The 52,568-nt window shown below is 64.6% G+C and carries 69 protein-coding genes and 3 tRNA genes (2 of these 72 running past the window's edge); 23 read left to right on the top strand and 49 right to left on the bottom strand.

Translation table 11 applies throughout. From position 1 onward, the window contains the following. The 25 genes from secY to pncB form a co-directional block, all read right to left on the bottom strand. Positions 1-979, bottom strand: the 5' portion of a protein-coding gene (gene secY, locus C4S73_RS10275) for a preprotein translocase subunit SecY (protein WP_103872351.1). 359 nt of this gene lie to the left of the window's left edge; only the first 979 of its 1,338 coding nucleotides appear in the window; the start codon lies at positions 977-979; the stop codon falls past the left edge of the window. 155 nt (positions 980-1,134) lie between these two features. Beyond that, the gene (gene rplO / locus C4S73_RS10270) at positions 1,135-1,611 is read right to left on the bottom strand and encodes a 50S ribosomal protein L15 (RefSeq protein WP_103872350.1); all 477 of its coding nucleotides are present in this window, start codon (positions 1,609-1,611) and stop codon (positions 1,135-1,137) included. A gap of 12 nt (positions 1,612-1,623) precedes the next feature. Further along, the gene (gene rpmD / locus C4S73_RS10265) at positions 1,624-1,818 is read right to left on the bottom strand and encodes a 50S ribosomal protein L30 (protein ID WP_103872349.1); all 195 of its coding nucleotides are present in this window, start codon (positions 1,816-1,818) and stop codon (positions 1,624-1,626) included. A gap of 10 nt (positions 1,819-1,828) precedes the next feature. Next, the gene (gene rpsE / locus C4S73_RS10260; RefSeq protein WP_103872348.1) at positions 1,829-2,392 is read right to left on the bottom strand and encodes a 30S ribosomal protein S5; all 564 of its coding nucleotides are present in this window, start codon (positions 2,390-2,392) and stop codon (positions 1,829-1,831) included. A 148-nt stretch (positions 2,393-2,540) separates the two neighbouring features. Next, positions 2,541-2,906, bottom strand: coding sequence for a 50S ribosomal protein L18 (gene rplR / locus C4S73_RS10255; RefSeq protein ID WP_103872347.1), 366 nt, complete (start codon positions 2,904-2,906; stop codon positions 2,541-2,543). Between the two features lie 5 nt (positions 2,907-2,911). Then, positions 2,912-3,445 carry a 50S ribosomal protein L6 gene (gene rplF, locus C4S73_RS10250; RefSeq protein ID WP_103872346.1) on the bottom strand — a complete coding sequence of 178 codons (534 nt, stop codon included), beginning with the start codon at positions 3,443-3,445 and terminating at the stop codon, positions 2,912-2,914. 33 nt (positions 3,446-3,478) lie between these two features. Beyond that, positions 3,479-3,874 (bottom strand): 30S ribosomal protein S8, encoded by a 396-nt coding sequence (rpsH, locus tag C4S73_RS10245; RefSeq protein WP_103872345.1) that lies wholly within the window; start codon positions 3,872-3,874, stop codon positions 3,479-3,481. A 12-nt stretch (positions 3,875-3,886) separates the two neighbouring features. Continuing rightward, positions 3,887-4,192 (bottom strand): 30S ribosomal protein S14, encoded by a 306-nt coding sequence (rpsN, locus tag C4S73_RS10240; protein ID WP_103872344.1) that lies wholly within the window; start codon positions 4,190-4,192, stop codon positions 3,887-3,889. A 36-nt stretch (positions 4,193-4,228) separates the two neighbouring features. Then, complete coding sequence (rplE, locus tag C4S73_RS10235; protein WP_069692143.1) at positions 4,229-4,795, bottom strand: 50S ribosomal protein L5; 567 nt, start codon at positions 4,793-4,795, stop codon at positions 4,229-4,231. After that, a complete protein-coding gene (rplX, locus tag C4S73_RS10230) occupies positions 4,788-5,105 on the bottom strand; it encodes a 50S ribosomal protein L24 (RefSeq protein WP_103872343.1) in 318 nt (105 codons plus the stop codon). Before rplX ends, rplE begins: the two co-directional genes overlap by 8 nt. Further along, positions 5,105-5,473: a 50S ribosomal protein L14 gene (gene rplN / locus C4S73_RS10225; RefSeq protein WP_054144259.1), complete on the bottom strand. Its 369-nt coding sequence runs from the start codon at positions 5,471-5,473 to the stop codon at positions 5,105-5,107. Before rplN ends, rplX begins: the two co-directional genes overlap by 1 nt. Before the next feature lie 212 nt (positions 5,474-5,685). After that, positions 5,686-5,928: a 30S ribosomal protein S17 gene (gene rpsQ / locus C4S73_RS10220; RefSeq protein ID WP_103872342.1), complete on the bottom strand. Its 243-nt coding sequence runs from the start codon at positions 5,926-5,928 to the stop codon at positions 5,686-5,688. A gap of 11 nt (positions 5,929-5,939) precedes the next feature. Then, positions 5,940-6,152, bottom strand: a complete 213-nt coding sequence (gene rpmC / locus C4S73_RS10215; RefSeq protein ID WP_103872341.1) for a 50S ribosomal protein L29 — start codon at positions 6,150-6,152, stop codon at positions 5,940-5,942. 11 nt (positions 6,153-6,163) lie between these two features. Then, a complete protein-coding gene (gene rplP / locus C4S73_RS10210) occupies positions 6,164-6,577 on the bottom strand; it encodes a 50S ribosomal protein L16 (RefSeq protein WP_103872340.1) in 414 nt (137 codons plus the stop codon). A 19-nt stretch (positions 6,578-6,596) separates the two neighbouring features. Next, the gene (gene rpsC / locus C4S73_RS10205) at positions 6,597-7,307 is read right to left on the bottom strand and encodes a 30S ribosomal protein S3 (protein ID WP_103872339.1); all 711 of its coding nucleotides are present in this window, start codon (positions 7,305-7,307) and stop codon (positions 6,597-6,599) included. Positions 7,308-7,317: 10 nt separating this feature from the next. Further along, the gene (gene rplV, locus C4S73_RS10200) at positions 7,318-7,701 is read right to left on the bottom strand and encodes a 50S ribosomal protein L22 (protein WP_103872338.1); all 384 of its coding nucleotides are present in this window, start codon (positions 7,699-7,701) and stop codon (positions 7,318-7,320) included. 3 nt (positions 7,702-7,704) lie between these two features. After that, the gene (rpsS, locus tag C4S73_RS10195) at positions 7,705-7,983 is read right to left on the bottom strand and encodes a 30S ribosomal protein S19 (protein ID WP_069692151.1); all 279 of its coding nucleotides are present in this window, start codon (positions 7,981-7,983) and stop codon (positions 7,705-7,707) included. A gap of 8 nt (positions 7,984-7,991) precedes the next feature. Continuing rightward, positions 7,992-8,834, bottom strand: coding sequence for a 50S ribosomal protein L2 (rplB, locus tag C4S73_RS10190; RefSeq protein WP_103872337.1), 843 nt, complete (start codon positions 8,832-8,834; stop codon positions 7,992-7,994). Between the two features lie 16 nt (positions 8,835-8,850). Beyond that, positions 8,851-9,162 carry a 50S ribosomal protein L23 gene (locus C4S73_RS10185; RefSeq protein WP_066612334.1) on the bottom strand — a complete coding sequence of 104 codons (312 nt, stop codon included), beginning with the start codon at positions 9,160-9,162 and terminating at the stop codon, positions 8,851-8,853. Beyond that, positions 9,159-9,779, bottom strand: coding sequence for a 50S ribosomal protein L4 (rplD, locus tag C4S73_RS10180; protein WP_103872336.1), 621 nt, complete (start codon positions 9,777-9,779; stop codon positions 9,159-9,161). The genes C4S73_RS10185 and rplD overlap by 4 nt, the downstream gene beginning before the upstream one ends. Further along, positions 9,779-10,504, bottom strand: a complete 726-nt coding sequence (gene rplC, locus C4S73_RS10175; RefSeq protein ID WP_103872335.1) for a 50S ribosomal protein L3 — start codon at positions 10,502-10,504, stop codon at positions 9,779-9,781. Before rplC ends, rplD begins: the two co-directional genes overlap by 1 nt. Before the next feature lie 129 nt (positions 10,505-10,633). Further along, the gene (gene rpsJ / locus C4S73_RS10170) at positions 10,634-10,942 is read right to left on the bottom strand and encodes a 30S ribosomal protein S10 (RefSeq protein WP_043237115.1); all 309 of its coding nucleotides are present in this window, start codon (positions 10,940-10,942) and stop codon (positions 10,634-10,636) included. A 67-nt stretch (positions 10,943-11,009) separates the two neighbouring features. After that, a complete protein-coding gene (tuf, locus tag C4S73_RS10165) occupies positions 11,010-12,200 on the bottom strand; it encodes an elongation factor Tu (protein ID WP_103872334.1) in 1,191 nt (396 codons plus the stop codon). Between the two features lie 143 nt (positions 12,201-12,343). Further along, a complete protein-coding gene (locus C4S73_RS10160) occupies positions 12,344-13,246 on the bottom strand; it encodes a DUF1444 domain-containing protein (protein WP_103872333.1) in 903 nt (300 codons plus the stop codon). Between the two features lie 105 nt (positions 13,247-13,351). Then, the gene (pncB, locus tag C4S73_RS10155) at positions 13,352-14,629 is read right to left on the bottom strand and encodes a nicotinate phosphoribosyltransferase (RefSeq protein WP_103872332.1); all 1,278 of its coding nucleotides are present in this window, start codon (positions 14,627-14,629) and stop codon (positions 13,352-13,354) included. Positions 14,630-14,967: 338 nt separating this feature from the next. On the opposite strand from pncB, the gene glpD reads away from it, so the two are divergent. Further along, entirely contained in the window at positions 14,968-16,533 is a 1,566-nt protein-coding gene (gene glpD, locus C4S73_RS10150; protein WP_103872331.1) for a glycerol-3-phosphate dehydrogenase, read from the top strand. A 113-nt stretch (positions 16,534-16,646) separates the two neighbouring features. Here the strand turns inward: glpD and C4S73_RS10145 are convergent, their stop codons facing one another. The 6 genes from C4S73_RS10145 to C4S73_RS10120 all read right to left on the bottom strand — a co-directional run bounded on the left by C4S73_RS10145 (position 16,647) and on the right by C4S73_RS10120 (position 20,253). After that, entirely contained in the window at positions 16,647-17,468 is an 822-nt protein-coding gene (locus tag C4S73_RS10145) for a MipA/OmpV family protein (RefSeq protein ID WP_103872330.1), read from the bottom strand. A gap of 171 nt (positions 17,469-17,639) precedes the next feature. Then, on the bottom strand, positions 17,640-17,933 hold the full coding sequence (locus C4S73_RS28190; RefSeq protein ID WP_103872329.1) for a hypothetical protein: 294 nt from the start codon (positions 17,931-17,933) through the stop codon (positions 17,640-17,642). Continuing rightward, positions 17,930-18,589, bottom strand: coding sequence for an SGNH/GDSL hydrolase family protein (locus C4S73_RS10135; protein WP_146071316.1), 660 nt, complete (start codon positions 18,587-18,589; stop codon positions 17,930-17,932). Before C4S73_RS10135 ends, C4S73_RS28190 begins: the two co-directional genes overlap by 4 nt. A gap of 642 nt (positions 18,590-19,231) precedes the next feature. Further along, a tRNA-Gly gene (locus C4S73_RS10130) sits at positions 19,232-19,305 on the bottom strand. 131 nt (positions 19,306-19,436) lie between these two features. After that, positions 19,437-19,521, bottom strand: a tRNA-Tyr gene (locus C4S73_RS10125). A gap of 180 nt (positions 19,522-19,701) precedes the next feature. Next, positions 19,702-20,253 carry an AAA family ATPase gene (locus C4S73_RS10120; protein WP_103872327.1) on the bottom strand — a complete coding sequence of 184 codons (552 nt, stop codon included), beginning with the start codon at positions 20,251-20,253 and terminating at the stop codon, positions 19,702-19,704. A 107-nt stretch (positions 20,254-20,360) separates the two neighbouring features. Here C4S73_RS10120 and rlmB point away from each other — a divergent pair, with 107 nt between their 5' ends. Next, positions 20,361-21,158 carry a 23S rRNA (guanosine(2251)-2'-O)-methyltransferase RlmB gene (gene rlmB, locus C4S73_RS10115; protein ID WP_103872462.1) on the top strand — a complete coding sequence of 266 codons (798 nt, stop codon included), beginning with the start codon at positions 20,361-20,363 and terminating at the stop codon, positions 21,156-21,158. A 39-nt stretch (positions 21,159-21,197) separates the two neighbouring features. Here rlmB and C4S73_RS10110 read toward each other — a convergent pair whose 3' ends face one another. Next, positions 21,198-21,710, bottom strand: coding sequence for a hypothetical protein (locus tag C4S73_RS10110; protein ID WP_103872326.1), 513 nt, complete (start codon positions 21,708-21,710; stop codon positions 21,198-21,200). 367 nt (positions 21,711-22,077) lie between these two features. Between C4S73_RS10110 and C4S73_RS10105 the strand changes: the two genes are divergently transcribed. From C4S73_RS10105 to C4S73_RS10085, 5 genes are all read left to right on the top strand, one after another. Beyond that, complete coding sequence (locus C4S73_RS10105) at positions 22,078-23,739, top strand: MFS transporter (protein ID WP_200827974.1); 1,662 nt, start codon at positions 22,078-22,080, stop codon at positions 23,737-23,739. A 309-nt stretch (positions 23,740-24,048) separates the two neighbouring features. Then, positions 24,049-24,123: transfer RNA gene (locus C4S73_RS10100), tRNA-Thr, on the top strand. A gap of 87 nt (positions 24,124-24,210) precedes the next feature. After that, complete coding sequence (locus C4S73_RS10095) at positions 24,211-24,639, top strand: hypothetical protein (RefSeq protein ID WP_146071315.1); 429 nt, start codon at positions 24,211-24,213, stop codon at positions 24,637-24,639. A 160-nt stretch (positions 24,640-24,799) separates the two neighbouring features. Then, positions 24,800-25,783 (top strand): MBL fold metallo-hydrolase, encoded by a 984-nt coding sequence (locus C4S73_RS10090; RefSeq protein WP_103872324.1) that lies wholly within the window; start codon positions 24,800-24,802, stop codon positions 25,781-25,783. Between the two features lie 142 nt (positions 25,784-25,925). Next, complete coding sequence (locus C4S73_RS10085; protein ID WP_103872323.1) at positions 25,926-26,699, top strand: NAD kinase; 774 nt, start codon at positions 25,926-25,928, stop codon at positions 26,697-26,699. A gap of 9 nt (positions 26,700-26,708) precedes the next feature. Here the strand turns inward: C4S73_RS10085 and C4S73_RS10080 are convergent, their stop codons facing one another. Both C4S73_RS10080 and C4S73_RS10075 read right to left on the bottom strand, forming a co-directional pair. Then, the gene (locus C4S73_RS10080) at positions 26,709-27,920 is read right to left on the bottom strand and encodes a DUF2336 domain-containing protein (protein WP_103872322.1); all 1,212 of its coding nucleotides are present in this window, start codon (positions 27,918-27,920) and stop codon (positions 26,709-26,711) included. Further along, the gene (locus C4S73_RS10075; RefSeq protein WP_103872321.1) at positions 27,917-29,011 is read right to left on the bottom strand and encodes a lytic transglycosylase; all 1,095 of its coding nucleotides are present in this window, start codon (positions 29,009-29,011) and stop codon (positions 27,917-27,919) included. Before C4S73_RS10075 ends, C4S73_RS10080 begins: the two co-directional genes overlap by 4 nt. A gap of 238 nt (positions 29,012-29,249) precedes the next feature. Between C4S73_RS10075 and C4S73_RS10070 the strand changes: the two genes are divergently transcribed. The 4 genes from C4S73_RS10070 to C4S73_RS10055 all read left to right on the top strand — a co-directional run bounded on the left by C4S73_RS10070 (position 29,250) and on the right by C4S73_RS10055 (position 31,354). After that, positions 29,250-29,747 (top strand): MaoC family dehydratase, encoded by a 498-nt coding sequence (locus C4S73_RS10070; RefSeq protein ID WP_103872460.1) that lies wholly within the window; start codon positions 29,250-29,252, stop codon positions 29,745-29,747. Positions 29,748-29,752: 5 nt separating this feature from the next. Then, complete coding sequence (locus C4S73_RS10065) at positions 29,753-30,631, top strand: HpcH/HpaI aldolase/citrate lyase family protein (protein ID WP_103872320.1); 879 nt, start codon at positions 29,753-29,755, stop codon at positions 30,629-30,631. Between the two features lie 76 nt (positions 30,632-30,707). Then, complete coding sequence (locus C4S73_RS10060; protein ID WP_103872319.1) at positions 30,708-30,959, top strand: AbrB/MazE/SpoVT family DNA-binding domain-containing protein; 252 nt, start codon at positions 30,708-30,710, stop codon at positions 30,957-30,959. After that, positions 30,956-31,354 (top strand): type II toxin-antitoxin system VapC family toxin, encoded by a 399-nt coding sequence (locus tag C4S73_RS10055; protein WP_103872318.1) that lies wholly within the window; start codon positions 30,956-30,958, stop codon positions 31,352-31,354. The genes C4S73_RS10060 and C4S73_RS10055 overlap by 4 nt, the downstream gene beginning before the upstream one ends. Before the next feature lie 137 nt (positions 31,355-31,491). On the opposite strand, the gene C4S73_RS10050 is transcribed toward C4S73_RS10055, so the two are convergent. Genes C4S73_RS10050 through C4S73_RS10040 form a run of 3 tightly spaced genes read right to left on the bottom strand, consistent with a single transcriptional unit; the run spans position 31,492 to position 32,866 of the window. Then, positions 31,492-31,674: a hypothetical protein gene (locus C4S73_RS10050; RefSeq protein ID WP_244595527.1), complete on the bottom strand. Its 183-nt coding sequence runs from the start codon at positions 31,672-31,674 to the stop codon at positions 31,492-31,494. 8 nt (positions 31,675-31,682) lie between these two features. Continuing rightward, positions 31,683-32,291 carry a flavin reductase family protein gene (locus C4S73_RS10045; protein ID WP_103872317.1) on the bottom strand — a complete coding sequence of 203 codons (609 nt, stop codon included), beginning with the start codon at positions 32,289-32,291 and terminating at the stop codon, positions 31,683-31,685. A 5-nt stretch (positions 32,292-32,296) separates the two neighbouring features. Beyond that, positions 32,297-32,866: a nitroreductase family protein gene (locus tag C4S73_RS10040; protein ID WP_103872316.1), complete on the bottom strand. Its 570-nt coding sequence runs from the start codon at positions 32,864-32,866 to the stop codon at positions 32,297-32,299. 104 nt (positions 32,867-32,970) lie between these two features. Here C4S73_RS10040 and C4S73_RS10035 point away from each other — a divergent pair, with 104 nt between their 5' ends. Then, positions 32,971-33,882, top strand: coding sequence for a hypothetical protein (locus C4S73_RS10035; protein ID WP_103872458.1), 912 nt, complete (start codon positions 32,971-32,973; stop codon positions 33,880-33,882). Between the two features lie 52 nt (positions 33,883-33,934). On the opposite strand, the gene C4S73_RS10030 is transcribed toward C4S73_RS10035, so the two are convergent. From C4S73_RS10030 to yidD, 6 genes are all read right to left on the bottom strand, one after another. After that, complete coding sequence (locus C4S73_RS10030; RefSeq protein WP_160115718.1) at positions 33,935-34,648, bottom strand: SGNH/GDSL hydrolase family protein; 714 nt, start codon at positions 34,646-34,648, stop codon at positions 33,935-33,937. Between the two features lie 59 nt (positions 34,649-34,707). Further along, entirely contained in the window at positions 34,708-35,910 is a 1,203-nt protein-coding gene (locus tag C4S73_RS10025; protein ID WP_160115717.1) for an OpgC family protein, read from the bottom strand. A 253-nt stretch (positions 35,911-36,163) separates the two neighbouring features. Beyond that, positions 36,164-36,781: a GDYXXLXY domain-containing protein gene (locus C4S73_RS28185; protein WP_160115716.1), complete on the bottom strand. Its 618-nt coding sequence runs from the start codon at positions 36,779-36,781 to the stop codon at positions 36,164-36,166. Continuing rightward, entirely contained in the window at positions 36,778-38,067 is a 1,290-nt protein-coding gene (locus C4S73_RS10015; RefSeq protein ID WP_103872313.1) for a DUF2157 domain-containing protein, read from the bottom strand. Before C4S73_RS10015 ends, C4S73_RS28185 begins: the two co-directional genes overlap by 4 nt. A gap of 141 nt (positions 38,068-38,208) precedes the next feature. Then, positions 38,209-40,209 (bottom strand): threonine--tRNA ligase, encoded by a 2,001-nt coding sequence (gene thrS, locus C4S73_RS10010; RefSeq protein WP_103872312.1) that lies wholly within the window; start codon positions 40,207-40,209, stop codon positions 38,209-38,211. A gap of 51 nt (positions 40,210-40,260) precedes the next feature. Continuing rightward, positions 40,261-40,620, bottom strand: a complete 360-nt coding sequence (gene yidD, locus C4S73_RS28635; RefSeq protein ID WP_280177587.1) for a membrane protein insertion efficiency factor YidD — start codon at positions 40,618-40,620, stop codon at positions 40,261-40,263. Between the two features lie 114 nt (positions 40,621-40,734). Here yidD and C4S73_RS10000 point away from each other — a divergent pair, with 114 nt between their 5' ends. Beyond that, on the top strand, positions 40,735-41,463 hold the full coding sequence (locus C4S73_RS10000; protein ID WP_244595526.1) for a phosphatase PAP2 family protein: 729 nt from the start codon (positions 40,735-40,737) through the stop codon (positions 41,461-41,463). A gap of 1 nt (position 41,464) precedes the next feature. Here the strand turns inward: C4S73_RS10000 and C4S73_RS09995 are convergent, their stop codons facing one another. Next, a complete protein-coding gene (locus C4S73_RS09995; protein ID WP_103872310.1) occupies positions 41,465-41,911 on the bottom strand; it encodes an iron-sulfur cluster assembly scaffold protein in 447 nt (148 codons plus the stop codon). Between the two features lie 168 nt (positions 41,912-42,079). On the opposite strand from C4S73_RS09995, the gene folE reads away from it, so the two are divergent. The 3 genes from folE (at position 42,080) to C4S73_RS09980 (ending at position 44,506) form a co-directional block, all read left to right on the top strand. Then, complete coding sequence (gene folE / locus C4S73_RS09990; protein ID WP_103872309.1) at positions 42,080-42,721, top strand: GTP cyclohydrolase I FolE; 642 nt, start codon at positions 42,080-42,082, stop codon at positions 42,719-42,721. Positions 42,722-42,932: 211 nt separating this feature from the next. Beyond that, entirely contained in the window at positions 42,933-43,337 is a 405-nt protein-coding gene (gene hisI, locus C4S73_RS09985) for a phosphoribosyl-AMP cyclohydrolase (RefSeq protein WP_103872308.1), read from the top strand. 197 nt (positions 43,338-43,534) lie between these two features. Then, a complete protein-coding gene (locus tag C4S73_RS09980) occupies positions 43,535-44,506 on the top strand; it encodes a patatin-like phospholipase family protein (protein ID WP_244595525.1) in 972 nt (323 codons plus the stop codon). A 22-nt stretch (positions 44,507-44,528) separates the two neighbouring features. Here the strand turns inward: C4S73_RS09980 and C4S73_RS09975 are convergent, their stop codons facing one another. After that, positions 44,529-44,960: a CBS domain-containing protein gene (locus tag C4S73_RS09975; RefSeq protein ID WP_103872306.1), complete on the bottom strand. Its 432-nt coding sequence runs from the start codon at positions 44,958-44,960 to the stop codon at positions 44,529-44,531. 353 nt (positions 44,961-45,313) lie between these two features. On the opposite strand from C4S73_RS09975, the gene C4S73_RS09970 reads away from it, so the two are divergent. Further along, the gene (locus C4S73_RS09970) at positions 45,314-45,607 is read left to right on the top strand and encodes a GYD domain-containing protein (protein ID WP_103872305.1); all 294 of its coding nucleotides are present in this window, start codon (positions 45,314-45,316) and stop codon (positions 45,605-45,607) included. A gap of 65 nt (positions 45,608-45,672) precedes the next feature. Here the strand turns inward: C4S73_RS09970 and C4S73_RS09965 are convergent, their stop codons facing one another. Next, on the bottom strand, positions 45,673-46,509 hold the full coding sequence (locus C4S73_RS09965; protein ID WP_103872304.1) for a rhomboid family intramembrane serine protease: 837 nt from the start codon (positions 46,507-46,509) through the stop codon (positions 45,673-45,675). Between the two features lie 411 nt (positions 46,510-46,920). On the opposite strand from C4S73_RS09965, the gene C4S73_RS09960 reads away from it, so the two are divergent. From C4S73_RS09960 to C4S73_RS09945, 4 genes are all read left to right on the top strand, one after another. After that, the gene (locus tag C4S73_RS09960; RefSeq protein WP_103872303.1) at positions 46,921-47,490 is read left to right on the top strand and encodes a PAS domain-containing protein; all 570 of its coding nucleotides are present in this window, start codon (positions 46,921-46,923) and stop codon (positions 47,488-47,490) included. Between the two features lie 61 nt (positions 47,491-47,551). Continuing rightward, positions 47,552-48,166, top strand: coding sequence for a PilZ domain-containing protein (locus C4S73_RS09955; RefSeq protein WP_103872302.1), 615 nt, complete (start codon positions 47,552-47,554; stop codon positions 48,164-48,166). A gap of 136 nt (positions 48,167-48,302) precedes the next feature. Further along, entirely contained in the window at positions 48,303-48,953 is a 651-nt protein-coding gene (locus tag C4S73_RS09950) for an HAD hydrolase-like protein (RefSeq protein WP_103872301.1), read from the top strand. A 287-nt stretch (positions 48,954-49,240) separates the two neighbouring features. Beyond that, a complete protein-coding gene (locus C4S73_RS09945) occupies positions 49,241-49,870 on the top strand; it encodes a transglutaminase-like cysteine peptidase (protein ID WP_103872300.1) in 630 nt (209 codons plus the stop codon). A 208-nt stretch (positions 49,871-50,078) separates the two neighbouring features. On the opposite strand, the gene C4S73_RS09940 is transcribed toward C4S73_RS09945, so the two are convergent. Together C4S73_RS09940 and C4S73_RS09935 are read right to left on the bottom strand one after the other, a co-directional pair. Further along, positions 50,079-50,609, bottom strand: coding sequence for a gamma carbonic anhydrase family protein (locus tag C4S73_RS09940; protein ID WP_103872299.1), 531 nt, complete (start codon positions 50,607-50,609; stop codon positions 50,079-50,081). 56 nt (positions 50,610-50,665) lie between these two features. Further along, on the bottom strand, positions 50,666-50,995 hold the full coding sequence (locus tag C4S73_RS09935) for a DUF6949 family protein (protein ID WP_103872298.1): 330 nt from the start codon (positions 50,993-50,995) through the stop codon (positions 50,666-50,668). Between the two features lie 190 nt (positions 50,996-51,185). On the opposite strand from C4S73_RS09935, the gene C4S73_RS09930 reads away from it, so the two are divergent. Continuing rightward, complete coding sequence (locus C4S73_RS09930; protein ID WP_146071313.1) at positions 51,186-51,902, top strand: hypothetical protein; 717 nt, start codon at positions 51,186-51,188, stop codon at positions 51,900-51,902. 146 nt (positions 51,903-52,048) lie between these two features. On the opposite strand, the gene C4S73_RS09925 is transcribed toward C4S73_RS09930, so the two are convergent. Further along, entirely contained in the window at positions 52,049-52,261 is a 213-nt protein-coding gene (locus C4S73_RS09925; protein ID WP_069692221.1) for a DUF3126 family protein, read from the bottom strand. Positions 52,262-52,464: 203 nt separating this feature from the next. Here C4S73_RS09925 and C4S73_RS09920 point away from each other — a divergent pair, with 203 nt between their 5' ends. Then, positions 52,465-52,568, top strand: the start of a protein-coding gene (locus C4S73_RS09920; protein ID WP_103872455.1) for a serine hydrolase domain-containing protein. Its footprint extends 1,267 nt past the window's final position; only the first 104 of its 1,371 coding nucleotides appear in the window; the start codon lies at positions 52,465-52,467; the stop codon falls past the right edge of the window.

Below are 52,568 nucleotides of genomic sequence, written 5' to 3'. Positions count from 1 at the left end.
TGATCAGCGCCGCATAGAGAACCATGAATAGCGGCCGGCCATGGGCCAGATAGGTCGCGATCACCGACAGGACACCGGTGCCACCCGAAGCCTGCGAGAAGCTCGCAATGGTCGTCGGCAGCAGCAGCAGCGACGAGGCGAAGATCGGCGGGATGACGCCGGCGGTGTTGAGCTTCAGCGGCAGGAACGAGGTCTGCCCCTCATACATGCGGTTGCCGACCTGGCGCTTGGGATAGTTGATCAGGAGGCGGCGCTGGGCCCGCTCCATGAACACGCAGAAGGCGATGACGCAGATCGCCATCACCAGGATCAGCAGCAGCAGGCCGGTCGAGATCGCGCCCTGGCGGCCGAGTTCGAGCGTCTGCGCCAGCTGCGAGGGGAATTCCGCGATAATGCCGGAGAAGATGATCATCGACGTGCCGTTGCCGATGCCGCGGCTGGTGATCTGCTCACCGAGCCAGAGCAGGAACATCGTGCCGCCGACGAGCGTGATCGTGGTCGAGAGGAGGAAGAACGGCCCCGGCTCCAGCACGAGATTGCCCGAGCCCTGCAGGCCCACGCCGATGCCATAGGCCTGGAAGACCGCCAGGACGAGCGTCAGGTAGCGCGTGTACTGGTTCAGGATCTTGCGGCCCTGCTCGCCTTCCTTCTTCAGCGCCTCGAAGGTCGGGATCACGCTGGAGAGCAGCTGCACGATGATCGAGGCCGAGATGTACGGCATGATCGCGAGCGCGAAGATCGCAAGCCGGCCGACGGCGCCGCCGGAAAACATGTTGAACAGGCCAAGCACGCCGGTCTGCGACTGCTTGAACAGATCCGCGACCGCGTCGGGATTCATGCCCGGCAGCGGGATGTAGGTGCCAAGCCGATAGATGATCAACGCGCCAAGCGTGAACCAGATGCGCTTCTTCAGCTCGTCCGCCTTGGCGAACGCACCGAAGTTCAGGTTTGAAGCAAGCTGTTCAGCCGCCGATGCCATGCGTCCGGTCCTTGGGTCGAAAGTCGATCATTGAAGCCTGATGTCGCCCGAAAAACGCGTCGCGCTCTCCGGCATCAGGCTCAGTCAAACAGTCGAACGGCGGCCTGGGCTTCTGGCCCGGCCGCCGTTCGCAAGCGCTCATGTAAGCGCTAGATTCACGCCTGTGAAGCGGCAGCCAGAATCTTGACCGAGCCGCCGGCCTTTTCGATGGCCTCGACGGCCGATTTCGACGCGCCGTACACCTCGAAGGCGAGCTTCGCCTTGAGTTCGCCGACGCCGAGAATCTTGACGCCGTCCTTGGCCTGGCGAGTGATCACGCCGGCGGCGACGAGCGCCTCGATCGTAACCGCGCCCTTGGCGTCGAGCTTGCCGGCTTCAACCGCCTGCTGGATGCGACCGAGGTTGACCTCGTTCAGATCCTTGGCAAACAGGTTGTGGAAGCCGCGCTTGGGCAGGCGACGATACAGCGGCATCTGACCGCCTTCGAAGCCCTTGACCGCCACGCCGGCACGAGCCTTCTGGCCCTTGACGCCGCGTCCACCGGTCTTGCCCTTGCCGGAGCCAATGCCACGGCCGACACGGATGCGCGACTTGTGTGCGCCTTCGTTGTCACGGATATCGTTGAGTTTCATGGTCGCCCCTCCTCACTTCGCGTCAATGACGCGCACGAGGTGCCTGACCTTGTCGATCATGCCACGCACAGCAGGCGTATCGACCAGGGTCGATTGCCGACGGATCTTGTTCAGGCCGAGACCGATCAGGGTCTGGCGCTGCGAAGCCTCGCGGCGGATCGGGCTACCGATCTGCTCGACGACGACAGTGGTTCTAGCTTTTGCCATGATACCACCCTCACGCTTCGGCCACGGCATCGGTGCCTGCATCGCGGCGACGCGTCTGCAGAGCCGAAACCTTCAGGGACCGACGCGCGGCGACGCCACGCGGGCTGTCCTCGTTCTTCAGCGCGTCGAAAGTGGCGCGGACGAGGTTGTAGGGGTTCGAGGAGCCGAGCGACTTCGACACCACGTCCTGCATGCCGACCGCCTCGAAGACGGCGCGCATCGGGCCGCCGGCGATGATGCCGGTACCAGCCGGAGCCGCGCGCAGCACGACCTTGCCAGCGCCATGACGGCCCTGAACGTCGTGATGAAGCGTACGGCCTTCGCGCAGCGGGATGCGGACGAGACCGCGCTTGGCGGCTTCAGTCGCCTTGCGGATCGCTTCCGGAACTTCACGGGCCTTGCCGTGGCCGAAGCCGACGCGGCCCTTCTGGTCGCCGACGACGACGAGCGCTGCGAAGCCGAAGCGACGCCCACCCTTCACCACCTTGGCGACGCGGTTGATGTGGACCAGGCGGTCCACGAATTCGGAATCGCGCTCTTCGCGATCCTGACGACCATGCGGCTCTCTAGCCATGTCATTCCTCTTACTTGCGCGGACGAAGCATCAAGCCCCGCCGCTCGCTCGAGCGTCACCTGTTCAGCGGCAATGCCGAACAAGCACTCAAAATGCACCGCTCGATCCCCAAAGCGGAGAACCGCTTTGGGGAGCGATGCACAGATCCTCAGAAGTTCAGACCGCCTTCGCGGGCTGCTTCGGCCAGCGCCTTGACGCGGCCGTGATACATATAGGAGCCGCGGTCGAAGACCACGTCCTTGACGCCAGCCTTGACGGCGCGCTCGGCAATCAGCTTGCCGATCGCGGTCGCGGCCTCGACATTCGCGCCCGACTTGATGTCGCCGCGGATGTCCTTGTCCAGGCTCGAGGCCGACGCGACGGTGACACCCTTCGCGTCGTCGATGATCTGGGCATAGATCTGCTTGCCGGTGCGATGCACCGACAGGCGGGCGCGGCCATTGGCAACTGCCTTGATGGCGCGGCGGACGCGAGCCTTGCGGCGCGCAGTGTTCTCTGTCTGCTTGCTGCTCATGGCGTTTACTTCTTCTTCCCTTCCTTGCGGAAGATGAATTCGCCGGCGTATTTGACGCCCTTGCCCTTGTAGGGCTCGGGTCCGCGATAGTCGCGGATTTCGGCGGCGGTCTGGCCAACAACCTGCTTATCGATGCCGGTGATGACGATTTCGGTCGGCTTCGGCGTGACGATGGCGACACCTTCCGGGATCGCATAGTCGATGTCGTGGCTGTAGCCGAGCGACAGCTTGAGCACCTTGCCGTTGACGGCGGCCTTGTAGCCGACGCCGTTGATCTCGAGCTTCTTCTCGAAACCATTGGTGACGCCAATCACGAGATTGGCGACGCGGGCACGGGACGTGCCCCAGAGCGAGCGGGCGCGCTTGGTCTGCGAACGCGGCTGAACGGCAATCGAGCCGTCCTCGAACGCAACCGAGACGTCATCGGGCACTTCGAAGGAGAGTTCCCCCTTCGCGCCCTTGATCTTGACGAGCTGGCCGGCAACGTTGGCGGTAACGCCAGCGGGAACCGGGACCGGCTTCTTTCCGATACGAGACATTGGATTTCTCCTGAAAACGAGCGGCGTGAAAGGTCAGAAGACCTTGCAAAGCACTTCGCCGCCCACGTTCTGCTCGCGGGCAAGATGATCGGGCATCACACCCCTCGGCGTCGAAATGATGGTCACGCCAAGGCCATCGGCCACGCGCGGCATCGTTTCCACCGAAGAATAGACGCGGCGGCCGGGCTTCGACACACGGGAGATCGACCGGATGACCGGCTGTCCCTCATGGTACTTCAGCTCGATATCGAACTCGGTCCGGCCATTGCCGAACTCGGTTGTAGAGTAGCCACGGATGTAGCCCTCGGTCTGAAGCACGTCGAGCACGCGGGCCCGAAGCTTCGAGCCAGGCGTCGAAACGCGCGACTTGCGCCGCATCTGCGCATTGCGGATGCGGGTCAGCATATCTCCAAGCGGATCAATGATCACGATGCGTCCTCCTCACCAGCTCGACTTGACGAGGCCGGGAACCAGCCCCTTGTTGCCGAGCTCGCGCAACGCAATGCGCGACATCTTCAGCTTGCGATAAACGGCGCGCGGACGCCCCGTGACTTCGCAGCGGTTGCGCACGCGGGTCGGAGCCGAGTTGCGCGGCAGTTCGGCCAGCTTGAGGCGAGCGAGGAAACGCTCGTCCATGGACTGGCTTTCGTCATTGGCGATCGCGAGAAGCCGCGCGCGCTTGCCCGCGAATTTCTTCACGAGAGCCTTGCGGTGGTTATTGTTCTCGACGGAGCTTTTCTTAGCCATCGATCTCTCCTGGTTTCCGCGTATGAACGCTGAGGTTCACTGCCGGAACGGGAAGTTGAAGTGCTTGAGCAAGGCGCGTGCCTCGTCGTCCGACTTCGCAGTCGTGCAGACGATCACGTCCATGCCCCACACGGCGTCGACCTTGTCGTAGTTGATCTCGGGAAACACGATGTGCTCCTTGATCCCGAGCGCGAAATTGCCGCGCCCGTCGAACGACTTCGGGTTGAGACCACGGAAGTCGCGGACACGGGGCAAGGCGATGGTGACGAGCCGGTCGACGAACTCGAACATCTTGGTCTTGCGCAGCGTGACCTTGCAGCCGACCGCCATGTTCTCGCGCAGCTTGAAGCCGGCGATCGCGAGGCGGGACTTGGTGATGACCGGCCGCTGGCCGGCGATGAGGGCGAGATCGCCGGCAGCGTTGTCGACCTTCTTACGGTCGGCAGTCGCTTCGCCAACGCCCATGTTGATGACGACCTTCTCGATGGTCGGCACTTCCATGGCATTCTTGTAGCCGAACTCGGCGATCATCGCCGGACGGACCACGTCCTCATAATGCTGCTTCATACGCGGCGTGAGAGCCGCCTGCTGATTCTCAGCCATCGATCAGATCCCCCGAACGCTTGGCGAAACGGACCTTGCGACCGTCGTCCAGAACTTTGAAACCGACGCGGGTCGGCTTGCCGTCCTTGGGATCGGCCACGGCGAGGTTCGACAGGTCGATGGTGGCCTCCTTGGAGATGATGCCGCCTTCCGACTGTGCCGAAGCCTTGGTGTGCTTCTTCACGAGGTTGACACCACGCACGATGGCGCGGGCATCCTTCGGGATGACCTGGAGAACTTCGCCGGCCTTGCCCTTATCGCGGCCGGCCAGCACGACGACCTTGTCGCCCTTCTTGATCTTCGCAGCCATTACAGCACCTCTGGCGCAAGCGAGATGATCTTCATGTGGTTCTTGGCGCGGAGTTCGCGCGGAACCGGTCCGAAGATACGGGTGCCGACAGGCTCTTTCTGGTTGTTGATCAGCACGGCCGCGTTGCGGTCGAACCGAATCACAGAACCATCAGCGCGCTTGACGTCCTTGGCGGTGCGAACGACGACCGCCTTCATGACGTCGCCCTTCTTCACGCGGCCGCGGGGAATGGCTTCCTTGATCGAAACGACAATGATGTCGCCAATGCGGGCATAGCGCCGCTTCGACCCGCCGAGAACCTTGATGCACATCACGCGACGGGCGCCGGAATTATCCGCGACCTCGAGATTCGTCTGCACCTGGATCATGGCCTTGATCCTTCCATGTCTATCAGCGCGGTTTCCCGGCAGGCATCAGCGCCGCCGGGACTACGACTGACGGGGGTCGATCGCCCCCTGGCCTCAAACAAAACGTGCTCCGCAAAAGTGACACGCACCTTTGCGGGGAAACACGCCTGACTATTTTCTACACGCCATCCGCTCGCCCGAAGTGATTCGGGCAGGGCGGAAGCCGCGTTGACTCACGCCTTGGGAGCGTTGTCGAGCACAACCCAGCTTTTCAGCTTGGAAATGGGCTTGGACTCCTCGATCCAGACCTGGTCTCCAACCTTCACCACCTGCGCCTCGTCATGCGCGTGATAGTTTTTGGTCCGGCGAACGGTCTTCTTGAGGAGCGGGTGCGTATAGCGCCGCTCGACCTTCACCACAACAGTTTTATTTTGCTTGTCGCTGACGACGACGCCCTGCAGCACGCGCTTCGGCATGGTCTAACTCCTCAAGCGCTCACTGAAGCGGTCTTCGACCGCTGCAGTGTTTTGATGCGGGCGATATCCTTGCGCACTTCGGTGACGCGCGAGGTGTTCTCGAGCTGGCCGGTGGCGCGCTGGAAACGCAGGTTGAACTGCTCCTTCTTCAGCTTCAGGAGCTCTTCCTGCAGCAGATCCACGCTCATGACCTTCAGGTCGGACAGGCGTTTTGCGGTCTTCATGTCGTCCTCCCTTACTCGGCGATGCGTTGGATGAAGCGGGTCTTGATCGGCAGCTTGGCGGCTCCGAGACGAAGCGCCTCGCGGGCCGTCTCCTCTTCCACACCGTCGATCTCGAACATGATCCGGCCCGGCTTGACCTTGGCTGCCCAGAATTCAGGCGCACCCTTGCCCTTGCCCATGCGGACTTCGGTCGGCTTCTTCGAAACCGGCACGTCCGGGAAAATTCGGATCCAGACACGACCGGCGCGCTTCATGGCACGTGTGATCGCGCGGCGAGCCGCCTCGATCTGGCGTGCGGTGACGCGTTCCGGCATCAGCGCCTTGAGGCCGAACTGGCCGAAATTCAGATCCGTGCCGCCCTTGGCGACGCCGGAAATGCGCCCCTTGAACTGCTTGCGGAACTTAGTCTTCTTTGGTTGCAACATGGCTTTTCTCGATCAGCCTTCACGCGGCATGGTCACGACGGTGGCCACCGCCGGAACGGCTGCCCTCGTCTGCCATGCGCTTGTCCTGGGCCATCGGGTCGTGTTCCAGGATCTCGCCCTTGAAGATCCAGACCTTGATGCCGCACGTGCCGTAGGTGGTGAAGGCGGTGCCCACACCGTAATCCACATCGGCGCGCAGCGTGTGCAGCGGCACGCGACCTTCGCGATACCATTCCAGACGCGCGATCTCAGCGCCGCCGAGGCGGCCCGAGCAGTTGATGCGGATGCCCTCGGCGCCCAGACGCATGGCCGACTGAACGGCCCGCTTCATGGCGCGACGGAAAGCGACGCGACGCTCGAGCTGCTGCGCGATCGAGTCGGCCACCAGCGTGGCGTCGATCTCGGGCTTGCGCACCTCGACGATGTTGATCGTAACATCGGCCTTGGTGAGCTTCATCACCGTCTTGCGCAGCTTCTCGATATCGGCGCCCTTCTTGCCGATCACCACGCCCGGACGAGCCGAGTGAATGGTGACGCGGCACTTCTTGTGCGGGCGCTCGATGATGATCTTGGAGATCGCAGCCTGCTTCAGCAGCTTCATGAGGGCGGCGCGGATCGCCATGTCCTCATGGAGCAGCTTGCCGTACTCGCCCTTCTGGGCGAACCAGCGCGAATCCCACGTCCGGTTGATGCCGAGGCGAAGGCCGATCGGATTGATTTTCTGACCCATCGTTCTCTCCTCAGGCCTTGGCCGCGGCGACTTCACGCACCACGATGGTGATGTTCGCGAACGGCTTCAGGATGCGGGCGCCACGACCGCGGGCGCGGGCATGGAAGCGCTTCATGACGAGCGCCTTGCCGACGAAGGCCTGCGCTACGATGAGATCGTCGACGTCGAGATCATGATTGTTCTCGGCATTGGCGATCGCGCTCTGCAGGCACTTGCGCACGTCGAGCGAGATCCGCTTGCGCGAGAACTCGAGATCGGCGAGCGCGGTCGCGACCTTCTTGCCGCGAATGAGCTGGGCGAGAAGGTTCAGCTTTTGCGGGCTGACGCGAAGATTGCGAGCGATCGCAATGGCTTCGTTGTCAGGCAGCGCACGGGGGGCGGATGGCTTTCCCATGGCTTACTTCCTCTTCGCCTTCTTGTCGGCAGCGTGGCCGTGGAAGGTGCGCGTCGGCGAAAACTCGCCGAACTTGTGGCCCACCATTTCCTCGGACACGGACACCGGCACATGCTTGTGGCCGTTATAGACGCCGAACGTCAGACCGACGAACTGCGGAAGGATCGTGGAGCGGCGGCTCCAGATCTTGATGACTTCCGACCGAGCCGCCGAACGGGCGACCTCGGCCTTTTTCAGAAGGTATCCGTCGACAAACGGACCTTTCCAAAGCGAACGCGCCATGACGGACCTCAGTTCTTCTTCTTGCGGGCGTGACGGCTCGACACGATGAACGTATCGGTCCGCTTGTTCGAGCGGGTCTTCTTACCCTTGGTCGGCTTGCCCCAGGGGGTAACCGGGTGACGACCGCCGGAGGTGCGGCCTTCGCCGCCGCCATGGGGATGGTCGACAGGGTTCATCGAGACACCGCGGTTATGCGGCCGACGACCGAGCCAGCGCGAACGCCCTGCCTTGCCGTCATTCCTGTTCATGTGGTCGGGGTTGGAAACCGCGCCCACAGTCGCATAGCACAAGCCGCTGATCAGACGCTGTTCGCCGGAATTCAGGCGGACAATGACGTAACCCTGGTCGCGACCGACGATCTGGGCGTAGTTGCCGGCCGAACGAGCCAGCTGTCCACCCTTGCCGATCTTCAGCTCGATATTGTGGACGATCGTGCCGATCGGCAGCGAGCCCATGGGGGCAGCGTTGCCGGGCTTCACGTCGACCGACGGACCCGAGATCACGCTGTCGCCGACGGCGAGGCGCTGCGGGGCCAGGATATAGGCCTGCTCGCCATCGCTGTACTTGATCAGCGCGATGAAGGCGGTGCGGTTGGGATCATACTCGATCCGCTCCACGACTGCCGGCATGCCGTCCTTGCCGCGACGCTTGAAGTCGATCAGGCGCAGCGTGCGCTTGTGACCACCGCCGCGGAAGCGGACGGTGATGCGGCCGAGGTTGTTGCGGCCGCCGGAGGACGACTTGCCCTCCGTCAGCACCTTGAGAGGCTTGCCCTTGTAGAGCTCGCTGCGGTCGACGATGACGAGCTGGCGAAGGCTCGGCGTGACCGGCTTGAAATGCTTCAAAGCCATTGTGACGATCCTTCCTTCACAGGCCCGTGGTCACGTCGATGGAATGACCATCTTCGAGCGTCACGATTGCCTTCTTGACGTCCGAGCGCTGGCCGAGACGGCCGCGGAAGACTTTCATCTTCCCTTCGGTGACGAGCGTGTTGACGCTCTTCACCTTGACGTCGAACAGCTTCTCGATCGCTGCCTTGATCTGCGGCTTCGTCGCAGTCTTGGCGACCTGGAAGACGACCTTGTTATGCTCGGAGAGCATCGTCGCCTTCTCTGTGATCACCGGGCTACGAATCACGTCGTAGTGCCGGGGATCCGTATTCTTCGCGGCCTGGCTCATTTGAAGCGCGCCTCCAGCGCATCGACAGCCGCGCGGGTCAGGACAAGCTTGTCGCGACGCAGGATGTCATAAACGTTGATGCCCTGGATCGGCAGGACGTCGACATTCGGGATCGAACGCGCGGCCAGGCCGAAGTTCACATCGATCTCGGCTCCGCCGATCACCAGCGCGCTGGACAGGTCCAGCTTGCCGAAGTGACCCAGCAGGATCTTGGTCTTCGGCTCGGACAGCTTGGCGTCATCGATGATGATGATGCCGGAATCCTTGGCCTTGGCCGAGAGCGCATGACGCAGGGCCAGGGCGCGGACCTTCTTGGGCAGATCGTGAGCGTGGTCACGCACGATCGGACCGAAGGCCTTGCCGCCGCCGCGGAACTGCGGAGCGGAAGCCGCACCGTGGCGAGCGCCGCCGGTACCCTTCTGCTTGTAGATCTTCTTCCGGGTGCGGTCGACTTCCGACCGGCCCTTGGACTTGTGCGTGCCGGCGCGGCGCTTGGCGAGCTGGTAGCGCACCATGCGGGCGAGGATGTCGGCGCGCGGCTCGAGGCCGAAGATCGCGTCGGAGAGCTCGACCGAACCGGCCGAACCACCTTCGAGAGTGGTGATATCAAGCTTCATCACGCGTTCTCCTCAACCGTATCAGCCGCAGGAGCCTGCGTTTCGCCGCCCGACACCTTGAACTTGCCCGGAAGGGGCGCATCCTTGGGGAGCGCGCGCTTGATCGCGTCACGAATATGGATCCAGCCGCCGGCGTGACCGGGAACTGCACCTTCGACCAGGATCAGGCCGCGCTCGGCGTCCGTCTGGACGACGCGCAGGTTCTGGGTGGTCACGCGCTCGGCGCCGAGATGGCCGGGCATCTTCTTGTTCTTGAAGGTCTTGCCAGGGTCCTGACGACCACCGGTCGAACCGATCGAGCGATGCGAGACCGAAACGCCGTGCGTGGCGCGAAGACCACCGAAGTTCCAGCGCTTCATGCCGCCGGCGAAGCCCTTGCCGATCGTCGTGCCGCTGACATCGACGAACTGGCCGACGACGAAATGATCCGCCGTCAGCTCTGCGCCGACCGGGATCAGCGCGTCATCGCTGACGCGGAATTCGACGACTTTACGCTTGGGCTCGACCTTGGCGACGGCGAAATGGCCGCGCTCAGCCTTCGAGACATTCTTGACCTTGGCCAAGCCTGTTCCGAGCTGCACGGCGACATAGCCGTTCTTCTCGATCGTGCGATGCGCGACGACCTGGCAGTTGTCGAGCTTCAGCACGGTGACCGGGATATGTTCGCCGGCATCGGTGAAGATGCGGGTCATCCCGACTTTCTGTGCAATCACACCGGAACGCATCGGTGCATACCTTCCCTTGGGGTCTTACTCATCCTGCCGAAACGCAGGAGGCAGAGGACCCGGCTAAATTATGATCCGAACAGGGTCCGACGAAGCGAGTATCCGTTCGTCGTCGGGACCATGGTCAACTTAAAGCTTGATTTCGACGTCGACGCCGGCGGCGAGATCGAGCTTCATGAGAGCGTCGACCGTCTGCGGGGTCGGGTCGACGATATCGAGAACCCGCTTGTGGGTCCGCATTTCAAACTGCTCGCGCGACTTCTTGTCGATATGCGGCGAGCGGTTGACCGTGAACTTCTCGATGAGCGTGGGCAGCGGGATCGGTCCGCGGACCTGAGCGCCCGTCCGCTTCGCGGTCGACACGATCTCGCGCGTCGAAGCGTCGAGAATGCGATGGTCGAACGCCTTGAGGCGGATCCGAATGTTCTGACCGTTCATGGTCTTGTTTTCTCCGTGACGTGAAAAGGCAAAGGCCCGGCAGGGCCTTCGCCCTCACGAAAACGCGTTACGCGATGATGCTAGCGACGACGCCTGCACCGACGGTGCGGCCGCCTTCGCGGATGGCGAAGCGCAGCTTCTCTTCCATCGCGATCGGCACGATCAGGTGGACTTCCATGGCGATGTTGTCGCCAGGCATCACCATCTCGGTGCCCTCGGGCAGGTGCACGACGCCGGTCACGTCCGTCGTGCGGAAGTAGAACTGCGGACGATAATTGGTGAAGAACGGGGTGTGGCGACCGCCCTCCTCCTTCGTCAGGATGTAGGCCTCGGCCTTGAACTTGGTGTGCGGCTTCACCGAACCCGGCTTGCACAGGATCTGCCCGCGCTCGACGTCTTCACGCTTCGTGCCGCGCAGCAGCGCGCCGATGTTGTCGCCGGCCTGGCCCTGGTCGAGCAGCTTGCGGAACATCTCGACGCCGGTCACCGTCGTCTTGACCGTGTCCTTCAGGCCGACGATCTCGATTTCCTCGCCGACCTTGACGATGCCGCGCTCGACGCGACCGGTCACCACCGTGCCACGGCCCGAGATCGAGAACACGTCTTCCACCGGCATCAGGAACGGCAGGTCGAGCGGACGCGCCGGCTGCGGGATGTACTCGTCGACCGTCTTCATCAGCGCCAGCACCGCGTCATGGCCGATGGTCTTGTCGCCGTTGTCCAGCGCAACCTTCGCCGAACCCTTGGTGATCGGGATGTCGTCGCCGGGGAAATCGTACTTCGACAGAAGCTCGCGGATCTCCATCTCGACCAGCTCGAGCAGCTCGGCGTCGTCGACGAGATCGACCTTGTTCATGAACACCACCAGCGCGGGAACGCCGACCTGGCGCGCCAGCAGGATGTGCTCGCGGGTCTGCGGCATCGGGCCGTCGGCGGCCGACACGACCAGGATCGCGCCGTCCATCTGGGCGGCGCCCGTGATCATGTTCTTCACATAATCGGCGTGGCCGGGGCAGTCGACGTGCGCGTAGTGGCGCGCTGCCGTCTCGTACTCGACATGGGCCGTCGAGATCGTGATGCCGCGGGCTTTCTCTTCCGGCGCCTTGTCGATCTGGTCATACGCCGTGAACGTCGCGCCGCCAGATTCCGCCAGAATCTTCGTGATCGCTGCCGTCAAGCTCGTCTTGCCATGGTCGACGTGACCAATCGTACCAATGTTGCAATGCGGCTTCGTGCGCGCGAATTTCTCTTTGGCCATGACACCTTTGTCCTCGAAGACGGCCGCTGGGGCCCGGAAAACGCGGTCGCATTAGGGGGTTTCAGAGCGCGATGCAAGCCATGGCTGTCAGGCCGGGCCTTGTAGCCGCCTTCCTTTCCATCCCGGCGGCGATCCCGCGGCGCTCAGGGCATGATCTCGAGGCCGCGTTGCGTCATCCGGAAGACGAGCCTGCTGACCGGAAATCCGTTGTCCGGCGCCCTGGAGATCCTCCGCAGCGCCGAGACGGCCTGCGGATCGTCGGCATCCGCGAATGCGAGTACATCGCGCGCCGGCATCGTGAGCGCAACGCTTCGCGGCAGGTCGGGAACATTTTCCCAGGGGTTGGGCAGGAGCAGGAGCGAGGCGTTGTAGTCGGTCTGCGCGAAACCGAGGGCTCGGACCTCTCCAAAATCATAGATCTGCAGTTTGTCGACGCGCCTCTTCAGATTGTCGAGCGCCGCCTTGAAGATGTCGCGATCGCTCATTCCGTAAGCGCCGCCTTCGCCCACGGTCAGGAAACGCGAGATCTTCGCCAAATCGAGCACCGGGGTCACGATGATGTCGCCGGCGAGCGGAAGATAGAGCAGCTTGGCATCGGGCGCGCCGCGCTTGCGCGCCATCGCGGCGAACTGCTCGACATAGGCCTTGTTCTTCAGCACTGGCAGCAGCGCCCGCTGGAATCGCGCGACTTCGGCTTCCGTTTTCGGCGCACCGGTTCCCGCCACCGCCTGCGCGACGGTTTTCGTCAGCTTGTCATAGGCTACCTGCCGTTGGGCGGCGTCGGGCAAGGCGTTGAACTGGCGGCTCAACGGCTCAAGGCCCATCCTGATATTATGGCCAGCGGCGAAATAGACGACATCGCCCGCCTCGATCCGCAACTGGCTGACGCCAGGCCGGCCTTGCAGAAGGCCGAAAAGCAGTTCGCCCATCTCAGCTTCGGTCAGCGGGCGCGCGTCGTTGAGCCGATCGCGCGTCAGGGAAGCGGAGGCGGCACTCTGCGGGAAAGCCAGCAGGAGGCCGCAGCACAGAAAAAACAGACGCAGCATCGACGCAACCCCACACGCCATAACCTATGGTCAGCGTCTACAGCTCCTCCGCAACACAACCATGACGTGCGTCTCCCGATCGCGATTGAAGGACGCGCCGGGACTCTAGACCGCTCCGAAAACCCTTCGATAGCGCGCGACCACGTCGGCCGCCCCGGAGACCTTGTCGGGATTATCTGAGAGTTTCACCGCCGGCTGGCCATTGGCTTTCGACACCTTGCAGACCAGCGACATCGGATCGAGCGCGCGCGAGCCGTCTGGCAGGCAGCCGATGAGGTCGTTGGTCAGGTCCGTGCCCCAGCCGAAGGCCATGCGAACCTTGCCGTCGAAGTGATGATAGACCCGCTCGATCGCGTCGACATCGAGCCCGTCCGAGAAGACGAGCAGCTTCTCGCGGGGATCGCGCCCCTTGGAGCGCCACCAGGCCATGATCTCCTCGCCGGCCTGGATCGGCGGCGCGCTGTCGGGCCGGAAGCCGGTCCAGTCCGCGACCCAGTCGGGCGCATGACGCAGGAAGCTCGTCGTCCCGAACGCATCGGGCAAGGCGATCAGGAGATTGCCGCCATAGACCTGTCGCCATTCGTCAAGCACGCGATAGGGCGAGCGCAGAAGTTCCTCGTCGCTCTCGGCCAGAGCGGCCAGCACCATCGGCAGTTCATGTGCGTTGGTTCCGATGGCTTCGAGATCATTGTCCATCGCCAACAGCACGTTGGAGGTGCCGGTGAAGGCTGGTCCCAGCCCTTCCTTCAGCGCCTCGACGCACCAGCGCTGCCAGAGATGGCCATGGCGGCGGCGCGTGCCGAAATCCGACAGGCGCAGGCCGGGCAGCTTCTGCAACCGCTCGACCTTGTCCCACATCTTGGCCTTGGCGCGGGCATAGAGCACGTCGAGCGAGAAGCGCTTCTGCCCGACCATGACGCGGCGCGCGCGCAATTCGTTGATGATGGCGAGCGCCGGCACCTCCCACATCGTGGTGTGGGTCCAGGGCCCCTCGAAATGCAGCTCGTACTGCCCGTCGACCCGGCGCAGATCATATTCGGGCAAGCGGAACTCGGCGAGCCAGGCGATGAAATCCGGCGAGAACATCTGGGTGCGGCCATAGAAGCTGTTGCCGGCAAGCCAGATCAGCTCCTTCTTCGAGAAGCGGACATTGCGGGCATGATCGAGCTGCGCGCGCAGTTCCTCCTCATCGACGATATCGCCCAGGCGGATATGCTTCGAGCGGTTGATCAGCGAGAAGGTGACCTGAACCTCCGGATGGAAGGCGCGGATCATCTGCAGCATCAGCAGCTTGTAGAAATCCGTGTCGAGCAGGCTGCGGATGATGGGGTCAAGCCGCCAGCCATGATTATAGGTCCGCGTCGCGATATCGGTGACGGTCATGGCGGCATTCGGTCCGGGGTTGGCGCAAAGGCTGGTCGTGGCGGGACGCCCCGCGGCGGCACGCGAGTTGGGACGCCGCCCATGAGAACAGCGCCTTGGCCGCGACGCAAGCGCCGGCCACGCCATGGCGGCGAGGGCGACATCGATGCCCGCCCTCGCCGCCGCGCCCGGAAGACGCGAATTGACAGCCCGCGGGGAGTCGGCGAGGAGCAGGCGCGCCGTTCGCCTTTGCGATATCCACCCGGTTCGCGCTTGGATATGAAGTGGCAAGCGAAGCGTCGATCTGGCCTGCACTTTAGCGCGGTCACCGATCGGAGACCGCGAGGATCGAAGGCAGAATGGCTCCCGAGACGACATCATCCGAGGCCAAGGGCCACGACGCCGGCGCAGACGCGGACGCAGCCTTCGATCTCGCCGTGATCGGCGGGGGTATCAATGGTTGCGGCATTGCCCGCGATGCGGCGGGACGGGGCGCCTCCGTCGTGCTGTTCGAGAAGGACGACCTCGCCAGCGCCACCTCCTCGGCCTCGACCAAGCTGGTCCATGGCGGGCTGCGCTATCTCGAGCATTACAAGTTCAGGCTCGTGCGCGAAGCGCTGATGGAGCGCGAGCGGCTATGGGCGATAGCGCCTCACATCATCTGGCCGCTGCGCTTCGTGCTGCCGCATCACGCGGGCCTGCGACCGGCCTGGCTGCTGCGGCTCGGCCTTTTCCTTTACGACCATATCGGCGGCCGCAAGCTGCTGCCGGCGACACGGACGCTCGATCTGGCCCGTGATGCAGCCGGCCGTCCACTCAGGGACGACCGCGCACGCGCGTTCGAATACTCCGATTGCTGGGTCGAGGATTCCCGTCTCGTCGTCCTCAATGCGATGGACGCGGCGGCGCGCGGGGCCGCCATCAAGACGCGTACCAAGGTGGTTTCCGCCGATCGCGAGGACGGTCTGTGGCGGATCACCGCCGAATGCGATGGGGAGCGCTCTGTCGTCTTTGCAAAAACCCTGGTGAATGCCGCCGGCCCCTGGGTCGGCGAGGTCCTGGGCGGCGTCGTGCGCTCGAACACCAAGGCCGCCGTCCGCATGGTCCAGGGCAGCCATATCGTCGTGCCCAGGCTCTATGAGCACGACCGCTGCTACATCTTCCAGAATGCCGATGGCCGCATCATCTTCGCCATTCCCTATGAGCGCGATTTCACGCTGATAGGCACCACGGATCGCGACTATCGCGGCGACCCTGCCGCCGCAAAGGCGACGCCGGAGGAGATCGATTATCTCTGCGCCGCCGCGAGCGAATATTTCCGCGAACCGGTTACGCCGGCTTCCGTCGTCTGGACCTATTCCGGCGTGCGCCCGCTCTATGATGACGGCGCCTCCAAGGCACAGGAAGCGACGCGCGACTATGTGCTGACGCTCGATGCGCCCAGCGGCGAAGCGCCCCTGCTCTCGGTCTTTGGCGGCAAGATCACCACCTATCGCCGGCTTGCGGAGGCGGCGATCGCCCGCCTCGCCCCCCACCGGGCCTGGGCCGCGCGGGCCGAATGGACCGTGACGGGCGCCCTGCCCGGCGGCGATTTCGCCGTCACAGGCTTCGACGCGCTCGTTGATGAGATCGCCGCGCGCCATCCCTGGCTGGCGCGCAAGATGGTGACCCGCCTTGTGCGGGCATACGGCACCAGGGCGCGCGAGATTCTGGCCGGCGCGACCGATGTCGACGATCTCGGCCGTCATTTCGGTGCGGATCTCTACGAGCGAGAAGTCCGCTATCTCATGCAGGCCGAATGGGCACGCCGCGCTGCCGACGTGCTCTGGCGTCGCAGCAAGCTCGGCCTGAGACTGGCGTCATCCGAACAGGAAGCGCTCGACCAGTTCATGCTGGCGCAAGCCGCGCCGGCAGCGGCGGCATGATTCAAACCGGGAGCGCGCCAGCCTGAAGCGTGCTGATCTTACTCCGAGGCACACCGTCGTCGCGGACTGGTCAAGGGTGTGAGGCGGGCGATGTAGTCGCTCTTCGTGCTCGCTCAGCCGCCAATCCTGAACGAATAGGTCGCCCCGATTCCGACGCTGAACTGATCGCGTTGGCCCAGTACCCGCACGATCGGGGAATCGGCTGCGTCTCCAAGCAGGCGCTCGTATTTGCCGAAGACGGTCGTCGTCCAGGTCGGCGACCATTGATATTCCAGCGCCGCACCGACGCCTGCAGCCCTCACGCCGCCCTTCGCCCTGAAGGGCGTCAGCCAGTTGCTCGCCAGCGCCTCTCCTGCCGAGACGCTGAAATACTTGCCCATGAAGGACGAATTTCCAAGCGAGAGACGCGGGCCGCCCGAAAGCGTGAAGCGGCCGAATTTCTCGACCCAGTCAGCCGACAGATCGGCGACGATGCCGTGGTGGCCATGGAAGCCCTGCCGGACTTCGATACGCGTGCGCAGACGGTCTTCGATCGGCCAGAACTCGACGAAGGCGCCGGCCTCGATGGTCCACGGCACGTCCCTGAGGCCGTACAGCTTGAAGTCGGTCCCGCTATAGCGGCCGGCACGCAAACTGGCGACCGGGCCGAAGCTGAAGACATTGGTCTCGAAGAGCGCATAGTCGAGCCCGTCATCGGGCGCGCTGAACCCCTCCGGCTCGTTGGCGCGACGCCAGCTGAGCGAGGGCATGGCAGACAACCCAGCCTTGCTGGCGCCATCGTATTTCGGGCCGATCTCGGCGGATCCGCCCAGCGTCACGATCCAACCCGATGCCGGCTCCGGAGACAGGACTGGGTTCGCGGGATCGGCAGCGCGGACACTACCGCAGCCGATAAGGCTTGCGACGAGCGCCATGGTCAATTTCGAACGCAGCAAAGCGGCGATTCCTTCTCATATCCATGGCGGTCGCGCGCGCTACCGCATGGCACGTTATGCAGTGGGAACCAATGCCGCAGCGCCAACTCCTCAGCTCGAAGCGTGGCATGTGACTTTGATGCCATGCTTCTTGATGCGGCGCCAAAGGCTGCGTTCCGCAATGCCGAGCGGCTAAGCAGCCTGAACCTGCTTGCCGTCCGACCACCGCAGCGCCGCCATGATGAAGCGCCGCTCAAGCCGGACAATTAGCTGGACCTCCCGCCGACCGAAGCTCGCTCGGCACGTGTCGGTCACGATCCCGCGCAATTCGTCGCGGCCCGTGACAGGATTGCGCCAGATCTGGCTTGCGCAAGACCCGCCTCCTCTGTCCGCTCCGGCCTGGAAAAGGACGGCGAAGGCCGCCCAGGCGATCGCCGCGGCGAGGAGCGCGCCCCATCCAAGAACCCGCCAGGAAGGCGCCCTCATTCCGATTGTCCGGAAATGGACGACTGAAGCGGGGGGCAAAGCTGCGGCTCCAGGCGCCGATAGGCTTCGGGGTAGTCCCCCAGATGGAGATCGTCGATCAGAGCGCCCGGCCGGGCGATGCCGAAATCCTCGGCCCGAAGGGGCGCGAACGGATCGGCGAAGACACAGCTGGGAGTTTCCCGGCAGATCCGCTCCAGCTCCCCCGAGAGGTCGGCGAGCCCCTTCAGGTCGAACTTCGCGGCGACCTGGGCCGCCACGGGCGGAATGGCTGTGACGACGAGCCTGTCGGTCGTTTCCGCCAGCGCCCGGATGATCTCCCGATCATAGGATGCCAGCCGCGCCAGGTTGTCGGGCCTGGAGGGCTTGTTCTTCAGCAGGAGGTCGTTGGCGCCGATCGTCAGCACGATGGCGGCGGGCCGCTCCCGGAACACCAGGCCCCGCATAGCCGTCGCATAGACACGGCCGCCGGCGCCGTCGCTCCCGCCGCTCACGGTCGTTCGTCCGCAGAGCGAGGATTGCCCGATCGCATGGGCGTGGGAATCTCCCGCCGTGAGGATGAAGCCGGCGGGCGCCGATGCCAGCGCGGCATTGATCTCCGGGATGCGCTCCCTGGCGTGGTCGCCGGCGTTGGGCGCGCCGAACAGGAGATGGCCCATGCTGGTTCTGGCGGCCTCGCCGACTGCCATAAGGGAAAACGACGCCACGATCAGAATAAGGATAAATAAGATCGCCCAGCGTTTATGACTTACTCTAAGCTGAAGAAAGTCGCGTCCACGGCGGATGCTTGCAACATTATTTCCGACAAGGCTGCATGTTCCATCAGGCACTGATTCATCACCTTTCAGCCCTCGCTGGTGCAAGCTGGAAAGGTCATTCCATGTTGCCGAGAAACGAATTTTTTCTCCTCTACATGATATATTACGTTACGTCATATGCCATAATGTCGCAGCAAAGATGAGTCAGGAGGGCCGCTTGATGCGCCGCGAAGTTGGAATGTCCCCTCCGGGCCTGGGCAGTCGCAAATATCTGAACGGCGCCGGGCCGCAACGCGTCAACGAGGCCGCCGAGCGGAGGCCCGGGACGTCAAGCTCTTCTACATGCTGCTCGCCTGGACGGGCGCCCGGATATCGGAGGCGTGTTGCCACGCGTCGAGCGATCCGTGGCCGAACGCGCATGCCCACCCTAAGGTGCAGCGCGACTCAGTTCTGTCGTAGGAAGATTGAATCGCCATTTTCGAAGCGACCGAAACCGGCTTTAGCGAGAGCGTATAAGCGGTTTCTCTAGCGACCGAAAAGCGTTGGAGCGGGTGGAGGGAATCGAACCCTCGTATTCAGCTTGGAAGGCTGCTGCTCTACCATTGAGCTACACCCGCGACAGGCGCCAAATTCCCCATCAGGGGGTTGGAAGTCAAGCGGAGATGCTTCGCAAAACCCGGCAACCGAAATCTGCTTGTCGAATATCGCTAAACGTCTTGCTTGTGCCCTGTCCGATCAAGGCGAGGGCTGGTGGGGGAAGCAGGACTCGAACCTGCGAAGGCATAGCCAGCGGATTTACAGTCCGCCCCCTTTGCCGCTCGGGACATTCCCCCGCCCAGTCGCAGCCTGCGGCGTAAAGCCGGGGCTCGCGGGCCTGTTTCACTTTCGTGACGGGCAACAGGCGCGGCCGGACTTATGGTGACCGGGCTTCGGCGTGTCAACGGCAAAAAACCGATCTTTCACATTCGCCGCACAGGATCAGGTGCCGACGCGCCGCGACATGCCGCCGCGCTTCATCCCCGCCGCAGCCGCTCCGACATGAAGGCGACGCGCCCGGCAACGCTGGTTCGCGGCAGCTCGACCAGTTCGTAACCATAGCCGGCATAGACCATGACCATGGCCTCGCAGGTCCGCTGCGCCTCGGCGAAATCCTGGCGCCGCTCGGCATCGCCCTCGTAGATCTCGGGCCAGGGCGGCGCGATGAAAACCTCGCGCCTGTAGCGGAATTGCCGGGCCGCACGGTCGACATGACCGGGGATCGCAAGGCTGCAAAGCCGCAGATAGCCCGCGATATCGGGGATGCCGCGATCGAAGATCACCATCTCCGGTTCAGCCGGTGCCTCCCGATAGGAGCGCATATCCGCTCCCAGCATCAATTCCGCAAAAAGCGCCCGGTCGGCCCAGGGCAGCCCCTGCCCGTCGACCGCGCGCTGGTCGCGGATGATGGCGCGTCCCGCCTCCGGGCTCGATCGAAAGCCCTGCGCCGCCAGCGCCTCGATCAATGTCGTTTTGCCCGATCCGGGACCGCCGGTGACGACGACAAAGCGATCGGTCGTCTCAGTCATGTCTTCTCCCGTCATTCCGATTGCCTGAGGCTGACCGTCGCGGCTTCGCACTGGTCAAGACGGCCGCGCCATGGCACGGCAATCCTTCGTTCCTGCTGGAGGCCCCGATGCCCGCGCCGTTCCGTTCCAAATCTGCCGGCTCCAGACCTCCTGGCCGCTTTCGCCGTGAGGATGGCCCGCCGCCGCATCGCCCCGGCGACATCGACGAAGCCGTGCTCTATGGCGTCCACCCCGTGATCGAGGCCTTGCGCAACCCCAAGCGCCGCCACCGCCGCCTGCTTGCCACGGAGAACGCGCTGAAGCGCCTTCAGGAGGAGATCGGGGAGCTGCCGCTCCAGGCCGAGCTCGTCCGCCCCTCGGAAATCGACCGGTTGCTCACGCCTGATTCGGTGCATCAGGGGCTCTATCTCGTTTGCGATCCCCTGCCCTCGCCCGATCTCGACAGCCTGCCTGACGATGCGATCGTGCTCGCGCTCGACCAGATCACCGATCCGCATAATGTCGGAGCGATCCTGCGCTCGGCTGCCGCCTTCGCTGCCGCAGCCGTGATCGTCACCATCCGCCATTCCCCGGCGGCGACCGGCGTGCTGGCAAAATCGGCCTCGGGCGCGCTCGAGCATGTCCCGCTGATCGCGGTGCGCAATCTCGGCGATGCGCTCGCGGAACTCGGCAAGCGCGGCTTCCTGCGCATCGGCTTCGATTCGGATGGCGAGGTCGCCTTCGACGATGTCGCCCTGCGCCGGCCGCTGGTCATGGTCATGGGCGCCGAGGGCAAGGGCCTGCGCCAGCGCAGCCGCGAACTCTGCGACCATGTCGCGCGGCTGGAAGTGCCGGGCACGATCACCAGTCTCAACGTCTCGAATGCGACGGCGATCGCGCTCTACGCGGCAAGCCGCCGCCGCTGAGCAATCCGCCCAGCCGAAGCCTGCCTTTGCCGGAGGCGCCTAGCGCCCCGGCACGGTCAGCAGCAGCGCTCCGGTCTCGGCATGCGCGAAACGGCTGCGCCTGCCGCTACGCGGCTCGGGATCGTTGATTCTGATGATCCGCGTCACAGGCCGGTCGCGAGGCCCCTCGAGCCTGTAGATCGTCGGCTCCGGCGTCGGCGACCGCATGATGCCCATCCTTGCAGGCAGGTACTCGAAGGAATTGCGGTCCACGACCTTCGGCGGCTCCTGCTCCTCCCGCACGATCACCGTCCGGTTGTCGTCGCCGAAGGGATAGAACGGGCCGTAGCCGATCCCGCCGGCGAACCCCAGATCGCGACGAACGCCGTGGCGAAAATTGCGATGCCCGACGGCACGCGGAATGAGCCCATGCCGCCCGCCCATCGCGGCACGCATCTGATTCGGTGGTGCAAAGGAGCGCCCCGGCCCCCTAGGCGCGGCGTTGGCCTCAGCCGCCGACAGGAAACCTGCCAGCACCAGCCCGCAGGATATCGTCACGGTGCGCAGCAACATCGGCGCGCCTCCTCATCCGCATCTCGTCAGGCCTCCGCGACTCACTATAGCGCCGCCACAGATCATGGGAAGCCATCTCGAAAACATGGGTTGGCAGGCAGGTCCGGCATGGCCTCCGGCGCACCCGCCGCCACACGCGAGAGAACTCGGCATTCGCCCATAGTCGTAAGACCAACGGTGCAAGACCAAGTGCCTGATTGCATAGGCATCGTAGCGCGCGCAAAGCTTTGTGCAAGGCTGGATTACTGGGCGTTGCTTCTATCCCGTTCTCCGGCATCGCGGGCATCGGTCATCAGAATACGAGCCACGCAAAACGGGTAGCCCGGACGTTCCGGCTGCCGGGCATCTAGCAGGGGAGATTTAAGCCATGAGCATGGCAGCGCAGACATCGGGAACAGCGGCAGCGCCGCGCCCGATGACCAAGGAAGAAAGAAAGGTCATCATCGCCTCGTCGGCCGGCACGGTCTTCGAGTGGTATGACTTTTATCTGGCGGGCTCGCTTGCCGCCAACATCGCCCAGACCTTCGTTCCCGGCACCAACGACACGGCGAAGTTCATCTTCGTTCTGTTCGGCTTCGCCGCGGGCTTCGCGGTGCGCCCCTTCGGCGCGCTGTTCTTCGGTCGCCTCGGCGATCTGATCGGCCGCAAATACACCTTCCTCGTCACGATGACGGTCATGGGCCTCGCGACCTTCGTCGTCGGCCTGCTGCCGAGCTACGAGAGCATCGGCTACCTCGCGCCGGCCGCCTTCATCATCTGCCGCCTGCTCCAGGGCCTGGCGCTCGGCGGCGAATATGGTGGTGCTGCAACCTATGTGGCCGAACACTCGCCGCAGGGTCGCCGCGGCTTCTACACCTCCTGGATCCAGACGACCGCCACAGTCGGCCTGTTCCTGTCGCTGGTGGTCATTCTCACCCTGCGTCTGAGCATGAGCCCCGAGGCGTTCGCCGCCTATGGCTGGCGCATTCCGTTCCTGCTCTCGATCCTGCTTCTGGCGGTTTCGATCTGGATCCGCCTGCAGCTCGCCGAATCGCCGGCCTTCACCAAGATGAAGGAAGAAGGCACCGGCTCGAAGGCCCCCCTCAAGGAGGCTTTCGGCACCTGGGCCAACGCCAAGATCGGCCTCATCGCCCTGTTCGGCGGCACCGCCGGCCAGGCTGTCGTCTGGTACACCGGACAGTTCTACGCCCTGTTCTTCATGACCCAGACCCTGAAGATCGACGGAACGACCGCCAACCTGCTGATCGCGTTCTCGCTGCTGCTGGGCACGCCGTTCTTCATCTTCTTCGGCTGGCTGTCCGACAAGATCGGCCGCAAGCCGATCCTTCTCGCCGGCTGCCTTATCGCGGCGCTGACCTACTTCCCGCTGTTCACGATGCTGGCCAAGACCGCCAATCCGAAGCTCATCACCGCAACGGAAACGGTCAAGCTGGTGCTGACATCCGATCCGGCCGAATGCGGTACGCTGTTCGACCCCGTCGGCGTGCGCACCTTCACCAAGCCCTGCGACGTGGTTCGCCGCACGCTGGCGACGAACTCGATCCACTACGATCTGGTCGCCGGTCCTGCTGGCGCTCCGCTCTCGGCCTCGATCAACGGCGCGGCGGCTCCGGCTGGCGCTGCTGAACTGGTCGCTGCCGCCCAGACGGCCGGTTATCCGAAGGCTGGCGATCCGACCATCCTGAAGACCCCGTCGATCGGCGAGATGTTCTCCAGTGCCCGCGCCATGCAGGCCGCCGGCATCCTGTTCGTCCTCGTGCTCTTCGTCACCATGGTCTACGGCCCGATCGCGGCCCTGCTGGTCGAACTCTTCCCGACCCGCATCCGCTACTCCGGCATGTCGCTGCCCTACCATATCGGCAACGGCTGGTTCGGCGGCTTCCTGCCCCCGACGGCCTTCGCCATCGTGGCTGCCAGCGGCAATATCTTCTCCGGTCTCTGGTATCCGATCATCGTCGCGCTCGGCACCTTCGTGATCGGCCTGCTGCTGCTGCCCGAGACCAAGGATCGCGACATCTTCAAGTCGTAACCTTCACCACACACCCATCGACGAGCCCCGCCTTTTTAAGGCGGGGCTTTTCTTTTTGACGGGTGAGCGTCGATCTTGCTCTCGTCGCGATCGGCTGGTAACCGCTAGGGCGTGAGGCCGAGAGCGCGATCCGCTTTTCGGCGTCACGCTCTAACTTGGCCCAATACGGAACGGCGCCAAATTTGCTCGGCAGTAGAACAGCGATTTTGTAATTGGGGGAGCTTGAGGCTAGAAGGCGAATCGGGTCTCGCGCTTAAGCTGCGCCTGAACCAAACCAATACCGAGTAGCACCGTAATCGGTGTTCAAAGGCCGGCGTAGCACAGCGGTAGTGCAGCGGTTTTGTAAACCGAAGGTCGGGAGTTCGATCCTCTCCGCCGGCACCACATCGCCAAGAATGGTATGCCCTTTGCATTTTTGCCGCAGCCATATCGCGAACGGAATAGGCAGCCGTCGTGCCAGGTGAAGCGAGCATGGACAGACCCGAGCATCTTCTAGCCCTTGCCGAGCGTTGCGAAACCTCCAGCAAGCCGGACCGGATGCTTGACGCCGATATCTACGAGGCCCTGGGCTTCACCGTCAGGCGCAAGCCCAAGCATCTCGTCAGCCGCCGCGCCCCGGCGGGCGGCATCTACCAGCAGGGCGCGCTGTGGAAGGCGCTCGGCACGGTCAGCGCCGATATCGATGTCGCAGTCTCCCTGCTGAAGCAGAAAGCGCCCGGCTGGAGCTGGAGCCTGCAATGCATGGTCGGGGAAGACAGCCCCGCCTTTCAGGCCCTCGTCGCCGAATGCTCGGGCAATGGCGTGGTCGGCTCGCTGGCCTTGTGCGCGGCCATGCTGCGCGCCTTCGCCACCAGCGAGCCTGTAGCCAATGGCGCGCGGGCACTGCTCCGCTCCAAATAAAACGAATCGGGTTTTGGCCGAGATTCTGTTCCCGGTGATCCGCGTTTTCCCGGATCAGTTCACGGAAAGTTGACCTTCCGGCAGCCGCGCCCGGTTGAACGCCGCGCGCCTGCCGCTAGGGTCTCGCCCAGGCTCCGCCGAGCCAAGGGAGAGGGAAAAGATGCAGAACTTCGAACCGTCGCGCCGCGCCGTCATGGCGGGCGCAGGCGCTCTCGCTACCGCCGTAACACTGGACCTGCCGGGGTTCTCTCCGGCCTATGCGCAAGGAGCTTCCGTGAATCAGGCCCCGGGATTCTATCGCTACAAGGTCGGCGACATCACGCTGACTGCCATCAATGACGGTTTCGCCAAGCGTCCGCTCGAAGGCTTCGTCAAGAATGCCGAACTCGCCGACGTCAAGAAGGCCATGGATGGCGCCTTCCTGCCCGCCGATGCGCTGAACATCACCTTCACCACGCTGGCCATTCAGCATGGCGGCAAGCTGACCCTGATCGACACGGGCAATGGCGATTCCGGCGCCCCGACATCGGGCAGCTGGATGAATAATTTCAAGGCGGCCGGCTTCGACCCCAAGGACGTCTCGACGGTCGTCTTCAGCCATTTCCATGGCGACCATATCAACGGCTTCCGCACCAAGGACGGTAATGCCGTCTTCGCCAATGCCGAGGTCATGGTGCCGGCACCGGAATGGGCCTTCTGGATGGACGACGCCAAGATGGGCGCGGCTCCCGAGGCCATGAAGGGCGCCTTCGCCGGCGTTCGCCGCGTCTTTGCGCCGATTGCCAAGGATGTGAAGCAGTTCGAGGCCGGCAAGGAGATCCTGCCCGGCATCACCGCCATCGCGGCGCCCGGCCATACCCCCGGTCACACGGTCTTTGCCCTGAGCTCGGGCAACGGCAAGATGATGATCATGTCCGACACCACCAACCATCCGGCGCTCTTCGTGCGCAATCCCGATTGGTCGGCCGTTTTCGACATGGACGGCCCGCAGGCCGTCACGACGCGACGCAAGCTGCTCGACATGGTCTCGGCCGACAAGATGCAGGTCGCCTTCTACCACGCCCCCTTCCCGGCCACCGGCCATATCGCCAAGGACGGCAAGGGCTTCGAGATGGTGCCCGTGCAGTGGAGCCCGGCGATCTGAAGTCGCGGGTGCAAACGCATCGCCGGAGAGGCCGGGGAGAAACCCCGGCCTTTTTTTAACGTCGCCGCGTCTCGCGACATCCCTGCCCACCGTGCTAAGGCACGCACTTGGCCAGCGTGGCCAGCCTGCCTCAGGAACCGTGATGACCGAGCGCTTCGGTGCCATCTCCTTTGTCGCCAGTGAGACGGCCGAGGCGCAAGCCGCGCTGGAGCGCCTCGTCGAGCGCTATGGCAATGCCGACCCGGCCTCCGCCGACGTCATCGTCGCTCTCGGCGGCGACGGGTTGATGTTGCAGACGCTGCATCGCTTCCTCGGCACCGGCAAACCGATCTACGGCATGAACCGTGGCTCAGTCGGCTTCCTGATGAACGAATTCCGCGAACGCGGCCTGAGCAAGCGCCTGGAAGCCGCGCAGCGCAGCGTCGTCCATCCGCTCTCGATGCATGCGGTCGACGAGAGCGGGCAGGAAGTCCACGCCCGGGCGATCAACGAGGTCTCGCTGCTGCGCCGGTCCTATCAGGCCGCGAAACTGCGCGTCTCGGTCGACGGTCAGGTCCGGCTGGCCGAGCTCGTGGCCGACGGCGTGTTACTGGCGACGCCCGCCGGCTCGACCGCCTATAACCTGTCCGCCAACGGCCCGATCCTGCCGCTCGATGCTCCACTGCTGGCGCTGACGCCGATCTCGGCCTTCCGCCCCCGGCGCTGGCGCGGCGCGTTGCTGCCCGATCACGCGCAAGTCACGATAGAAGTGCTGGAAGCGGACAAGCGCCCCGTCAGCGCGGTCGCCGACCATACCCAGATCGACAATGTCGTCTCGGTCGCGATCGCGATCGACCGCGATGTCGATCTCGTCATGCTGCACGACCCCGGCCACAGTCTCGACGAGCGAATCCTGCGCGAGCAGTTCGGCTATTGACGTGACGGCTCAGGCGGCCTGACGGAGGTCGCCGATCTCGAGCTCGACAAGCAGCGCCGGATCGGCCTCGACGAGGAAGGCGAGCGCCGCATCGTCGGCCAGCGAATCCGCCATCGCGCGCGCTTCTTCCCGGGCAGCTTCCGAATCCATCCGCCGCAGCAGCCCCATCAGTGCGCCGGCCTCCGAATCGTCCAGCGCCTCGCAGGCGATCAGAACCTCGCGCAGCAGTGCCCGGTCGACACCGCGCCCACCGCCGGCATCGAAGCCGCGCAGGTTCAAGGCCGCGATGGCGGCCGTGAACGCAGGCTGCAAGGACAGCGGCAGCCCGGCCTTGCGATAGAGCGCCTTCAGCCCGGTGCCGCGCCTGTCGCGCAGCAGCGCCGCGACGCGAGCCGCCGGTAGATCAGAGAGCGAAACGAAGGCAGCCTCCGCCAGGGCCGGCTCGCCGCTGAGCAGCGAGCGCAGCATCAGGCCCGGCGTCAGCCGTCCATTGCAGCGGAGGACCTCGACGATCGCCGGGGCGTCGCTATCCTCGCCGCCAGCCGCCAGGGCGACTGCAACGCGCTCGGTCGATTCGCGCACCAGCCGCGCGCTGCGCTCGGGCGTGAGCCAGCCGCAATCGGTGACGAAGCTCGCGAGCGCATCTGACATCTTCGCGGCGATGGTCTGCCTGAGTCCGGCTGGCAGGTCGGCACGGGCCAGCAGCGCTTCGCGCAGGGCTCCGCAATCCCCGGCACGCTCGACCATGCGCTCCATCGAGAAATCCGGAATCTCTGCCGTGCGATTGCCGGCAAGCGTAACCAGCGCCTCGTCGACGCCGACCTCAGCCAGCGCGGCCGAAACACTTGTGGGCAGATGCGGGCGCATCGCGATGGCACGCTGGGCGAGCTTGTCGCCGATGGCAGCGGCATCGACGAGATCGGCCTCACGGAGCACGGGCGAATGCGCCAGTACGAGCGCGGCGACATCGCTCTGATCGGCGATGAGGCTCAGAATAAGGTTGCGCGGCGCGCGCGGCGAAGACGCCATTTCCTCGGCGATGGCCCGGCGCACCAGCGGCGAAGGGTCGTCGATCAGCGCGATCAGCGCGGTCTCGGCCTCGGCCCGGTCCTCGTCGGACATGCCAGAGCGCAGATAGGCTCCAGCAAGCGCGGCCGAGCCGGAAGCCCGTGCCTCGGCATTGGCCGTGCGCGCCCAGAGCAGGAAGCGACGAACGATCATGTTCCGCTCCGCTGGGTCATGAAGGCGGAGAGATCGAGCGGCGTACGCCGGGCTTTGACCGCAGGTCGCGCCGGGGCGCTCGCCGGCTGGGTCAGCTCGACGGGCCGGGACGGCGGCAGGGGAGCGCTTGTCAGCTTCGCTGCCGGGGTCGCAACAGCGGCCTCGGAAGCGCGGGCGGGCGCGGCTGGCGAAGCGTCGTTTTGCGTCTGGCGCGGGAAATAGCGATCAGCGGGATCCAGCGAGGCCAGCCTCGTGCCGTCCGTGCGCGGCGTCGTCCAGAGATTGGCCACCGCTTTCGAGACGGGCTCGCGCGAACCGCCGGTCGAGAACAGGCCTATCAGCCCGCGTGCACGGCCAGGCGCCAGCGCCGCAGCGATTTCGGCGGGCTGGTCGGCACCCTGCCCCGTTGCGCCGGTTGCTTGCGCCGTCGCTGCAGCCTGCGCCGTGGTTGCCGCGAGCTGCGTATTGGCGTGGCTGGCGGACAGGACGCCATAGACCTCCTGCGCGCTGCGCGCCTTGCCGGTTTTGTCGAAGAAGATGCCGCGATTGGCGGCGGCCGCATCGGGAAAATCCTTGGCGGCGACCCGCGTCGGATCGGAGCTGGCCGTGCGGATCAGATCGGACGCGCCGCGCGCGCCCAGAACATGCGCCATATAAAGCTCGCCAGCATGCGGCTGACGGCCGAGCGTCGAGGCAAGCTGGTCGCGGTTCTTCTGGGTCAGCGCACCTGCCATCAACGCGGCGACCTGCGGATCATTGCGCAGCTGCAGTATCTTCTCGCGAGCTGCGGGGTCGGCAACGGTCAGCCGGCCGTCGTTGCCTTCGCTGATCGCGTTGGAATAGCTGGAGAGCCCCTGCTTTGGCCCCTCCTGCTTCACCATCGAGAACCAGGTCTGTTCGATGAACTGGAAGAGGCCGGTCGCGCTCGAGGTCTTCGCCTTGGCGTCGGGCTCCAGCGCCGATTCCCGCTGCGCCGTCTTCAACAGATAGTCGAACCCTGCCCCGGTCTTCTCGGCGCCTTCGCGAATGGCGCTGACGACCGGATTGGCGGGCTGGGTTTCGCGTGTCTGAGGGGTGGTGAAGAGGAACATCGGGACTCTCATGCGCGAGCCTGCCGCATGTCGCGGGAGCGCCGGTGAAGAGTGCCTCGATTATGGTAAGCGAACCGTTAAAGCGCGGCGCGGACCGCTCCGCACGACCGTCCCGCAAACCATAGCGACGGAGCACGACCAGCGCTGGCCCACCGGATGCTTTCCGCTTCCATCGCAGACGCGCGCGCTCTAGAAATTGCGGCGCCGGCTTACCGGACCATGACTGCGGAGAATGACGATGGCAGATGTGAAGCGGCACAAGCGCGGTGGAATCTATTTCGAGGATTTCCACGTCGGCGCCGTCATCGAGCACGGCCTGACCCGGACCGTGACCCAGATGGACAACATGTTGTTCTCCAACATGACGCTCAACCCGCAACCCCTTCATATCGATGCGCATTTCTGCGCGACCGAGACCGAATGGGGCAAGCCGCTGATGAACTCGCTCTTCACGCTCGGCCTGATGATCGGCATCTCCGTCAACGACACGACGGTCGGAACCACCATCGGCAATCTCGGCATGACCGACGTCACTTTCCCGGCGCCGCTATTCGAGGGCGATACGATCAACTGCACGACGGAGATCGTCGCCAAGCGCGAGTCGCGATCGAGGCCTGACGCTGGCATCGTCGAGTTCCACCACAAGGCCTACAAGCAGGACGGCACGCTGGTGGCGCAATGCCGGCGTCAGGCCTTCATGCGCAAGCATCCCGCTCCTGCCACAGTCGCGGTCTGACCGGCATGCGCTCGCTCCTGTTCGTACCCGGTGACAGCCCCAAGAAGCAGCAAAAGGGCCTGGAGAGCGGCGCCGACGCGCTCATCCTCGATCTCGAGGATTCGGTCGCGCTCGACGCCAAGCCGCAGGCCCGCGAAATCACGCTCGCTTTCCTCAAGACCGTGCTTGCCATGCCCAGGCGTCCGCGCCTGATCGTGCGCGTCAACGCCCTCTCGACCGGATTGACCGAGGCCGATCTCGACGCGGTCATGCAAGGCGCTCCCGACGCGATCATGCTGCCGAAATCGGAGGGCGGCATCGATGTCAGCCATCTCGCCGCCAAGATCGCCGTCCGCGAGGCCGAGAGCGACCTCCCCGACGGCGCGACCCGGATCATCCCGATCGCGACAGAAACAGGCAAAGGCATTTTCGGGCTCGGCAGCTATGCCGGCGCGACGCACCGGCTGGCCGCACTGACCTGGGGCGCTGAAGATCTCTCGGCCGATCTCGGCGCCGAGACCAACCGCCTGACAGACGGCTCCTATGCCGATCCCTACAGGCTGGCCCGGGCGCTGACGCTGTTTGCCGCGTCCTCCGCGCAGGTCGATGCGATCGACACCGTCTTCACCAATTTTCGCGACGCCGACGGCTTCCGCGCCGAGTGCATCGCGGCCCGCCGCGACGGCTTCACCGGCAAGATGGCGATCCACCCTGCTCAGGTCGCTCCCATCAACGAGGTCTTCGCCCCCTCGCCGGAGGCTGTCGCCAAGGCGGATGCGATCATCGCGCTGTTTGCGGATAATCCCGGCGTCGGCGTGATCGGGCTCGATGGCGAGATGCTGGATCGCCCTCACCTCGTCAGGGCGCAGCGGCTCAAGGCCCGCGCTGACAAATTGGCTGAATGATCGGCGGCGCCACTCGCATAAGCTTGAATGTAAGGCGATTTAGCCTTACATTCTGGGCCCAACTTCGAGTCAGGTCATGAGCACGCTCACCGTCACCGCCAAAGGGCAGGTCACCCTGCGCAAGGACCTTTTGAAGCACCTGGGTGTCCATGCCGGCGAAAAGGTCACCGTGGAGAAGCTTCCCGACGGTCGGATCGAGGTCAGGGCGGCGCGGCCGGCCGGCTCGATTTCAGATGTCTTCGATTTTCTGAAGAGAGAGAACGGCCCGTCCTTGTCGATCGAGGAAATGAATGAGATCGCCTCGCAGGGCTGGGCCGGCAAACGGTGAAGGTCACGGCCGATACCAATGTGCTCGTCCGGGCCATTACGGGCGACCACGAGCGGCAGAGCAAAGCCGCCCGGACGGCACTGGCACAAGCCGAGGTGGTTGCTCTGGCACTACCTGTGCTCTGCGAACTGGTCTGGGTTCTGTCGCGTGGCTACAAAATTCCCGCAGCCGCAATTGCGGAAGCGATCCGACGTTTGCTGGACGCCCAGAATGTCGCGGTGAACCGCCCTGCAGTCGAAGCCGGATTGGCCCTGCTCGAAGCGGGCGGAGACTTTGCCGACGGTGCCATCAACCATGAAGGCCGCTGGCTGGGCGCAGATACGTTCCTCTCCTTCGACAAACAGGCCGTGACGCTGCTGGCAGCGCAAGGCGAGCCAGCTCGCCTGCTCTCATAGGCAGTGTCCACGCCCGCGGCAAAATGTTGGATCGCGCCGCATCGTCAGGGCGCAACGGCTCAAGGCACGCGCTGACAAACTGGCTGAATGATCGGCCAGAAGCGATTCCAACGACTCAGCTTTTCAGGAGCGCCCGCCTAAGGCGCCCTGATCTGCCGGCAGTTGCGCATCGTCGAGGACAGGCAGTCCTGCGCCTTTCTCGCCCGGTCGAGCTCGAGCAGCAGCCAGATTCCGGCACCCAGCAGCACGAGCACGACGATGACACCGAGCAGGTTGACCGTGGTCTTCCAGTCCTCGTCATTGTCCTGCGGCGGGGGCAAGGGATGGCTCAGCCGGCGCCGGGCGGGCGCTGGATCGAGAACAGGCTGTCGACCTCGGCATAATCGGCATAGCCGCAGCGCGCGATCGGGTTCGCACCGGCCGTGTCGAAGCGTCCGTCGCGGATGTAGGCGTCGTCCATGAACACGCCGACGACCTGCCCCAGCACCATCCAGCGTGGGATCTCGTTGCCGTCGAGATCGACCAGTTGCTGGATCGAGAGCAGCTTGCATTCGAGCGCCGCCGGGCTTGCCGCCACGCGGGGCGGCCTGACGAATTTGGACTCGGCCATTTCCAGCCCGGCGTGAACATATTCGTTCTCGCCCCGCGGCAGCGGCGCCGAGGTCATGTTCATCTGCATGGCCAGCGCCTTTGTGGCCAGCGAGCAGGTGAATTCGCGCGTCTCCTCGATGAAGGCGACCGCATCCTTCTTGTTCTCCGAGGAGAACATCACGATGTTCGGCCGCGACGAGACCGCGTTGAAGAAGCTGTAGGGCGAGAGGTTGATTTCGCCCTTGGCGCTCATCGCCGTGATCCAGCCAATCGGACGCGGGGTCACAATCGCCTTGAACGGGTCATGCGGCAGTCCGTGATCGTTCAACGCGCTCGAATAGATCATGGCGATCAGGCCCCGTAATGGCTGACGATGTCAGCGAGCACAGGCCGTTCGCGGTCGGCCGGGGTCGCAGTCGATGTGCCGATATGGACGAAGCCGGCGACGCGCTCGTCCTCCGCGACACCGAAAGCAGTCAGGACCGCCCGGTCGAAGGAGAACCAGTTGGTCAGCCACGAGGCGCCAAATCCCATTGCCTGCGCCGCGACGAGCAGGTTCATGCAGACCGCGCCGGCCGACAATTCCTGCTCCCATAGCGGGATCTTCACATGCGGCCGGGCGCGCGACACCACCGCAACGATCACCGGGGCATAGGTGAGACGGTTGCGTTCGAAAGCGACCTTTTCGGCGTCAGCATCGGGGTTGTTCGCGGCAAACACCTGCGCCACCACATCGGCGGCCTTCTCGCGTGCTGCGCCGGAAAAGACGATGAAGCGCCAGGGAGCCAGCTTGCCATGATCGGGTACGCGCGCGCCGATGGTCAAAAGCTCGTGCAGTTGACCGGCGTCGGGGCCGGGTGCGGTCAGGAATTGCGGCGGCACCGAGCGGCGCAGCTTGAGCAGGGAGAGCGTATCGGTCATGAAGCATCCGGGCGCGAGGAACTCTTCCAGACCTAGTGGTTCGCCATGATGAGGACAAGCAAGCCTGCTCATACATCGCTGCAGGGGCGCTGGGGAACAAAAGCATGTTTGAATTGGATGGTTTCGAAGCGCTGCGCCGGTCTGTAGCCGCCTTGCTTGCGGCCGCGTTCGCTTTGTCGTCCGTCCCCGCCATGGCCCAGGCGCCGGCCGTGGTCCCGAATGGACCCGCACAAGCGGCCCCCGAACCCGCCGCGCCAACGGGGCCCATGGCCTCCCTGGCACTGTCGGCGCAATTCGCGGGCGACCGCAAGCCGATCCGCTCGGGCCTTGCCTGGCGCGTTCTGAGCGAGACCGCCGACGGCTCGCCGCCGCGCATCGTCGCGCGTTCGTCCGATGCCGAGCCCGTCATCCCTTTGCCGCCCGGCACCTATCTGCTGCATGCCGCCTATGGCTTCGCCAGCGGCACCAAGCGCGTCACGCTGGGCCCGCAAGGCCTGCGTGATCAGCTCCAAATCAGCGCCGGCGCTCTGTCCCTTGCAGGCTCGATTGGCGACAACCCGATCGCGCCGGCGCAGCTCTCGTTCTCGGTGTTTGTGCCGCTGCAGGGTAATTCGGAAGGGCGCCTCGTCGTCGGCAATGCCAAGGCCGGGGAACTGATCCGTCTGCCCGAGGGCACCTATCACGTCGTCTCGACCTATGGCGATTCCAACGCTATCCAGCGCGCCGATGTGAAGGTCGAGTCCGGCAAGGTCACCGACGCCACGCTCCACCATCGCGCCGCCCGCGTGACCTTGAAACTCGTCGCGGCTGCAGGCGGCGAGGCCTTTGCGGGCACCGCCTTCAGCGTGCTCACACCCGGCGGCGACGTCATTCGCGAGGCAATCGGCGCGTTTCCGCAGGTCATCCTGGCGGAAGGCGACTATGTGCTGATCGCCCGGCAGGAGGGGCAGGTCTTCTCGCGCGACTTCAAGGTCGAATCCGGGCTCGATCGTGACATCGAGGTGCTGGCGCGCTGAGGTCCTGCCCGGAGCTGCACTTCAGCTCGTCGGAGTCTCAGTTCGTCGGCTCTCAGTTGGTTGATTTGGGGCTTTCGGCCAGATCCGGCTTCGCCCCGGTCAGGGCGCTGACGATGCCGTCCGCGAGCCTGACCGCGAGGCAGCGATAGCTGGCATCGATCGTGTGCAGCCCGTCCATGCCGACGATTTCCTCGGGCGTGAACTGCTTCGCGCGCGCCCAGTTCTTCATCATCGCATAGCGCGGAAACACGGAGACGCCGAGCTCCTCGGCCGTCTTCGTCAGCACGGTGCGATAGTCGTCATAGCGCGGATAGCGGTCGTCCCGCGGCAGCCATTGCAGATCCATCAGCACCATGTCGATGCCGGCAGCCTGGACCTTGGTGATGCCCTTGCGCAGGATCTTGGCGAGCTTCTCTTCGCCGACATGGCGGATCGCATCGTTGACCACCGTCTGCCAGATCACGATCGACGGCTTCTCGTCGATGACATCGGGCTCCATGCGCAACAGCATGTCATAAGCCGACTGGCCGCCGATGCCCTTGTTGATCACCTTGATCTCAGCCGCAGGCAGTCGCCGCTGGAGCTCGGCCTGAAGAACGATCGGATAGCTCTTGTCGTCTGCGCTTGCGCCCGCTCCCGCCGTCGTCGACGATCCCAGCGCGACGATAGTGAGCTTGCCGGTTTCCTGAAGCGCCTTCTTGGCGACGGTCAGAACCGGCTGGAACGGCTGCTGCGCTGCACCGAACCGGCAGCGAAGATCACTCATCGCCGCAAGCGTCATCGGGCCGGCAGAAGCCGCACCCGCCTGGAGGATAAGAGGCAAAGCTATGGCGACGGCGCGCCATGCACCGGCAGTGTATCGGCTTTCGCGCCTTGACGCGTGACAGACTGATACCACGAGAGGAAAATCCCCAATCCAGCCAATATTGTAATCCCGGCCACGCAAACGAGCAACTGCGGGCCAATTGCGAAGGCCGTCTCCGCCAGGATGATCTGGCCGATGATCGAAAGCACGATCCCTACACAGAAGACATCGAGCGAGTGCCGGCCCATCTCGGCGAGGATACGCGCCACCTTGCTGGACAGGAGGCCACGGCCGGCCGGCAGCCAGCGAATGGCCAGCCAGGCCAGGGCCACCACATGCAGGATGCGCGTCCAGGCCAGATTAGTCTTGTCCGAACCGAGCTGGACTGAATCGAACCAGTCATTCAGGGCGGCGATCCCGAACGGATTGCCCATCGACACCTTGGCGGACCATGCGAAGACGAGGAAAGCCACCGCCAGCATGTCCAGCCGCCGCAGGCGCGGTGCGCTGAGACCGAGTTGCGCGGCGCGCCCGATGATCACCCCCAGCGTGAAGATCACCTGCCAGGCGAAGGGATTGAAGAACCACCCGGCCGAGCCGGCATTGGGCAGGTTGAGGCCGAGGAAGAGCGCCGATTGCCAGATGGCCAGCGAAGCCACCAGCGTCGCCAGCGGGCTCACGCGGACGCCGTAATAAATCGCCGGGAACAGGGCCAGCAGCACGATATAGAGCGGCAGGATATCGAGATAATAGGGCTGGTAGCTCAGCGTCAGCGCCTCGACGAGCGCAGCAAAAGTGTCGCTGAAGAAGGGCTGGATATTGATCGCCTCGACATAGAGCGGGTTTTGCGTGCGCGTCACGGCCGCGGCCACGACCCCGCAGACGATGATGAAAACGGCGATATGGGCGATATAGAGCGTCCAGAGCCGCGCTGCGATCTTCAGCGCACCGACGGACAGGCCGCGCCGCTCGATCAGGCCACCATAGGCGAGTGTTGCCGAAACGCCGGCGATCATGACGAAGGCATCGGCCGCGTCGGAAAAGCCGTAATTATGCGGCATATAGGCCGAAACCACATTGCCGGGCATGTGGTTGATGAAGATCACCAGCAGCGCCAACCCTCGCAGCACGTCGATGCGCGCGTCGCGCTGCACGGCCGGATATGCCGCATTGCTGGCAGCGTGGCCGTAAATCAGGAAGTGTCCGAGGGACGACGCAGGCACCACTGACCAGATCCTCAGCAACAGGTGAACGGCACCTGATCGCGAACTTGCAGGGCAACCGACGGTTCCGGCTCACCCGGCGAACATGAACGGCCCCTATCGGATTCGTTCATCTGGCGTTCATATAACAGGCGCGCCCCGCCGTCATCGGAGCATGGCTTCACAACAGCGTGTCTGTGCGGCCGGAGTATGTCTACGCGCCCGACCTGCTCGAAAAATGAGAGAATGAAGGACCAGACTTCAGGCCGCGCGCTCAGTACGGCGGCTCGGCATAGACCAGCTTGCCGTCGATCAGCAGGCGCTTGATCGCCGCATCCCCCGACGATGACACCGCCGCGATCACCTCGATGCGCGAGCGGTCGGTCGTCTCGATGGCGCGGCCACTGCCCTGCGGAACGAAATAGCTCTCGAGCCCGTAGGCGATGCGCAGCCGGTTGCGCCCCTGCGAGCAGTCGAACGTGCCGGCATCGTTCAAGGCGCAGCCACCCGTCGAGACGACGCGCCCGGCCATGACAAGGTCGGGCCCAGCGGCAGGGCGCTCCCTGGACACTCCGGTCGCCCGCGCGAAGCCCTCACCGTCACGGCCCAGCGTCACGAACACGGCATCGCCGCGCCGGAACCCGCGCTCGCCCTGGCGGCTCGCGCCATCGACGGTGCTGATCGGGTAGCTCAGCACGACATAGTCGCCGCGAAACAAATCCCGCGGATCGACCGGCACGGTCTTGAGCCGGATTTCGGTTCCCGCACGCAGGATGCCCGCACGGCTTTCGACCAGCGCGAGCAGGCCGCCGACCAGCACCAGCATCGCGGCCAGCGTGCGCCAGAGCAGCGGCACCCGGGCGACCAGTTCATCAGCGCTCGGAGCTTTCATGCCGCGCCCTCGCTTGCCGGAGGATTGAGGCGCGCAAACAGTCGGCGTGCGCCGCTCGCCAGCCCCAGAAGCACGGCGCCGGCCACCAGGAAGAACAGCGACTGGTCGAGCAGCGTCCCGATCGTCTGCCAGAGCAGGATCAGGATCGCGATGCCAAACAGGGCCGAGCCGGAGATGAGGATGCGCCGGTCGCCTCCGATAGCTCCGGCAACGACGAGCGCGATGGCGGAAAACAGGATCAGGCTCGCAATCACGATCTTGCCGCCGAGCCCAACCACGCCGCCGCTCCAGAACACAGGCGGCACGAGCAGGGCCAAAATCAGAGCGACGGCAAGCGGCCAGGCAAAGCGGCGCTCTCGTGCCAGCGCCGCAACGGCCATGACAGCCGGAACCGCGACCGCATAGGCGACGAAGACCAGCCAGAACGCGTGGCCGGCCCGCGACTCGGTGGCGTCGAGAATCCGGATCAGCTCGACATTGAGCACGATCAGCAGCCCGATCAGCCCCCAGGGCAGGCAGGCGGTCAGGAGAGCCGGCCGGCCACGATCGAGAGCGAAGGCGCCAAGCGAAACGTAGAACGCCGACACAGCGAGCGCATAGGCCAGCAGCGCATAGTCGAAGCGGCCAATGGCCCAGTTGCCCGGCAGCAGCGCCAGCCACAATGCCAGGGCCAGAACGGCGAGATGATGCACCAGACGGTTGCGCCTCGGCCATGCCAGCCACAAGGCAGGCAGATACAGCGCGAAGAACGCGACATGGCGCGCGCCTTCGCTCTCCTCCCAGCGTCCGGCGCTCCAGGCGCAGATCGCCACGAAGGCGATCACCAGAGCCCCGTCGGAACGGAGCAGCAAGGCAACGGCCAGCGCGCCGATCGCGACGAGCATGGCGCCAGCCGGCCAATCGGCCGGCAGGTGATACATCTGGCCGATCAGCGCGATGCCTGCCGCGAAGACCAGCACGCCACAGGTCGCGGCCGCATCAGCGCCGGATGATGAGCCGCGGCTTTGCAGCCGTGCCGCCGTGGCCAGCGCGACGATGACGCCGGCGAGGATCATGCCGAGCTTCACCAGCCGGGGGATCTCTTCCCAGTTGGCCGCGACGAAGGCTGCAACGCTCGCGGCAATCAGCAGCCCGCCGAACATGCCGAGCAGCGCCGGAAGCCGGAATCCGCCCTCACGCGCCAGCGATCCCCGGATTGCGCTCGCACTATCGGCGCTGAGGAGCCCCTCGCCGACCCATTTGATCAGATCGGCATTAAGCCGCTTGCGATAGGACCCCGTCAGCATGGGCGGCAATCTGGCATGAGGATGGCGCTATTGGCGAGAGGCGGTAAGGCTGCCGTCATGCTCGGGCTCGACCCGAGCATCTCCGGAGGGAGATTCTCGGGTCTGCGCTGACGCTTCGCCCGAGAATGACGCGCGTGGCCATCAGGCGGCCGCCCGTTCCTTCTTGAGGCGCTTGAGATCGGGCGGCATCGCCTCGTCGGTCAGGCTGGCCAGCATCGCGTCGAGCGACATCACCGTCTGCGCCTGGCTGCCGAGACGGCGGACCGTCACCGTCCGCTCCTCCGCCTCGCGCTTGCCCACAGCCAGGATCACCGGCACCTTCGCCAATGAATGCTCGCGCACCTTGTAGCTGATCTTCTCGTTGCGAAGATCGGCGCGCGCCCGCAATCCCGCCGACAGGCAGGCCATGGTGACGTCTTCGGCGTAAGCATCAGCTTCGGACGTGATCGGGCAGACCAGAATCTGCTCCGGCGAGAGCCAGAGCGGGAAATGGCCGGCAAAATTCTCGATCAGAATGCCGGTGAACCGCTCCAGCGAGCCGCAGATGGCGCGATGGACCATGCTCGGCGTCTTCTTCTCGCCGTCGGAGCCGATATAGAACGCGCCGAAACGCTCGGGCAGGTTGAAGTCGACCTGCGTCGTGCCGCATTGCCAGTCGCGGCCGATGGCGTCGCGCAGAACGTACTCGAATTTCGGCCCGTAGAAGGCGCCCTCGCCCGGATTGATCTCGGTCTTGATCCGGTTGCCGGATTGCGACGCGATCTCGATCAGCACGCGGTTCATCACATCCTCGGCATGGTCCCACATCGCGTCGGTGCCGACCCGCTTCTCGGGCCGTGTCGAGAGCTTGATGACGAGATCGTCGGTGAAGCCGAAATCGGCATAGACCGACAGGATCAGCTCGTTGATCTTGAGGCACTCGGCCGCAAGATGCTCCTCCGAGCAGAAGATATGCGCGTCGTCCTGCGTGAAGCCGCGCACGCGCATCAGCCCATGCAGCGCGCCTGACGGCTCATAGCGATGCACCGCCCCGAATTCGGCGAGCCGGATCGGCAGGTCGCGATAGCTCTTCAGCCCGTGCTTGAAGATCTGCACATGGCCCGGGCAGTTCATGGGCTTAAGCGCAAACACCTTCTGGTCGCGCGTCGGATCGTTGGGGTTCTCGAAGGCCGAGGCCGACTTCACCGCGAACATGTTGTCCTGGTACCAGCCCCAATGGCCCGACGTCTCCCAGAGCGACTTGTCGAGGATCTGCGGCGCATTGACCTCCTCATAGTCGGCGGCGAGCCGGCGACGCATATAGGTCAGGATTTCCTGGAACAGCCGCCAGCCCTTGGAGTGCCAGAACACGACGCCGGGCCCCTCCTCCTGGAAGTGGAACAGGTTCATCTCGCGGCCGAGCTTGCGGTGGTCGCGCTTCTCGGCCTCCTCGATCTGCGTCAGATGCGCGTCGAGCTGCTCCTGCTTGGCGAAGGCGGTGCCATAGATGCGCGTCAGCATGGCGTTGTCGCTGTTGCCGCGCCAATAGGCGCCAGCGACCTTCATCAGCTTGAACGCAGTCCCGACCTTGCCGACCGAGGTCATGTGCGGGCCGCGGCACAGGTCGATCCAGTCGCCCTGCGCATACATCTTCAGCGTCTGGTCTTCCGGGATCGCGTCGACCAGCTCGACCTTGTAGGCCTCGCCCTTGTCGGCGAAGAATTTCTTCGCCTTGTCGCGGCTCCACTCTTCCTTGGTGAAGGGAGCATCGCGCGCGATGATCTCGCGCATCTTCTTCTCGATCGGCTCGAAATCCTCCGGCGTGAAGGGCTCGTTGCGCGCGAAATCGTAGAAGAAGCCGCCTTCGATCACCGGGCCGATCGTGACCTGCGTGCCCGGATAGAGCGCCTGCACGGCCTCGGCCAGCACGTGGGCGCAGTCATGGCGGATCAACTCGAGCGCGCGCGGATCGTCGCGGGTCAGGAACTCGACCTTCGCGTCGGTCTCGATTGGGTCGCCGAGGTCGACGACCACGCCATCGAGCGCCATCGCAACGGTGCGCTTCAAAAGGGAGGGAGAAATGCCGCCGGCAAGCGCCTTTCCGGTGATGCCGGAGGGGAATTCACGCTTTGCGCCATCGGGAAATGTCAGGGAGATCGTCATCGATCGCTTTCCTGCTCACTCGGGGATACCTACCCCGTAAGTCAAGGCCGGCTACGGATGCGGAGCTCTCGTTCCATCGCCCGCAGCCGGTTGCGCGTCGGAATCGAAGGCCGCGATCACGCTTTCGCGAGGCGCGTTAACCCCGCGCCAGCGGCCATAGGACCACGGCCTATACCAGGTCGAGCCCGGCGGCAATTCCTCGCAGACCAGATCGATCCCGCTCGTACCCAGCGGCGTACAGCGGCAAACCCTGGAAAAACCGACCCAACCGCCGCGCCACAGGCCAAAACGCTGGATCGCCTCGTCGGTGTAGGTGGAGCAGCTCGGCCAGTGCCGGCAGTGCCGGCCGATCAGCATGGACAGGCTGAGCTGGTAGCCGCGGATCAGCAAATGTGCCCCGCGACGCGGGATGCGCGCGAAGGTTGTGGAAAGCCTTTGTTCAGGAGGGATATGAGACGATGGTGTCGTCGGTCGTTCCCGATTCGTCGTCACCTGGTCCGCCTCCCTTGATTGATACGAAACATGATGCGCGCTGAACAATTCCGCTATGCCGCCGCCGGCCTCGCCCTGATGCTCGGACTCGGCCTGGCCGCTCCCGCCGTTGCCCAGCAACGCTCCTATCTGATCTGGCTCGAGCCCGGAAAGCTCGACATTGCCAAGGTCATCGGCCTGCCGCCGGCTCAGAATACGCCGGAAGCCAAGGCCGAGTTCGACCAGGTGCTCCATATCAGCTCGACGCGCACTCCGGAGCGCGAGAAGGCAGCGATCGCCGACCAGTACCAGACGCTGGCCCGCTTCCTCGCCGGCCTCGACAACACCTATGTCGACGGCACCCATCGCGAGGTGCGGCTGCTGTTCAGGGAGGCGCAGGTCGAACTCAGCATCGCGCTGCTGAGCGTGCGCCGCCTGACCAACCGTCCCCGGCCCTTCACGGTCTGGAACAAGGTCAGGGTGAAGCCCTGCCCCGGCGGCCGACCTGAGGGCAGCTCCTTCCCCTCCGGCCATGCCGCCACGGCCGCGCTCTACGCTGAACTTCTCTCGGTCGCAGCCCCGGAATTTGCAGACAAGTTCGAGGAGCGGGTCAAGGAATATGGCGAGAGCCGCCTGATCTGCGGCTTTCACTATCCCACCGACCTCGTCGCCGGCGAAAAAGCCGGGCGCGCAGTCGCAAAGGCCCTGCTCGCCGAGCGCGCCTTCCGGGCCCGCTTCGACGAAACGGTACCCGAGATCAGACTGGCGCTCGGCCTGAAATAGCTCAGGCCGCCGCCTCGCGGCGCTTGGCCTCGATCTGCCCGATGGCGTCGACGACGGCATCGAAAGTCAGCATGGTCGAGGCGTGCCGCGCCTTGTAGTCGCGCACCGGAACCAGCACGGCCAGGTCGCTCCACTTGCCGGCCGGCGGCTCGGCATTCTCCTTCAGGATCGCGCGCGCCTGTTCGCGCACGAGCCGCAACTCCCCCGCGGTCGAGCCGATGACATGGCGCGCCATGATCGAGGACGAAGCCTGCCCAAGCGCGCAGGCCTTCACGTCGTGCCCGAAGCCGGTGACCACATCGCCTTCCATGGTGACATCGACTGTCACTGTCGAACCGCATAATTTCGAATGCGCCTTTGCGGTCGCATCGGGAGCCGGGAGCCGATCCAGCAATGGAATATTGGCAGCAAGTTCCAGGATGCGCTTGTTATAGACGTCGTTCAGCATGCCGTGATCTCCGCCGGGTCTGGAATGACCGGCGCCAAGATCCAATATAGGGTTGATGACCGGCGAGCGGGAGAGCGTTTATCCGCTTCCGTCGCCGGGAAACTTGTCGCACCGGCCTGGCAACCGTATCGCTTGCGAGGCTGATTTCACTGTAACGGGAGGCACCACATGATCCCTGTGGTTAAGTCCTTGTCCGTCGAGCGGGCGCTCAGCCCCTCCGCTGACAAGTTTCTGGTCAAGAAGCCGACGCAGGAGCAGGCCGAGGAGGCCGTTCGCACGCTGATCCTCTGGGCCGGCGACGATCCGTCGCGCGAAGGGCTGACCGAGACGCCGCAGCGCGTCGCAAAGGCCTACAAGGAATTCTACAAGGGCTATGACGAGGACCCCGAGGTCATCCTCGATCGTGTCTTCGAGGAGGTCGACGGCTACCGGGACATGGTGCTGGTCCGCGACATCCCGTTCTATTCGCATTGCGAGCACCACATGGTGCCCTTCGTCGGCAAGGCGCATATCGGCTACTACCCGTCGGAAGGCGTCGTAGGCCTCTCCAAGCTCGCGCGGATCGTCGATGTCTATGCCCGCCGCCTGCAGACGCAGGAGAGCATGACGGCGCAGATCGCCCAGGTCATCGAGGCGGCCCTGAAGCCGCGCGGCGTCGCCGTCCTGATCGAGGCCGAGCATATGTGCATGTCGATGCGCGGGGTGCAGAAACAGGGCTCGTCGACCATGACGACGCAGTATACCGGCCTCTTCAAGGATCCGGCCGAGCAGGTCCGCTTCTTCACGATGGTCAAGTCGCCGGGACTTTAAGACCGATTTGAGGGCCCACTGTTGATGTTTGGAAACATGCGTCATCCTGGGCGCAGCGGAGCGGAGACCCGGGATCCATCGGAGGGCTCCGACGATCTACGATGGATCCCGGAGCTGCGCGGCCTCGCCGCTTGTCCAGGATGACGCTGTGTTTCCACGCAAGACATGATGAACCAGCCCGCAGAACACGCCTTTCCGACGGAGTCAGACATTGAGCCCCTTCCCCATCGCGACGGACAAGAAGGCCCTCGAGGAGGGAACTGTCCTGGCCCCGCGCTTCGATGCCAACGGCCTCGTCACCTGCGTCACCACCGATGCCGCGACCGGCGAACTGCTGATGGTCGCCCATATGAACGCCGAGTCGCTCCGCCTCAGCATCGAGAGCGGCGAGGCCTGGTACTGGTCGCGCTCGCGCGCCGAACTCTGGCACAAGGGCGCGACTTCGGGTCAGATCCAGACCATCGTCGAGATGCGCGTGGACTGCGATCAGGATGCCATCTGGCTCAAGGTTTCGGTCGCTGGCGATGGCGGCTGCTGCCACACCGGGCGCCACTCCTGCTTCTACCGCGTGCAGCCCTTGCGCGAGCCTTCGGCCAGACCGCTGGCCTTCGCCTGATGGTGGCGATCTTGCCTATCCTTTCACCAATCCTACATGCTTCTGTCAAAAGCCCGCGATATCAGCGAGCATTGGGCAGTCTTGTTCACGTTTCGCTCATCGCGACCTGCGACCCTTAGGTTCGACGGAGGAACCGGGTCATGATGTGGGATGACATCGCGCGACGAGCCTTTGGTCTGGGCGGAGGTGGGGCTCCAATGAATGACATGACCATCGACGTGCCACCCCGGCGGGGGCGGCCGAAGATCGGCCTTGCACTCGGCGGCGGAGCAGCCCGCGGCTGGGCCCATATCGGTGTGCTCGAAGTCCTCGCCGAAGCCGGATATGCCCCCGATGTCATCGCCGGAACCTCGATCGGAGCCGTGGTCGGCGGCTGCTTCGCCGCAGGCAAGCTGCCCCAGCTTTCGGAATTTGCCGCGAGCCTGACCAAGCGGCGGGTTGTCGGGCTGATGGATTTCCATATCGGCGGCGCCGGCCTGATCGCTGGCGGAAGGCTGAAGCGCCTGCTCCACCGCGATCTCACCGGCATCCGCGTCGAGGAACTGCCGCTACGCTTCGTCGCGATCGCAACCGAGCTCGGCACCGGACACGAGATCTGGCTGACGCACGGCCCTCTGGTCGAAGCATTGGGGGCATCCTACGCGCTGCCCGGCGTCTTCGATCCTGTGAAACTGGGCGGCCGCTGGCTGATGGACGGCGCGCTCGTCAATCCCGTTCCCGTCACCGCCGCGCGCGCGCTCGGCGCCGATATCGTGATCTGCGTCAATCTGAACAGCGATCTCGCCGGTCGCGGCACCGTCATCCAAAATCACGCAGCCGATCCTGATCCTGTCGTGCCCGAACTCGACATCCGCCCGACCTCGCGCTGGCTTGGCGGCATCACCGGCGCGGCACGGCGCATGCGCGGGCTCGTCGGTCGTCAGGCCGACGATCGGCCCGGGCTCGCCGGCGTGATGATCGACGCCTTCAACATCACCCAGGATCGCATTTCGCGTTCGCGACTGGCAGGCGACCCGCCGGACGTGATGATCGGGCCCAAGCTCGGGCGCGTCGGGCTGTTCGATTTCCATCGCGCCGACGAGACGATCGAATTCGGCCGGCATGCGGCGCGGCGCGCCCTCGACGAGATCGCCGCCGTCGTTGCCGCCAACCACGTCGCGGCAGACTGACGGCAGCGGGTTTCGCCGTGAGTCAGGCCATCGCGATATAGTCGCGCATCGCCCGGCTTTCGGCTTCGATCGCCGCAACGCGATGCTTCACGACATCGCCGATGGATACGATGCCCGAGACGCGCCCGTTCTCGACGACCGGGACATGGCGGAAGCGGCCCGAGGTCATGATCTCCATCAACTCGTCGACGCTGGTCTGGGCTCGGCAGGTCACCACCTTGGCCGTCATCACGCGCGAGACGGGGCTTTCCAGTGCGGCCGGCCCGCTCTCGCCAAGCGCGCGGATGATGTCGCGTTCCGACAGGATACCGATCAGCGCCCCGTCGGCGCCCGAAACCACCAGCGCGCCGATACGCTTCTCGCTGAGAATGCGGATCGCCTCCGCCAGCGTGCGATGCGGCTGTACCGAGATGACATCGTGCCCCTTGTCGCCAAGCAGCTGTTCGACATTCATGAGTGGCTCCTCCTTCGCAGGCGACGCCGTAGACCGGCGCGCGGACCAGCTAGGCTGCTGCCCGGCCGCTGACGGAATCACTCGCCAAAGAGGCCGTATCAGCCCTTCGCAATGATGCGAGTGTGAGCGAAGACGGTGGCGCAGGCAAGGCTCCGCCGTCCTCATCCAGTGCGCAGTCGCGGGCTCGATATCCCAGGTAGCGCAAAATCGCTCCCGGCCGGTAGCACCTCGCGCTAGATTGCTACGCAGTGCCCGGCAAATGAGCTCAACATCCATCCGGAGCCGACGGCGACCCCAATGTCGCCGCCTCTCGCTTCCGAACCAAAGGCCGGGCCGTGTCAGGGAGAAACACCATGACGACCTACATCATGCTGGCCAACTGGACCGACAACGGCGCGCGAAACGTCAAGGATTCGCCCACCCGCCTCGACGCCGCCAAGAAGGCGCTGGGGGGCATGGGCGGCGAATTCAAATCCTTCTTCATGACGATGGGCGAATACGATCTCGTCGCCGTCTATGAGGCGCCCGACGATGCCGTCGCCGCGCGTTTCTGCCTGCAACTCGCCATGCAGGGCAGCATTCGCACGCGCACGCTGAAGGCCTTCCCCGAAGCGGCCTATCGGGAGATCGTGCGCTCGGTCAGCTAGACAGGCTGCAACGATCAAGCGCCGGCCTCGCGCGAGACGGCGGCCTCGACTTTTCGAAGCCGCCGCTAGACGCGAACGCGGGCAGGCCGGACAGCGCCCCGGTCCAGCAAGGGAAACAGCAGCAATCCGACGAGGAAGCCGCCGATATGCGCCTCCCAAGCGATGCTGGTCTCCTCCCCGAAGATCGGCACCAGCCCGGCGCCGAACAGGATATTGGTCGCAAACCAGATCCCGATGAACAGCAATGCGCGCGAATTGCGCCAGAGCTCGCCAAATCGCTCGCCCGGGATCGCGCGCACCACGGCGTCGTCGCCGAGTTCGCCGAAGCGCAGGCCCGGCGCGAAGACGAAGCGGATCGCCGCCGCCGTCGCGCCTGATACTGCTGCCGAGGCCCCGACCAGCGGCAGCACGTCGAGCTCGCGCGACCACCAGTGCAGCAGCGCGCCACCGATCGTGGCCAAGCCCATCAGGTTGAGGAAACGGCCCGGACCAAGTCGCCGCGCCACCGGGCTGCCGAAGGCGGCGAACCAGACGACGTTCGAAACGAGGTGCAGCCAGGAACCGTGCAGCAGCCCATAGCTCAACAGGGTCCATAGCCGCGGACCGCCATCGGCCAGCAACAGGCGCACGAGTTGCAGCCTGTCGGCGATGTCCTGCCCCGCCGTCGATTGCGTCAGTGCGCTGACGACATCGTCGATGCGGTCTGGAGACAGCCACAGCGTCAGACGGCCGGGAACGAAGGCGAACCAGGACATCAGCACGTAGTCATCATAGTCGGACAAAAGCGCCCGCCCCGCCTGGATGAGCGTCAGCAGCGCGATCAGCCAGACCACCACTGAAGGAAGGTTCAGGACGGGTTCGCGCACTGGGGGAACGGGAGGACGGGGGTCGATGTCAGCCATGCGCCGAACCCTTGCCGAAGCCACTCGCGGTGGCAAGCCGTCGCGACGGATGACACCCCAACGAAAAAGGGGAGCGACCTCGCGGCCCTCCCCTTTTCCCGGCTGTGCCGGCGCTCAAACGCAACAAAGCGCCGCGGTCACATCCGCCACCCCACCGGACATGGGCGCCTGCGCGCCCACGAAGCTCGTCGCATTTGATATGCATTTTAACTGGTTATCCACAATCTCAACCTTTCGTTAACCTTAACGCACCCCTCCGGCTTTCTCGGCCCGATGCCCGTGGCAAGACGGCATGCCGGATGCGTCGTCAGATTCGTGAAGGACTGACTCGTCCCCCTTTCATACGTTTATGCGTCACTCCGGGACGCGTGGCGCATGAAATGGAGACCGCCCGCAGCATTGGACGCTTGAATGAAGAACACGAGCACCCGTCTGGTTTTCGAGTATTGGGACGCGCTGCGTGGTGATCGCGCGGCGCCCGAACGTGGCGAGATCGAGCCCGGCGCGCTGCGCCATGCTCTGGCCGACACCTTCGTCCTCGAGAACGAACCGATCGGGCCGGTTTTCCGCCTTGCGGGCACCAGGCTCTGCGCCCTGCTCGGCCACGAATTGCGCGGCCGCGCCTTCACGGCCCTGTGGCCGGACGTCGAATCGCAGGGCGACATGCGCCGGCTGGTCCAGACCGTGATGGACGAGACCGCAGGCGCGGTCGCTGGCCTCGCCGGCGAAACGCAAACCGGCGCCCCGATCTATCTCGAGCTGCTGCTGCTGCCCTTGCGCTATCGCGGCCGCACCCATGCCCGCGTGCTCGGCGCCCTTTCGCCCGCCATCGCGCCTGAATGGCTCGGGCTCGACACGCTCGCTTCGATGCGCATGATCTCGCTGCGCATGCTCTGGCCGGCCTCGGCCGCGCGCTCGGCTCCGGAGCCGCGACGCGCCAGCCCGCCCAGATTCATGGTCCTTCCCGGCGGCCGCGCCTGAAAATTGAACCAAACGTTAACCAGAACCCGCCTAGGATCGGCTGAAATCAGGCAGATCCTTAATGTTGAGCGCGCTGCAAACGCCCCGTACGGCCATCCGTCCTGTCGAGCGCAGGCGGCACTACCGCATGAAGGTCGTCCTGCTGGGCCGCTACATGCTGCCCAACCGCATGGAATATCCATGCCAGAGCCTCGACATCTCTCCCGGCGGCCTGCACATCGCCGCACCTGCCAAGGCAGCCCCCGGCGAACGCGTCATCGTCTATCTTGAACATCTCGGCCGGATCGAGGGCGTCTGCGTGCGCACTACGATGGAAGGCTTCGCGATGACGATCACCGCGACCAGCCGGAAGCGCGAGAAATTCACCGCTCAGCTGACCTGGCTCGCCAATCGCGAGGAACTTGGTCTTCCCGAGGACCGCCGCCACGAGCGCGTCGTGCCCCGCAACCCGCGTGCCGTCCTGGCCCTCGACGACGGCGCCGAACATGTCGTGCGCATCATCGACATCTCGCTCTCGGGTGCCGCCTTCAGCACGGATCTCGATCTGCCCATGGGCACGCCGGTCAAGATCGGCTCGACGCTGGCCAGGATCGTGCGTCGCTTCGACGGCGGTTTTGCCGCCGAGTTCCGCTTCCCGCTGTCAGCGGACCGGCTCGACGAGAACCTCGAGCTCTGATCGCCCGCGCCAAGGCGCTCCCGGCGATCAGATCCTTCCCCATCCCGGCAGGTGGATTGTGTCCGCCCTCTTGCGCGGTTTGCCCACCACGATCATAGCACGCGCCCGCCTCGCCGCAGGCCACGGTGCGTAAATCATGGCCTATCGCCTCGTCATATTCGACTTCGACGGAACGCTCGCCGACACCTTCCCCTGGTTCACCGGCGTGCTGAACGGCGTCGCCGAGCGCTATCGCTTCCGGCAGGTCGCCGCCCATGAGGTGGAAGCCTTGCGAGGGCTCAGCGCCCGGCAGATCATCGCCCATCTCGGCGTGGCCACCTGGAAGCTGCCCTTCATCGCCAGTCATATGCGTCGCCTGGCCAAACGCGACGGGGCACAGATCGCGCTCTTCGACGGGGCTGATGCGATGCTGCGCAGGCTCAGGGACGACGGTTTCGTGCTCGCTATCGCGAGTTCAAATTCCGAGCGCAATATCCGACGCACGCTGGGACCGGAAACCGCAGCCCTGATCACTCATTTCGACTGCGGGGCCGGTTTGTTCGGCAAGGCAGCAAAGTTCAGGCGGCTTGCGAGGAAGACCGGCATTCAGCACGTGCAAGCGATCTGTATCGGCGACGAGATCAGGGATGCTGACGCCGCGCGTCAAGCCGGCATGGCCTTCGGCGCCGTCTCCTGGGGCTTCACCAGAGTCGAAGCGCTGCAGGCGCAGCAGCCCGCCTTTCTCTTTCGCGAGATGGCTGAAATCGCCGACGGCCTCATTGCCACCGGGACTGCGAAAGCGCGCTGATCCGAGACTGGCCGCCCATTTCCGGGCATCCAGCCTCCCTCCCGCGCGCCTCCTATCGGCGAGTCTTGGTTCGGTTAATCAATTATGGATGGGTTAACAAGAACTGAAACAGTTAACAATTCCAAAACCCAGCGCTGTCATTTCTTACTTTCGTATTCCACACTGATTTATACTGACAGCTGATCTGCGATTACCGCGACGAATTACATAAAATTGTCCGCTTTCATTTCAAATGATATCCATTCGACCCCCGCATGTTCAGCCCCAGGGACGTGAAAGGGGACGACATGCTTTCAATTCGTAGGAAATTCATTGCTCCGGCGCTGGCCTTGGCCGCTCTTGGCCTGGGCGCGACCGCGGGACATGCGCAGCAGGGCGGCATCCCCATGGCCAGCCTGCCGATCTCGGCCTCCGGCGATGCGCGCGCTCCTTATGCGTGGACCGACTTCTGCAAGCGCACACCGGCCGAATGCCGCGTCGAGACCGGCGAGCCCGAGCGCGTCGAGATGACCCCCAAGCTCTGGAAGAGCATCGTCGCGATCAACAGCCGCACGAACCGAGAGATCGAGGCGGTCACCGACGATGATCACTGGGGTGTCGTCGACCGCTGGGATATCCCGACCGACGGCAAGGGCGATTGCGAGGACTACGCCTTGCTGAAGCGCAAGCGCCTCGCCGAGGCAGGTGTCCCGCGCCGCGCCATGCCGATGACCGTCGTGATCGACGAGGAGAATGCCGGCCACGCCGTGCTGATGATCCGCACCGATCGCGGCGACTTCATCCTCGACAACAAGCGCAACGCGATCCTGCCCTGGAGCCAGACGGGCTACGTCTACGTCAAGCGCGAGTCGCAGTACCGCACCGGCTGGACCTCGCTTGGCGGCGCCCAGACCCCGACCGTCGCGTCGGTTCGCTGAGACTGAAATCTGAGAGCAGCCACCGGGCTCAAGCGGCTGCTTCATGAATAGGGAGACGGGCGCCGGACCATTCCGGCGCCGCTCTCGACAAGGACGGCGAGGCTCGGTCACGTCCCCACCCACCCGTCCCCAAGGCCGGGTTTCGCCAGGGCCGGCCCCTCTCCCCGAGGGGTCGGCCCGCCTCTTTTTGAAGGCGGCGCCGCGCCGATCAGTCGAGGCGCTTGAGACCAGCCGCGAATTGCTTCCAGCGCTCGACATAGCCACGGGCCGAGCCGGCAATGCCGGCGGCTGCTGCCTCGTCAAGCGTGCGGATGGCGCGGGCGGGCGATCCGACGATCAGCGAATTATCCGGAAACTCCTTGCCTTCGGTCACGAGCGCATTGGCGCCGACGAGGCTGTTGCGGCCGATTTTCGCGCCGTTGAGCACGGTTGCTCCCATCCCGACCAGGCTGTTGTCGCCGATGATGCAGCCATGCAGGATGGCGCGGTGGCCGATCGTGCAGCCAACGCCGACCTTGAGCGGGGAGCCCATATCGGTGTGCAGCACGCAGCCTTCCTGGATGTTGCTACGCTCGCCGATCTCGATCCACTCATTGTCGCCGCGCAGCGTCGCGCCGAACCAGATCCCGACGCCGACACCGAGCCTGACCCTGCCGATCACATGGGCGTCGGGCGCCAGCCACCATTCGCCCTCGGGCGGAGTTTCGGGCGCAGTTCCATCGAGCGAGTAGAGCGGCATGGGCAAAATCCTTCCGGAAGCGATCGGACAGGATTGCAGGCTCGCCGCCAGCGGCGTCAAGCACCGCCGAGAAGATGCAGCAGGTCGAGCACCACGCGCCCCGACGCCATGCTCCAGAGCGAGGCGATCATGCTGGCCAGCATGACGAACATGAAGGGTCGCCCCTCGATGCGCCGGCCGCGCACGGTGTTGCGCAGGATCAGGAAGGGAGCGCTGAAAACCACGACAGGAACACTTGCCACCGCAGTAAAGCCGCCAGACTGCAGCAGGCGGAAATCGGCCCGCTGCTGGGTGAACAGCTCGAAGGCGCTTGCCAGCAGACCGGCAAAGGCGAAGCCGATGAACAGCGACTGGAGAGCCTCGAATGCAGCGGGTTCGATCGACACAACGGGAACTCCGGGCGTAAACGCCCGCGAACCCTGCCGCATGGTTTACGAAGTGTGAAGAAAACTCTTAAGCGTTGGTTAATTTCACGACCGCAGCGCCACCGGCGCGAACCCCGGCCCGTATGGTTTACGGGGCGTTAAGCGCGCGGTGCTTCATTGGAGAGACCAAGCTCTTCCCAAGGCGCCGGATGTGACCGCTTCCCTCTCGCACGACATGCCCGCACAGCACGCGGGACATCTGACGACAAGAGTTCGCTCGCGCCTGAAGCGCCCGCCCCCGCCCTTGCCGCGGGCCGATGCTGCGCTGTTCAAGGCAGTGGTGGCGATCATGCTCGCTGGCGCGGCCGCAACCGGAATCGCCCTCTACATGACCCGCAAGGGAGAGGACCGCGTGGCCGTGGTCCAGCCATCCCGTATCGGCGCGGTCGCGCTGATGGTGCCGCGAGATCTGACGGGCCTGGAAGATGACGACACCAGCCGCCTCGTCGGAATGGTCAGGCTCCGGCTGGACTGGCCGAGCCTTGGCCCGGCGCAACCCCAGAGTCGCAGCCGCCTCCTCGTCACGCTGAGTCCGCCCGATAAGGTCAACGAGCCGGCAACCCAGCTCTCGGTCTATGCCCGCTTCCTGACGCCCACCGTCTGGTCGAATCCAGGCGGGCTGGTGGTGCGCGGCTTCCGCAAGGGCTCGCCCTATGAGGGCGACGAGTTCTATGTCTCGGTTCCCGACGGGCGCGGCTTCGCGGCGCGCTGCCCTGTCGAGACCGGCACCGAACTCGACGAGCCCTGCCGGGTCACCTTCAGGCATCGCGGCATGGATGTGAACATCCGCTTCCCGCGCAGGATCATCGCCGATTGGGAGCTGATGCTGGGCGGCGTCCGCCGCACCGTCGACGGCATGATACGCTAGCGCATCGGCCCGAAAAGTGGATTGCGGTTTTCGGAAAAAGCCGATGCAAAATAGAGGCTTAGATCATCGGAGCGGATAAGATATCCGGTTCGATGATCTAGCGCCTACTCGGCACTGCGAGCCCTGCCGCCCCGGTCACGAACGTCTCAATCCTCGAGGTCGACGTCGAGGATTGCCATGGTGAAGTTGAACGAGCGGTCGCCGTCCTCGTCATCGACATGGATGATGCCGATGAACTCGTCCGCCAGATACACCTCGGCCGAATCGTTCTTCTTCATGCGTGCGCGCACGCTGATCGCATGGTTCGCGAAAGTGCGACGCAGATAGCCTTCGAGCTTTGCGAGTTCTGTCTTGTCCACGGTATCGGTCCTTTCAGAGTGGCGGGACGGATGCCATGGCAGGGCTTTCAGGGCAAGCAAAAGCCTGTTCGAGCTCAACGCAGACCCGGCGCGGCAGGACGCCGCGCGATGGTTGCATGACCACGCGCCGTGCAACGCGCCTGCCGCTTCCGCCTCGATCATGCCATGCTTGCCTCCCTCGAACACTCCAGATGGATCGTCCGATGACGCCTTGGTTGCCTGCCGCCCTGAGCTATGTTTCGAGCTGGCTCGAATTCCAGCGCCGCCACCACAATCAGCCGGGCTGTGCGGTCGCGATCGCCAGCGG

Source organism: Allobosea lathyri (assembly GCF_900108245.1).
GTDB classification, from domain to species: Bacteria; Pseudomonadota; Alphaproteobacteria; order Rhizobiales; family Beijerinckiaceae; genus Allobosea; species Allobosea lathyri.
Note: the sequence above shows the minus strand (reverse complement) of the source record. Positions and strands in the feature narration are given on the sequence as shown.

Coding starts and splice junctions, on each gene's coding strand:
- rplO (WP_103872350.1), bottom strand. CDS start 1,611: ATGAAACTCAACGATATCCGTGACAACGAAGGCGCACACAAGTCGCGC.
- rpmD (WP_103872349.1), bottom strand. CDS start 1,818: ATGGCAAAAGCTAGAACCACTGTCGTCGTCGAGCAGATCGGTAGCCCG.
- rpsE (WP_103872348.1), bottom strand. CDS start 2,392: ATGGCTAGAGAGCCGCATGGTCGTCAGGATCGCGAAGAGCGCGATTCC.
- rplR (WP_103872347.1), bottom strand. CDS start 2,906: ATGAGCAGCAAGCAGACAGAGAACACTGCGCGCCGCAAGGCTCGCGTC.
- rplF (WP_103872346.1), bottom strand. CDS start 3,445: ATGTCTCGTATCGGAAAGAAGCCGGTCCCGGTTCCCGCTGGCGTTACC.
- rpsN (WP_103872344.1), bottom strand. CDS start 4,192: ATGGCTAAGAAAAGCTCCGTCGAGAACAATAACCACCGCAAGGCTCTC.
- rplE (WP_069692143.1), bottom strand. CDS start 4,795: ATGGCTGAGAATCAGCAGGCGGCTCTCACGCCGCGTATGAAGCAGCAT.
- rplX (WP_103872343.1), bottom strand. CDS start 5,105: ATGGCTGCGAAGATCAAGAAGGGCGACAAGGTCGTCGTGCTGGCCGGC.
- rplN (WP_054144259.1), bottom strand. CDS start 5,473: ATGATCCAGGTGCAGACGAATCTCGAGGTCGCGGATAATTCCGGCGCC.
- rpsQ (WP_103872342.1), bottom strand. CDS start 5,928: ATGCCGAAGCGCGTGCTGCAGGGCGTCGTCGTCAGCGACAAGCAAAAT.
- rpmC (WP_103872341.1), bottom strand. CDS start 6,152: ATGAAGACCGCAAAACGCCTGTCCGACCTGAAGGTCATGAGCGTGGAT.
- rplP (WP_103872340.1), bottom strand. CDS start 6,577: ATGTTGCAACCAAAGAAGACTAAGTTCCGCAAGCAGTTCAAGGGGCGC.
- rpsC (WP_103872339.1), bottom strand. CDS start 7,307: ATGGGTCAGAAAATCAATCCGATCGGCCTTCGCCTCGGCATCAACCGG.
- rplV (WP_103872338.1), bottom strand. CDS start 7,701: ATGGGAAAGCCATCCGCCCCCCGTGCGCTGCCTGACAACGAAGCCATT.
- rpsS (WP_069692151.1), bottom strand. CDS start 7,983: ATGGCGCGTTCGCTTTGGAAAGGTCCGTTTGTCGACGGATACCTTCTG.
- rplB (WP_103872337.1), bottom strand. CDS start 8,834: ATGGCTTTGAAGCATTTCAAGCCGGTCACGCCGAGCCTTCGCCAGCTC.
- C4S73_RS10185 (WP_066612334.1), bottom strand. CDS start 9,162: ATGAGCCAGGCCGCGAAGAATACGGATCCCCGGCACTACGACGTGATT.
- rplD (WP_103872336.1), bottom strand. CDS start 9,779: ATGAAGCTTGATATCACCACTCTCGAAGGTGGTTCGGCCGGTTCGGTC.
- rplC (WP_103872335.1), bottom strand. CDS start 10,504: ATGCGTTCCGGTGTGATTGCACAGAAAGTCGGGATGACCCGCATCTTC.
- rpsJ (WP_043237115.1), bottom strand. CDS start 10,942: ATGAACGGTCAGAACATTCGGATCCGCCTCAAGGCGTTCGACCATCGC.
- tuf (WP_103872334.1), bottom strand. CDS start 12,200: ATGGCCAAAGAGAAATTCGCGCGCACGAAGCCGCATTGCAACATTGGT.
- C4S73_RS10160 (WP_103872333.1), bottom strand. CDS start 13,246: ATGCTGCGTCTGTTTTTTCTGTGCTGCGGCCTCCTGCTGGCTTTCCCG.
- pncB (WP_103872332.1), bottom strand. CDS start 14,629: ATGACCGTCACCGATATCGCGACGCGGACCTATAATCATGGCTGGCGG.
- glpD (WP_103872331.1), top strand. CDS start 14,968: ATGGCTCCCGAGACGACATCATCCGAGGCCAAGGGCCACGACGCCGGC.
- C4S73_RS28190 (WP_103872329.1), bottom strand. CDS start 17,933: ATGAGGGCGCCTTCCTGGCGGGTTCTTGGATGGGGCGCGCTCCTCGCC.
- C4S73_RS10135 (WP_146071316.1), bottom strand. CDS start 18,589: ATGGGCCATCTCCTGTTCGGCGCGCCCAACGCCGGCGACCACGCCAGG.
- C4S73_RS10120 (WP_103872327.1), bottom strand. CDS start 20,253: ATGACTGAGACGACCGATCGCTTTGTCGTCGTCACCGGCGGTCCCGGA.
- rlmB (WP_103872462.1), top strand. CDS start 20,361: ATGCCCGCGCCGTTCCGTTCCAAATCTGCCGGCTCCAGACCTCCTGGC.
- C4S73_RS10110 (WP_103872326.1), bottom strand. CDS start 21,710: ATGTTGCTGCGCACCGTGACGATATCCTGCGGGCTGGTGCTGGCAGGT.
- C4S73_RS10105 (WP_200827974.1), top strand. CDS start 22,078: ATGAGCATGGCAGCGCAGACATCGGGAACAGCGGCAGCGCCGCGCCCG.
- C4S73_RS10095 (WP_146071315.1), top strand. CDS start 24,211: ATGGACAGACCCGAGCATCTTCTAGCCCTTGCCGAGCGTTGCGAAACC.
- C4S73_RS10090 (WP_103872324.1), top strand. CDS start 24,800: ATGCAGAACTTCGAACCGTCGCGCCGCGCCGTCATGGCGGGCGCAGGC.
- C4S73_RS10085 (WP_103872323.1), top strand. CDS start 25,926: ATGACCGAGCGCTTCGGTGCCATCTCCTTTGTCGCCAGTGAGACGGCC.
- C4S73_RS10080 (WP_103872322.1), bottom strand. CDS start 27,920: ATGATCGTTCGTCGCTTCCTGCTCTGGGCGCGCACGGCCAATGCCGAG.
- C4S73_RS10075 (WP_103872321.1), bottom strand. CDS start 29,011: ATGTTCCTCTTCACCACCCCTCAGACACGCGAAACCCAGCCCGCCAAT.
- C4S73_RS10070 (WP_103872460.1), top strand. CDS start 29,250: ATGGCAGATGTGAAGCGGCACAAGCGCGGTGGAATCTATTTCGAGGAT.
- C4S73_RS10065 (WP_103872320.1), top strand. CDS start 29,753: ATGCGCTCGCTCCTGTTCGTACCCGGTGACAGCCCCAAGAAGCAGCAA.
- C4S73_RS10060 (WP_103872319.1), top strand. CDS start 30,708: ATGAGCACGCTCACCGTCACCGCCAAAGGGCAGGTCACCCTGCGCAAG.
- C4S73_RS10045 (WP_103872317.1), bottom strand. CDS start 32,291: ATGATCTATTCGAGCGCGTTGAACGATCACGGACTGCCGCATGACCCG.
- C4S73_RS10040 (WP_103872316.1), bottom strand. CDS start 32,866: ATGACCGATACGCTCTCCCTGCTCAAGCTGCGCCGCTCGGTGCCGCCG.
- C4S73_RS10035 (WP_103872458.1), top strand. CDS start 32,971: ATGTTTGAATTGGATGGTTTCGAAGCGCTGCGCCGGTCTGTAGCCGCC.
- C4S73_RS10030 (WP_160115718.1), bottom strand. CDS start 34,648: ATGAGTGATCTTCGCTGCCGGTTCGGTGCAGCGCAGCAGCCGTTCCAG.
- C4S73_RS28185 (WP_160115716.1), bottom strand. CDS start 36,781: ATGAAAGCTCCGAGCGCTGATGAACTGGTCGCCCGGGTGCCGCTGCTC.
- C4S73_RS10015 (WP_103872313.1), bottom strand. CDS start 38,067: ATGCTGACGGGGTCCTATCGCAAGCGGCTTAATGCCGATCTGATCAAA.
- thrS (WP_103872312.1), bottom strand. CDS start 40,209: ATGACGATCTCCCTGACATTTCCCGATGGCGCAAAGCGTGAATTCCCC.
- C4S73_RS10000 (WP_244595526.1), top strand. CDS start 40,735: ATGCGCGCTGAACAATTCCGCTATGCCGCCGCCGGCCTCGCCCTGATG.
- C4S73_RS09995 (WP_103872310.1), bottom strand. CDS start 41,911: ATGCTGAACGACGTCTATAACAAGCGCATCCTGGAACTTGCTGCCAAT.
- folE (WP_103872309.1), top strand. CDS start 42,080: ATGATCCCTGTGGTTAAGTCCTTGTCCGTCGAGCGGGCGCTCAGCCCC.
- C4S73_RS09980 (WP_244595525.1), top strand. CDS start 43,535: ATGAATGACATGACCATCGACGTGCCACCCCGGCGGGGGCGGCCGAAG.
- C4S73_RS09975 (WP_103872306.1), bottom strand. CDS start 44,960: ATGAATGTCGAACAGCTGCTTGGCGACAAGGGGCACGATGTCATCTCG.
- C4S73_RS09970 (WP_103872305.1), top strand. CDS start 45,314: ATGACGACCTACATCATGCTGGCCAACTGGACCGACAACGGCGCGCGA.
- C4S73_RS09965 (WP_103872304.1), bottom strand. CDS start 46,509: ATGGCTGACATCGACCCCCGTCCTCCCGTTCCCCCAGTGCGCGAACCC.
- C4S73_RS09960 (WP_103872303.1), top strand. CDS start 46,921: ATGAAGAACACGAGCACCCGTCTGGTTTTCGAGTATTGGGACGCGCTG.
- C4S73_RS09955 (WP_103872302.1), top strand. CDS start 47,552: ATGTTGAGCGCGCTGCAAACGCCCCGTACGGCCATCCGTCCTGTCGAG.
- C4S73_RS09950 (WP_103872301.1), top strand. CDS start 48,303: ATGGCCTATCGCCTCGTCATATTCGACTTCGACGGAACGCTCGCCGAC.
- C4S73_RS09945 (WP_103872300.1), top strand. CDS start 49,241: ATGCTTTCAATTCGTAGGAAATTCATTGCTCCGGCGCTGGCCTTGGCC.
- C4S73_RS09940 (WP_103872299.1), bottom strand. CDS start 50,609: ATGCCGCTCTACTCGCTCGATGGAACTGCGCCCGAAACTCCGCCCGAG.